Annotated in this window: 53 protein-coding genes and 1 riboswitch (1 of these 54 only partly in view); of the genes, 36 read left to right on the top strand and 17 right to left on the bottom strand. The window is 69.4% G+C overall.

Going from position 1 to position 56,103, the window contains the following annotated elements; genetic code table 11:
* Nucleotides 1-507 precede the first annotated feature (507 nt).
* The gene (locus ACWDZ6_RS20460; protein ID WP_406733900.1) at nt 508-1,302 is read right to left on the bottom strand and encodes a class I SAM-dependent methyltransferase; all 795 of its coding nucleotides are present in this window, start codon (nt 1,300-1,302) and stop codon (nt 508-510) included.
* Nucleotides 1,302-1,901: a DUF3043 domain-containing protein gene (locus ACWDZ6_RS20465; RefSeq protein WP_366735190.1), complete on the bottom strand. Its 600-nt coding sequence runs from the start codon at nt 1,899-1,901 to the stop codon at nt 1,302-1,304. Before ACWDZ6_RS20465 ends, ACWDZ6_RS20460 begins: the two co-directional genes overlap by 1 nt.
* 304 nt (nt 1,902-2,205) lie before the next feature.
* Here ACWDZ6_RS20465 and ACWDZ6_RS20470 point away from each other — a divergent pair, with 304 nt between their 5' ends.
* The 5 genes from ACWDZ6_RS20470 (at nt 2,206) to ACWDZ6_RS20490 (ending at nt 8,602) form a co-directional block, all read left to right on the top strand.
* Nucleotides 2,206-2,991 carry a PspA/IM30 family protein gene (locus ACWDZ6_RS20470; RefSeq protein WP_366735191.1) on the top strand — a complete coding sequence of 262 codons (786 nt, stop codon included), beginning with the start codon at nt 2,206-2,208 and terminating at the stop codon, nt 2,989-2,991.
* Between the two features lie 9 nt (nt 2,992-3,000).
* Nucleotides 3,001-3,279, top strand: coding sequence for a PspA-associated protein PspAA (gene pspAA / locus ACWDZ6_RS20475; protein ID WP_326649431.1), 279 nt, complete (start codon nt 3,001-3,003; stop codon nt 3,277-3,279).
* Between the two features lie 122 nt (nt 3,280-3,401).
* Nucleotides 3,402-4,622, top strand: a complete 1,221-nt coding sequence (locus ACWDZ6_RS20480; RefSeq protein WP_451503989.1) for a sensor histidine kinase — start codon at nt 3,402-3,404, stop codon at nt 4,620-4,622.
* The gene (locus ACWDZ6_RS20485) at nt 4,619-5,305 is read left to right on the top strand and encodes a response regulator (protein ID WP_451503990.1); all 687 of its coding nucleotides are present in this window, start codon (nt 4,619-4,621) and stop codon (nt 5,303-5,305) included. The genes ACWDZ6_RS20480 and ACWDZ6_RS20485 overlap by 4 nt, the downstream gene beginning before the upstream one ends.
* A gap of 165 nt (nt 5,306-5,470) precedes the next feature.
* Entirely contained in the window at nt 5,471-8,602 is a 3,132-nt protein-coding gene (locus ACWDZ6_RS20490; protein WP_451503991.1) for an efflux RND transporter permease subunit, read from the top strand.
* Between the two features lie 84 nt (nt 8,603-8,686).
* Here ACWDZ6_RS20490 and nadA read toward each other — a convergent pair whose 3' ends face one another.
* Entirely contained in the window at nt 8,687-9,877 is a 1,191-nt protein-coding gene (gene nadA, locus ACWDZ6_RS20495; RefSeq protein ID WP_451503992.1) for a quinolinate synthase NadA, read from the bottom strand.
* 245 nt (nt 9,878-10,122) lie between these two features.
* On the opposite strand from nadA, the gene ACWDZ6_RS20500 reads away from it, so the two are divergent.
* A complete protein-coding gene (locus ACWDZ6_RS20500; RefSeq protein WP_326649424.1) occupies nt 10,123-10,479 on the top strand; it encodes a HesB/IscA family protein in 357 nt (118 codons plus the stop codon).
* 93 nt (nt 10,480-10,572) lie between these two features.
* Here ACWDZ6_RS20500 and ACWDZ6_RS20505 read toward each other — a convergent pair whose 3' ends face one another.
* Together ACWDZ6_RS20505 and ACWDZ6_RS20510 are read right to left on the bottom strand one after the other, a co-directional pair.
* Nucleotides 10,573-12,042, bottom strand: a complete 1,470-nt coding sequence (locus ACWDZ6_RS20505) for a hypothetical protein (protein ID WP_451503993.1) — start codon at nt 12,040-12,042, stop codon at nt 10,573-10,575.
* Nucleotides 12,043-12,137: 95 nt separating this feature from the next.
* On the bottom strand, nt 12,138-12,344 hold the full coding sequence (locus ACWDZ6_RS20510) for a hypothetical protein (protein WP_451503994.1): 207 nt from the start codon (nt 12,342-12,344) through the stop codon (nt 12,138-12,140).
* 131 nt (nt 12,345-12,475) lie between these two features.
* Here ACWDZ6_RS20510 and ACWDZ6_RS20515 point away from each other — a divergent pair, with 131 nt between their 5' ends.
* Nucleotides 12,476-13,450, top strand: coding sequence for a carbohydrate kinase family protein (locus ACWDZ6_RS20515; RefSeq protein ID WP_366736037.1), 975 nt, complete (start codon nt 12,476-12,478; stop codon nt 13,448-13,450).
* 7 nt (nt 13,451-13,457) lie between these two features.
* On the opposite strand, the gene ACWDZ6_RS20520 is transcribed toward ACWDZ6_RS20515, so the two are convergent.
* Nucleotides 13,458-14,840, bottom strand: a complete 1,383-nt coding sequence (locus ACWDZ6_RS20520) for an aminotransferase class V-fold PLP-dependent enzyme (RefSeq protein ID WP_451503995.1) — start codon at nt 14,838-14,840, stop codon at nt 13,458-13,460.
* Between the two features lie 249 nt (nt 14,841-15,089).
* Here ACWDZ6_RS20520 and ctaC point away from each other — a divergent pair, with 249 nt between their 5' ends.
* From ctaC to ACWDZ6_RS20540, 4 genes are all read left to right on the top strand, one after another.
* A complete protein-coding gene (gene ctaC, locus ACWDZ6_RS20525) occupies nt 15,090-16,052 on the top strand; it encodes an aa3-type cytochrome oxidase subunit II (protein WP_451503996.1) in 963 nt (320 codons plus the stop codon).
* Complete coding sequence (ctaD, locus tag ACWDZ6_RS20530; RefSeq protein WP_351447949.1) at nt 16,049-17,788, top strand: aa3-type cytochrome oxidase subunit I; 1,740 nt, start codon at nt 16,049-16,051, stop codon at nt 17,786-17,788. Before ctaC ends, ctaD begins: the two co-directional genes overlap by 4 nt.
* Nucleotides 17,785-18,183, top strand: coding sequence for a cytochrome c oxidase subunit 4 (locus ACWDZ6_RS20535; protein WP_326649416.1), 399 nt, complete (start codon nt 17,785-17,787; stop codon nt 18,181-18,183). The genes ctaD and ACWDZ6_RS20535 overlap by 4 nt, the downstream gene beginning before the upstream one ends.
* Before the next feature lie 118 nt (nt 18,184-18,301).
* Nucleotides 18,302-19,555: an Ig-like domain-containing protein gene (locus ACWDZ6_RS20540; RefSeq protein WP_451503997.1), complete on the top strand. Its 1,254-nt coding sequence runs from the start codon at nt 18,302-18,304 to the stop codon at nt 19,553-19,555.
* Nucleotides 19,556-19,620: 65 nt separating this feature from the next.
* Here the strand turns inward: ACWDZ6_RS20540 and ACWDZ6_RS20545 are convergent, their stop codons facing one another.
* Nucleotides 19,621-20,022 (bottom strand): hypothetical protein, encoded by a 402-nt coding sequence (locus ACWDZ6_RS20545; RefSeq protein ID WP_451503998.1) that lies wholly within the window; start codon nt 20,020-20,022, stop codon nt 19,621-19,623.
* Nucleotides 20,023-20,192: 170 nt separating this feature from the next.
* Here ACWDZ6_RS20545 and ctaE point away from each other — a divergent pair, with 170 nt between their 5' ends.
* The 6 genes from ctaE (at nt 20,193) to ACWDZ6_RS20575 (ending at nt 27,523) form a co-directional block, all read left to right on the top strand.
* Complete coding sequence (gene ctaE, locus ACWDZ6_RS20550; protein WP_326649413.1) at nt 20,193-20,813, top strand: aa3-type cytochrome oxidase subunit III; 621 nt, start codon at nt 20,193-20,195, stop codon at nt 20,811-20,813.
* 77 nt (nt 20,814-20,890) lie between these two features.
* Entirely contained in the window at nt 20,891-21,700 is an 810-nt protein-coding gene (gene qcrC / locus ACWDZ6_RS20555; protein ID WP_366736041.1) for a cytochrome bc1 complex diheme cytochrome c subunit, read from the top strand.
* Entirely contained in the window at nt 21,697-22,749 is a 1,053-nt protein-coding gene (qcrA, locus tag ACWDZ6_RS20560; protein ID WP_451503999.1) for a cytochrome bc1 complex Rieske iron-sulfur subunit, read from the top strand. Before qcrC ends, qcrA begins: the two co-directional genes overlap by 4 nt.
* Nucleotides 22,746-24,374 (top strand): cytochrome bc1 complex cytochrome b subunit, encoded by a 1,629-nt coding sequence (gene qcrB, locus ACWDZ6_RS20565; RefSeq protein WP_451504000.1) that lies wholly within the window; start codon nt 22,746-22,748, stop codon nt 24,372-24,374. Before qcrA ends, qcrB begins: the two co-directional genes overlap by 4 nt.
* A 130-nt stretch (nt 24,375-24,504) precedes the next feature.
* Nucleotides 24,505-25,569, top strand: a complete 1,065-nt coding sequence (trpD, locus tag ACWDZ6_RS20570) for an anthranilate phosphoribosyltransferase (RefSeq protein WP_451504001.1) — start codon at nt 24,505-24,507, stop codon at nt 25,567-25,569.
* A 98-nt stretch (nt 25,570-25,667) separates the two neighbouring features.
* Nucleotides 25,668-25,785, top strand: a riboswitch (SAM riboswitch).
* Between the two features lie 229 nt (nt 25,786-26,014).
* Nucleotides 26,015-27,523: an aminotransferase class V-fold PLP-dependent enzyme gene (locus ACWDZ6_RS20575; protein ID WP_451504002.1), complete on the top strand. Its 1,509-nt coding sequence runs from the start codon at nt 26,015-26,017 to the stop codon at nt 27,521-27,523.
* Between the two features lie 60 nt (nt 27,524-27,583).
* On the opposite strand, the gene ACWDZ6_RS20580 is transcribed toward ACWDZ6_RS20575, so the two are convergent.
* Complete coding sequence (locus ACWDZ6_RS20580) at nt 27,584-27,865, bottom strand: Lrp/AsnC family transcriptional regulator (protein WP_005318592.1); 282 nt, start codon at nt 27,863-27,865, stop codon at nt 27,584-27,586.
* Nucleotides 27,862-28,587 carry a rhomboid family intramembrane serine protease gene (locus ACWDZ6_RS20585; RefSeq protein WP_451504003.1) on the bottom strand — a complete coding sequence of 242 codons (726 nt, stop codon included), beginning with the start codon at nt 28,585-28,587 and terminating at the stop codon, nt 27,862-27,864. The genes ACWDZ6_RS20580 and ACWDZ6_RS20585 overlap by 4 nt, the downstream gene beginning before the upstream one ends.
* A gap of 150 nt (nt 28,588-28,737) precedes the next feature.
* On the opposite strand from ACWDZ6_RS20585, the gene ACWDZ6_RS20590 reads away from it, so the two are divergent.
* The 5 genes from ACWDZ6_RS20590 to ACWDZ6_RS20610 all read left to right on the top strand — a co-directional run bounded on the left by ACWDZ6_RS20590 (nt 28,738) and on the right by ACWDZ6_RS20610 (nt 34,225).
* The gene (locus ACWDZ6_RS20590; protein WP_366736020.1) at nt 28,738-28,980 is read left to right on the top strand and encodes a hypothetical protein; all 243 of its coding nucleotides are present in this window, start codon (nt 28,738-28,740) and stop codon (nt 28,978-28,980) included.
* A gap of 35 nt (nt 28,981-29,015) precedes the next feature.
* A complete protein-coding gene (locus ACWDZ6_RS20595) occupies nt 29,016-30,377 on the top strand; it encodes an NYN domain-containing protein (RefSeq protein ID WP_451504004.1) in 1,362 nt (453 codons plus the stop codon).
* A 321-nt stretch (nt 30,378-30,698) separates the two neighbouring features.
* The gene (locus ACWDZ6_RS20600; protein ID WP_326649403.1) at nt 30,699-31,724 is read left to right on the top strand and encodes a C40 family peptidase; all 1,026 of its coding nucleotides are present in this window, start codon (nt 30,699-30,701) and stop codon (nt 31,722-31,724) included.
* Nucleotides 31,725-31,929: 205 nt separating this feature from the next.
* Nucleotides 31,930-32,958 carry an NlpC/P60 family protein gene (locus tag ACWDZ6_RS20605; RefSeq protein WP_451504005.1) on the top strand — a complete coding sequence of 343 codons (1,029 nt, stop codon included), beginning with the start codon at nt 31,930-31,932 and terminating at the stop codon, nt 32,956-32,958.
* Nucleotides 32,959-33,025: 67 nt separating this feature from the next.
* Entirely contained in the window at nt 33,026-34,225 is a 1,200-nt protein-coding gene (locus ACWDZ6_RS20610; RefSeq protein WP_451504006.1) for a hypothetical protein, read from the top strand.
* On the opposite strand, the gene ACWDZ6_RS20615 is transcribed toward ACWDZ6_RS20610, so the two are convergent.
* Complete coding sequence (locus ACWDZ6_RS20615) at nt 34,179-34,406, bottom strand: hypothetical protein (protein WP_451504007.1); 228 nt, start codon at nt 34,404-34,406, stop codon at nt 34,179-34,181. The two genes, ACWDZ6_RS20610 and ACWDZ6_RS20615, sit on opposite strands and share 47 nt — an antisense overlap.
* 113 nt (nt 34,407-34,519) lie before the next feature.
* On the bottom strand, nt 34,520-35,767 hold the full coding sequence (locus tag ACWDZ6_RS20620; protein WP_451504008.1) for a glycosyltransferase 87 family protein: 1,248 nt from the start codon (nt 35,765-35,767) through the stop codon (nt 34,520-34,522).
* A gap of 100 nt (nt 35,768-35,867) precedes the next feature.
* On the opposite strand from ACWDZ6_RS20620, the gene ACWDZ6_RS20625 reads away from it, so the two are divergent.
* Together ACWDZ6_RS20625 and ACWDZ6_RS20630 are read left to right on the top strand one after the other, a co-directional pair.
* Nucleotides 35,868-37,010, top strand: coding sequence for a glycosyltransferase family 4 protein (locus tag ACWDZ6_RS20625; protein ID WP_451504009.1), 1,143 nt, complete (start codon nt 35,868-35,870; stop codon nt 37,008-37,010).
* A gap of 261 nt (nt 37,011-37,271) precedes the next feature.
* Nucleotides 37,272-38,891: a GMC oxidoreductase gene (locus tag ACWDZ6_RS20630; protein ID WP_451504010.1), complete on the top strand. Its 1,620-nt coding sequence runs from the start codon at nt 37,272-37,274 to the stop codon at nt 38,889-38,891.
* 24 nt (nt 38,892-38,915) lie between these two features.
* On the opposite strand, the gene ACWDZ6_RS20635 is transcribed toward ACWDZ6_RS20630, so the two are convergent.
* Nucleotides 38,916-40,712, bottom strand: a complete 1,797-nt coding sequence (locus ACWDZ6_RS20635) for an AMP-dependent synthetase/ligase (protein ID WP_366736030.1) — start codon at nt 40,710-40,712, stop codon at nt 38,916-38,918.
* Nucleotides 40,713-40,993: 281 nt separating this feature from the next.
* Between ACWDZ6_RS20635 and ACWDZ6_RS20640 the strand changes: the two genes are divergently transcribed.
* The 6 genes from ACWDZ6_RS20640 (at nt 40,994) to ACWDZ6_RS20665 (ending at nt 45,985) form a co-directional block, all read left to right on the top strand.
* Complete coding sequence (locus ACWDZ6_RS20640; RefSeq protein ID WP_366736031.1) at nt 40,994-41,761, top strand: metallophosphoesterase family protein; 768 nt, start codon at nt 40,994-40,996, stop codon at nt 41,759-41,761.
* A 91-nt stretch (nt 41,762-41,852) separates the two neighbouring features.
* Nucleotides 41,853-42,302 (top strand): SRPBCC family protein, encoded by a 450-nt coding sequence (locus tag ACWDZ6_RS20645; RefSeq protein WP_326649395.1) that lies wholly within the window; start codon nt 41,853-41,855, stop codon nt 42,300-42,302.
* Nucleotides 42,302-43,567, top strand: a complete 1,266-nt coding sequence (locus ACWDZ6_RS20650) for an ArsA family ATPase (RefSeq protein ID WP_451504011.1) — start codon at nt 42,302-42,304, stop codon at nt 43,565-43,567. Before ACWDZ6_RS20645 ends, ACWDZ6_RS20650 begins: the two co-directional genes overlap by 1 nt.
* Before the next feature lie 74 nt (nt 43,568-43,641).
* Nucleotides 43,642-44,082, top strand: coding sequence for a DUF5304 domain-containing protein (locus ACWDZ6_RS20655; protein WP_366736033.1), 441 nt, complete (start codon nt 43,642-43,644; stop codon nt 44,080-44,082).
* Between the two features lie 67 nt (nt 44,083-44,149).
* Complete coding sequence (locus ACWDZ6_RS20660; RefSeq protein ID WP_351447992.1) at nt 44,150-45,091, top strand: ROK family glucokinase; 942 nt, start codon at nt 44,150-44,152, stop codon at nt 45,089-45,091.
* 126 nt (nt 45,092-45,217) lie between these two features.
* Entirely contained in the window at nt 45,218-45,985 is a 768-nt protein-coding gene (locus ACWDZ6_RS20665) for an endonuclease/exonuclease/phosphatase family protein (protein WP_451504012.1), read from the top strand.
* A 114-nt stretch (nt 45,986-46,099) separates the two neighbouring features.
* Here ACWDZ6_RS20665 and ACWDZ6_RS20670 read toward each other — a convergent pair whose 3' ends face one another.
* Complete coding sequence (locus ACWDZ6_RS20670) at nt 46,100-46,687, bottom strand: hypothetical protein (RefSeq protein ID WP_451504013.1); 588 nt, start codon at nt 46,685-46,687, stop codon at nt 46,100-46,102.
* Nucleotides 46,680-47,459, bottom strand: coding sequence for an alpha/beta hydrolase (locus ACWDZ6_RS20675; protein WP_389177587.1), 780 nt, complete (start codon nt 47,457-47,459; stop codon nt 46,680-46,682). Before ACWDZ6_RS20675 ends, ACWDZ6_RS20670 begins: the two co-directional genes overlap by 8 nt.
* A 202-nt stretch (nt 47,460-47,661) precedes the next feature.
* Here ACWDZ6_RS20675 and ACWDZ6_RS20680 point away from each other — a divergent pair, with 202 nt between their 5' ends.
* The 4 genes from ACWDZ6_RS20680 (at nt 47,662) to ACWDZ6_RS20695 (ending at nt 51,545) form a co-directional block, all read left to right on the top strand.
* Nucleotides 47,662-48,423 (top strand): lysophospholipid acyltransferase family protein, encoded by a 762-nt coding sequence (locus ACWDZ6_RS20680; RefSeq protein WP_366735334.1) that lies wholly within the window; start codon nt 47,662-47,664, stop codon nt 48,421-48,423.
* A 30-nt stretch (nt 48,424-48,453) separates the two neighbouring features.
* Nucleotides 48,454-49,665, top strand: a complete 1,212-nt coding sequence (macS, locus tag ACWDZ6_RS20685; RefSeq protein WP_451504014.1) for a MacS family sensor histidine kinase — start codon at nt 48,454-48,456, stop codon at nt 49,663-49,665.
* Complete coding sequence (locus ACWDZ6_RS20690) at nt 49,662-50,372, top strand: response regulator (RefSeq protein WP_451504015.1); 711 nt, start codon at nt 49,662-49,664, stop codon at nt 50,370-50,372. Before macS ends, ACWDZ6_RS20690 begins: the two co-directional genes overlap by 4 nt.
* A gap of 144 nt (nt 50,373-50,516) precedes the next feature.
* Nucleotides 50,517-51,545, top strand: a complete 1,029-nt coding sequence (locus ACWDZ6_RS20695) for a 6-phosphofructokinase (protein ID WP_451504016.1) — start codon at nt 50,517-50,519, stop codon at nt 51,543-51,545.
* A 73-nt stretch (nt 51,546-51,618) separates the two neighbouring features.
* On the opposite strand, the gene ACWDZ6_RS20700 is transcribed toward ACWDZ6_RS20695, so the two are convergent.
* Nucleotides 51,619-53,553, bottom strand: a complete 1,935-nt coding sequence (locus tag ACWDZ6_RS20700) for an anthranilate synthase family protein (protein WP_451504017.1) — start codon at nt 53,551-53,553, stop codon at nt 51,619-51,621.
* A gap of 103 nt (nt 53,554-53,656) precedes the next feature.
* Nucleotides 53,657-53,725 carry a trp operon leader peptide gene (locus ACWDZ6_RS20705; RefSeq protein ID WP_366735361.1) on the bottom strand — a complete coding sequence of 23 codons (69 nt, stop codon included), beginning with the start codon at nt 53,723-53,725 and terminating at the stop codon, nt 53,657-53,659.
* 306 nt (nt 53,726-54,031) lie between these two features.
* Between ACWDZ6_RS20705 and ACWDZ6_RS20710 the strand changes: the two genes are divergently transcribed.
* Both ACWDZ6_RS20710 and ACWDZ6_RS20715 read left to right on the top strand, forming a co-directional pair.
* Nucleotides 54,032-55,384: a class II 3-deoxy-7-phosphoheptulonate synthase gene (locus tag ACWDZ6_RS20710; protein ID WP_351454532.1), complete on the top strand. Its 1,353-nt coding sequence runs from the start codon at nt 54,032-54,034 to the stop codon at nt 55,382-55,384.
* 143 nt (nt 55,385-55,527) lie between these two features.
* Nucleotides 55,528-55,776: a (2Fe-2S)-binding protein gene (locus ACWDZ6_RS20715; RefSeq protein WP_326649381.1), complete on the top strand. Its 249-nt coding sequence runs from the start codon at nt 55,528-55,530 to the stop codon at nt 55,774-55,776.
* A gap of 14 nt (nt 55,777-55,790) precedes the next feature.
* On the opposite strand, the gene bfr is transcribed toward ACWDZ6_RS20715, so the two are convergent.
* A protein-coding gene (gene bfr, locus ACWDZ6_RS20720) for a bacterioferritin (RefSeq protein WP_351454530.1) crosses the window boundary here: on the bottom strand, nt 55,791-56,103 show its 3' portion. It continues 167 nt past the right edge of the window; the window shows 313 of its 480 coding nt (coding positions 168-480); its start codon lies off the right edge, out of view; its stop codon occupies nt 55,791-55,793.

Consider the following 56,103-nt stretch of genomic DNA (forward strand, 5'->3'; position numbering starts at 1 on the left):
ACTGCTTTCCTCACCGCGCTTCGCGCGAGTTGCGACGCTTTACGTCCCGGACACGACCCCTGCGCGTCCCCCTGCCAGGGGCGGGCCCTGGGCCCTCGGGTGCCCCGCACCCGAGGGGTGCGAGGCCACGCTGCCGTCGGAAGTTCCCGCCGCGCGCGGTCGGCATGTGCGGTCTTGGGCCGGTGGCTGTCCCGGGGACTGGCTTTCCTCACCGCGCTTCGCGCGAGTTGTGACGCCGACCCCTGCGCGTCCCCCTGCCAGGGGGCAAAGGAGGAGCCCCTCGGGTGCCCGCACCCGAGGGGTGTGCGGGGCCGCGGCGCGGAGCCGGTGACCGTAGGTGGGGAGGCGGCGCTGTCGTCGGAAGGTCCCGCGGCGGGCGGTCGGCGTGTTGGCTGTCCGGGGGACTGCTTTCCTCACCGCGCTTCGCGCGCGTTGTGACGCCGACCGGCCGCGCCCGTGGTCTGCGGTGCGGAGAGCTGCCGCTCGGGTGTGGCCGGGGGGCACGGCTCAGCCGCGAACGCCGCACAGGTGCAGCAGCGCGGCCACTCCGCGGTACGGCTCCGTGCGCCCCGCGCGGTCCTCCGTCGCCAGCAGCCGCTCCAGCTCCTCGGCGGGCGGCAGGTCGGCCTCGTCGGGGACGTTGTCGGTGAAGACCCGCACCCCGTACCAGGCGTGCAGCGGCGCCGCGATCCCCGCCAGCGTCGCCGTCAGCGCCTCGAGCCGGTCCGCGCGTACCGGAAGCCCGAGACGGTTGGTGTACGCATCGGTGTCGAACGCGGTCAGCGCGGCCGACCAGTCCCCGGCCAGCCCCGGCCGCATGGCCAGCGCGTCCGCGTTCCGTACGAGCAGGGAGAGAAGACCGCCGGGCGCCAGCATCCTGGCCATGCCGGCCAGCATCGCGTCCGGTTCTGTGACGTACATCAGCACTCCGTGGCAGAGCACCACGTCGAAGCTGCCGGGCAGGAAATGCACCCCGGTGTCCCGGCCGTCGCCCTCGATCAGCCGGACCCGCTCACGGATTCCGGCCGGCTCGGCGGCCAGCGAGGTGCGGGCCGCCTTCAGCGTCGCGGGATCGGACTCCAGACCGGTCACCTTGTGACCCGCCCGGGCGAGCCGCAGGGCCTGGGTGCCCTGCCCCAACCCCACATCGAGAATGCGCAGCCGCTGCCCGACCGGGTAGCGGGCGGCTATCTGCTCGTCGAGCTGGCGGGCGACAAGCTCCTGGCGGACGGTGTTGCGCAGTCCGCCGAGCCCGGCCAGCCAGTCGGCCGAAGCGCCCCCGAAGCCGGAGACCGCCGTGATCAGGGCCGCTCTCCGCGCTTGACCTGCGGCTTCGGCAGGCGCAGTCGGCGCATCTGGAGCGTACGCATCAGGCCGTAGGCGATCGCGCCGCGCTTGGACTCGTTCGGGAAGCGCTCGTTCAGCTGCTTCTTCAGACGGAACGCCAGACCGATCGAGTCGATGACGATCAGCACGATGACGCCGAGCCAGAGCAGCAGCGCGATGTTCTGCAGCGAGCCGATCCTGACCATGCTCAGCACCAGGATCACCACCGCGAGCGGCAGGAAGAACTCGGCGACGCAGAAGCGGGAGTCGACGAAGTTGCGCACGAAGCGGCGGACCGGTCCCTTGTCACGGGCCGGCAGATAGCGCTCGTCGCCACTGGCGAGGGCCTCGCGCTGCTTGGCCATGTCCACGCGGCGGGCCTCCCGCTGGCGCTTCGCGGCCTCCTTGCGGTCGGTCGGCGCCGAGCTGGAAGCACGGCGGCGCTGGGTCTGGGCCTCACTCCGCTTGGGCGTGGGGCGGCCCTTCGGGGCCTCGGGGTCGCGGGGAAACTTGGAGAGGTCTGCCTGCACCTTGTCGGTGGGGGACTTCTCTTCCTTGGAACGGCTACCAAACACAAAGCCCAAGGGTACGGGGTGAAATGCGGGGACCCAACGCCGGTGGGGAACGATCCCGCAACACCGTGCGTCTGTAGGGGACAGAAGCCGGCCGTAAGCCGGACAGAGCGGACGTTGCCCGTGGTTTCCCTGACGGCCACCTACTCCTTGCGCCGGATCGGAGCCGTACGCAGTCGTCCTTGGGGAGGAGCGCATCCGCGCTGGAACAGTGCGGTAATGGATGCAGGGCCCGTACTGTGGGTTCTGTTGGAGTGCTGAAGCTGAGTCCGTCAGAAGGGGGCGCGCGAAGCCCATGAGCGGTGTCATGAAGCGTATGGGGATGATCTTCCGCGCGAAGGCAAACAAGGCCCTCGACAGGGCCGAGGATCCGCGCGAGACCCTCGATTACTCGTACCAGAAGCAGCTCGAACTGCTGCAGAAGGTGCGCCGCGGAGTCGCCGATGTGGCGACCTCCCGCAAGCGGCTCGAGCTGCAGCTGAACCAGTTGCAGGGACAGTCGACCAAGCTGGAGGACCAGGGCCGCAAGGCGCTGGCGCTCGGCCGTGAGGACCTGGCGCGCGAGGCGTTGTCCCGCCGCGCATCGCTGCAGCAGCAGGTCAGCGACCTGGAGACACAGCACACCACACTGCAGGGCGAGGAGGAGAAGCTCACTCTCGCCGCCCAGCGGCTGCAGGCCAAGGTCGACGCCTTCCGTACGAAGAAGGAGACCATCAAGGCCACCTACACCGCGGCCCAGGCGCAGACCCGGATCGGCGAGGCCTTCTCCGGCATCTCCGAGGAGATGGGCGACGTCGGCCTGGCGATCCAGCGGGCCGAGGACAAGACCGCGCAGTTGCAGGCACGGGCCGGCGCGATCGACGAGCTCCTCGCCTCCGGCGCCCTGGACGACCAGTCCGGGATGGCGAAGGACGACATCGCCGCCGAGCTGGACCGCATTTCCGGTGGTACAGATGTAGAGCTGGAGCTGCAGCGGATGAAGGCCGAGCTCGCGGGCGGCTCGGGTTCGCAGCAGGCGATCGAAGGCGGTGCCGCAGGCCGGCAGGACGCCGCCCCGCAGCAGAACACCCCGAACAAGTTCGACAAGCAGTAGGGACTCGTCATGATCGTACGGATCATGGGGGAGGGCCAGGTGAAGCTGGCGGACAGCCACTTCACCGAGCTCAACAAGCTGGACGACGAGCTGCTGGCCGAGATGGAGCGCGGTGACGACGAGGGCTTCCGCCGGACTCTCAACGCGCTTCTGGACAGGGTCCGCGAGCTCGGCGAACCCCTTCCGGACGACGCCCTGGAGCCGTCCGAGCTGATCCTGCCGGCCCCGGACGCCACCCTTGAGGACGTCAGGGAGATGCTCAGCGACGACGGTCTCATCCCCGGCTGACCTCGCGCACTCCAACAGCCGAACGCCCCGCCCCGGATCGGTCCGGAGCGGGGCCTTCCGCTGTCTTCTGCCGTGTACGCGGGTGTACGCGGCTGTCCCGGCACGCCGTACCGTTGCTGGATGTGACCTCACTCGCCACCGGGTTCGCCCGCACCCAGCGCTGGCTGCGCGCGCATCCGATGGCGTTCGACGGCGCGCTCGCCCTGGCCGTACTGATCTGCATGGTCGTCGGCTCCTTCGCCGATCCGAACGGACCGCACGGTCCGGCATTCTTCAGCCGTACGCCCGAGCCGCGCAGCCTGGTGCTGATGGTCCTGGTCGCCGGGGCCCTCGTCTTCCGTCGCCGCAACCCGATGGCCGTGCTCGTGTTCACCACCGCGATCTCGGTCGTCGAGCTCGTCGTGGGCGATCCGGCGGCCCCGGTCGCGATGAGCGCCGTGATCGCCCTCTACACCGTCGCCTCCTGCACCGACCGCCCCACCACCTGGCGCGTGGGCCTGCTGACCATGGCCGTGCTGACCGGCGCCGCGATGTTCTTCGGTTCGACCCCCTGGTACACCCAGGAGAACCTCGGCCTCTTCGCCTGGACCGGGATGGCGGGGGCCGCGGGGGACGCCGTACGCAGCCGTCGGGCCTTCGTCGACGCGATACGCGAGCGGGCCGAGCGCGCCGAGCGGACCCGCGAGGAGGAGGCCCGCCGACGGGTCGCGGAGGAGCGGCTGCGGATCGCCCGCGACCTCCACGATGTGGTCGCGCACCACATCGCCCTGGTCAACGTCCAGGCGGGCGTCGCCGCGCATGTCATGGACAAGCGGCCGGACCAGGCCAAGGAGGCCCTCGCCCATGTCCGCGAGGCCAGCCGCTCCGCGCTCAACGAACTGCGCGCCACGGTCGGCCTCCTCCGCCAGTCCGGCGACCCGGAGGCCCCCACCGAACCGGCTCCCGGCCTCGATGTCCTTGATGAGCTGGTCATCACCTTCCGGCAGGCCGGTCTGCCGGTCGAGGTGGCCCGTGCCGACGACGGGATCCGGCTGCCCGCGGCCGTCGACCTCGCGGCGTACCGGATCATCCAGGAGTCGCTGACCAATGTGCAGAAGCATGCGGGCACGGAGGCGAAGGCCGAGGTGAGCGTGGTGCGGGTCGGCCGCACCGTGGAGGTCACGGTGCTCGACAACGGCGCCGAGGCCGCAGGGCAGGCGGACGGCGGCGGCCACGGTCTGCTCGGTATGCGCGAGCGGGTCATCGCACTCGGCGGCACCCTCACCGCGGGCCCCCGCTACGGCGGCGGCTTCCGGGTGCAGGCGATACTGCCGGTCAAGACCCGCGCGGGGGAGGACACATGACGATCAGGGTGCTGCTCGCCGACGATCAGACGCTGCTGCGCAGCGCGTTCCGGGTCCTGGTGGACTCCGAACCCGACATGAATGTCGTCGCGGAGGCGGCGGACGGCGCCGAGGCGGTGGCGCTCGCCCGTTCCGCCAGGCCTGATGTCGTCCTGATGGACATCCGGATGCCCGGGACGGACGGGCTCGCCGCCACCCGCATGATCAGCGCCGACCCCGAGCTGGCGAACGTACGCGTCGTCATGCTCACCACCTTCGAGGTTGACGAGTACGTCGTGCAGTCGCTGCGGGCAGGCGCATCGGGCTTCCTCGGCAAGGGCGCGGAACCGGACGAACTGCTCAATGCCATCCGTATCGCCGCTGCGGGTGAGGCACTGCTCTCGCCGGTCGCCACCAAGGGGCTGATCGCCAAGTTCCTCGCGCAGGGCGGCACTTCGGAGGACGGGCAGAAGGCCCGGGAGCACTCGGAGCGGCTCTCCGCGCTCACCGTGCGCGAGCGTGAAGTCCTCGTCCTGGTCGCCGGCGGCCATTCCAACGACGAGATCGCCGAACGGCTCGAGGTCAGCCCGCTGACCGTCAAGACGCATGTGAACCGCGCGATGGCGAAACTCGGTGCCCGCGACCGCGCCCAATTGGTGGTTATCGCGTACGAATCGGGCCTGGTACGTCCGAGGGTGGAGTGAGCCGCAGCTCCGAGTACTCCAGCTGCGGTATGCGCGAGATAAGGAACTGGACCTGGGATCGAGGGTTGGACCTCCTCGAATGCCTGATCGTATTAATGGGCAGCCGACTGCGCCCTCAGATCCTTCCTGTCCTTCCTGCCGCGTAAGCCACAGAAGAGAGACCTCATGTCCTGGCTGTCCAGATTCAGCCTGTCGCAACGAGCCCTGATCGGTCTGATGTCGATCGTCGCGATCGTGTTCGGAGCGATCGCCATCCCGCAGCTCAAGCAGCAGCTGCTGCCCTCCATCGAACTGCCGATGGTGTCGGTGCTGGCCCCGTACCAGGGCGCGTCTCCCGATGTGGTCGAGAAGCAGGTCGTCGAACCGCTCGAGAGCACCATCAAGGCCGTCGACGGAATCAAGGGCATCACCTCCACGGCGAGCGAGGGCAACGCCGTGATCATGGCCAGCTTCGAGTACGGGGACGGCTCCAAGCAGCTCGTCGCCGATGTGCAGCAGGCTGTGAACCGGGCCCGTACCCAGCTGCCCGACGACGTCGACCCGCAGGTCATCGCCGGTTCGACGGACGACATCCCGACCGTCGTCCTTGCCGTCACCTCCGACAAGGACCAGCAGGCGCTCAGCGACCAGCTGGAGCGCACCGTCGTCCCGGCGATCGAGGATATCGACGGTGTCGGCCAGGTCTCCGTCGACGGCGTCCAGGACCTCCAGGTCTCCGTCACTCCCGACAACAAGAAGCTCGCCTCGGCCGGGCTGGACACCATGGCGCTCGCCGAGGCGCTCAAGGCGGGCGGCGCGACGCTGCCGGCCGGCTCCTTCTCCGAGGACGGCAAGAGCCGTACGGTCCAGGTCGGCGGCGGTTTCACCACGCTGAAGCAGATCGAGGACCTGCGCGTGTCCCCGGCGAAGGGCAAGCCGGTACGCCTCGGCGAAATCGCCACGGTGAAGCAGGAGGAGTCCCAGCGGGTCTCCATCACCCGTACGGACGGCAGGCCGAGCCTCGCCGTCCTCGCCACCATGGACAACGACGGCAGCGCGGTCGCCATCTCCGACGCGGTCAAGGACAAGCTGCCCGAGCTCCGCAAGGACCTCGGCTCCGGCGCTCAGCTGACCGTCGTGTCCGACCAGGGCCCTGCCGTCTCCAAATCGATCTCCGGTCTGACCACCGAGGGCGCGCTCGGGCTGCTCTTCGCGGTCATCGTGATCCTTCTCTTCCTGGCCTCGCTCCGTTCCACGCTGGTCACGGCGGTCTCCATCCCGCTCTCGGTCGTCCTCGCGCTGATCGTGCTCTGGACGCGTGACCTGTCGCTCAACATGCTCACGCTGGGCGCGCTGACCATCGCGATCGGCCGGGTCGTCGACGACTCGATCGTGGTTCTGGAGAACATCAAGCGGCACCTCGGCTACGGCGAGGAGCGGCAGTCGGCGATCATCACCGCGGTGAAGGAAGTGGCGGGCGCCGTCACCTCGTCGACGCTGACGACCGTCGCCGTCTTCCTGCCCATCGGTCTGGTGGGCGGCATGGTCGGTGAGCTCTTCGGCTCGTTCTCGCTGACCATCACCGCGGCCCTGCTGGCCTCGCTGCTGGTCTCGCTGACCGTTGTCCCCGTCCTGTCGTTCTGGTTCCTGCGCGCCCCGAAGGCCGTACGGGGCATCGACCCGGACGAGGCCCGGCGCAAGGCGGAGGAGAAGGAGGCGCGCAGCCCGCTGCAGCGGATGTACGTTCCGGTGCTGCGTTTCGCGACCCGTCGCCGCGTCACCAGTGTCGTCCTCGCGCTCGTCGTCCTCTTCGGCACCTTCGGTATGGCCGGGCTGCTGAAGACGAACTTCTTCGACCAGGGCGCGCAGGAGGTCATGTCCGTCAAGCAGGAGCTGGCCCCCGGCACCAGCCTGGAGGCGGCGGACGCCTCCGCGAAGAAGGTGGAGAAGGCCCTCGACGGAATCGACGAGATCAAGGACTACCAGGTCACCGTCGGCTCCTCCGGCTTCATGGCGGCCTTCGGCGGCGGTACGGGTGCCAACCAGGCCTCCTACCAGCTGACCCTGAAGGACGCGTCGTCGTACGAGAAGACCCGCGACCGTATCGACGAGGAGCTCGGCAAGCTCGACGGCATCGGCGACACGACGATCGCGGCGGGCGACGGCTTCGGCAACCAGGACCTGAGCGTCGTGGTGAAGGCGTCCGACGCGGACACGCTGAAGAAGGCGTCCGAGGCGGTACGGGCCGAGGTGGCGAAGCTCGACGACGTCACCGACGTGCAGAGCGACCTGGCGCAGAGCGTCCCGCGGATCTCGGTCAAGGCGAACGCGAAGGCGGCGGACGCGGGCTTCAACGAGACCACGCTGGGTCTGGCCGTCGGCCAGGCGGTGCGCGGCACTCCGTCGGCCAAGGCGATCCTGGACGACACCGAGCGCGATGTCGTGATCACCTCGGCGAAGCCGGCGAAGACGCTGTCGGACCTTCGTAACCTCCCCCTGGGCCCGGTGAAGCTCGGTGACATCGCCGATGTGAAGCTCGTCCCCGGACCGGTCTCGATGACGCGGATCGACGGCTCGCGGGCCGCGACGATCACCGCGAAGCCGACCGGTGACAACACCGGCGCGGTCAGCGCGTCGCTCCAGAGCAAGCTCAAGTCGCTGGACCTCCCGGGCGGTGCCACGGCAAGCATCGGTGGTGTCTCGTCCGACCAGGACGATGCCTTCGCCTCGCTGGGCCTGGCGATGCTGGCGGCGATCGCGATCGTCTTCATGCTGCTGGTCGCGACGTTCCGCTCGCTGGTCCAGCCGCTGATCCTGCTGGTGTCGATCCCCTTCGCGGCGACGGGCGCGATCGGCCTGCTGATCGTCACGGGTACGCCGCTGGGTGTCCCGGCGATGATCGGCATGCTGATGCTCATCGGCATCGTGGTCACCAACGCGATCGTGCTGATCGACCTGATCAACCAGTACCGGGCCCAGGGTCTGGGCGTGGTGGAAGCCGTCATCGAGGGCGGTCGCCACCGGTTGCGCCCGATCCTGATGACGGCCCTGGCGACGATCTTCGCCCTGCTCCCGATGGCCCTGGGTGTCACGGGAGAGGGCGGCTTCATCGCCAAGCCGCTGGCGGTGGTGGTGATCGGCGGCCTGATCACCTCGACGCTGCTGACGCTGCTGCTGGTCCCGACGCTGTACGCGATGGTGGAACTCCGCAAGGAGCGCCGCGCCAGGAAGAAGGCTGCGAAGCGCGCGTCCAGGGCCCCCGCCCCGAAGGACGAGGCGGACGCGGAGTCCGCGGCCCAGGAACCGGCCCAGGTCTGAGCCGGTCGCGGACGCGACACAGGGGTGCCCCCGGCCCGAACGGCCGGGGGCACCCCTGTCTGCGGTGAGAGCCCGGGGCGGGCGCTACGGCAGCGCCAGCATCCGCTCCAGCGCCAGCTTCGCGAAGCTCTCCGTCTCCTTGTCGACCTGGATCCGGTTCACCAGATTTCCCTCCGCCAGCGACTCCAGCGCCCACACCAGGTGCGGCAGGTCGATGCGGTTCATCGTCGAGCAGAAGCACACCGTCTTGTCGAGGAAGACGATCTCCTTGTCGGGATGGGCGTTCGCGACCCGGCGGACCAGGTTGAGCTCCGTCCCGATGGCCCACTTCGAGCCGGCCGGAGCCGCCTCCAGTGTCTTGATGATGAACTCGGTCGAGCCGACATGGTCCGCGGCCGACACGACCTCGTGCTTGCACTCGGGATGGACCAGGACATTCACGCCCGGGATCCGCTCCCGCACGTCGTTGACCGAGTCCAGCGAGAAGCGGCCGTGCACCGAGCAGTGCCCACGCCACAGGATCATCTTCGCGTCGCGCAGCTGCTGGGCCGTCAGTCCGCCGTTCGGCTTGTGCGGGTTGTAGAGGACGCAGTCGTCGAGCGACATCCCCATCTCCCGCACCGCGGTGTTCCGCCCCAGGTGCTGGTCGGGCAGGAACAGCACCTTCTCGCCCTGCTCGAAGGCCCAGTCCAGCGCACGCTTCGCGTTCGACGACGTACAGATCGTCCCGCCGTGCTTACCGGTGAAGGCCTTGATGTCGGCCGAGGAGTTCATGTACGACACGGGCACGACCTGCTCCGCGATGCCGGCCTCGGCCAGCACGTCCCAGCACTCGGCGACCTGCTCCGCGGTGGCCATGTCGGCCATCGAGCAGCCGGCGGCCAGGTCGGGCAGTACGACCTTCTGGTCGTCCGAGGTCAGGATGTCCGCGGACTCGGCCATGAAGTGCACGCCGCAGAAGACGATGTACTCGGCCTCCGGCCGCGCCGCGGCGTCCTTGGCCAGCTTGAAGGAGTCCCCGGTCACGTCCGCGAACTGGATGACCTCGTCGCGCTGGTAGTGGTGCCCCAGGACGAAGACCTTGTCCCCGAGCTTCTCCTTGGCTGCACGAGCGCGCTCCACCAGGTCCGGGTCGGACGGGGAGGGCAGGTCGCCGGGGCACTCCACACCGCGCTCGCTCCTGGGGTCGGCCTCGCGGCCGAGCAGCAGCAGGGCGAGCGGCGTCGGCTGGACGTCGAGCTCCGGGCGGGCTTGGGCGGTGGTCACGACACGCACCCTTTCTTTTCTGCAGACAGACCTTTTCGTCTATTTGACGTTATCTATCATAACTGCTTCACGTCACTTTGACGATGGCCATAGCGTCTATGTGACGCACCCCTTGTCGACAGGTCGGCGCCTCCCGGCAATCCGGTGTGCGAGCATGAAAGGGAACGACATGCCCTCGGCCCCGGAATGAATCCGCGGCCATGCCGGTTGCAATCGTCGGCAAGTAGTCTCCGTACAACCCGGGAGAGAAGCAGATGTCCGTATCGGACGAGACCACCACCGTGAGCGACGGCATCCTCCTGTCCGACGCCGCCGCCGCCAAGGTCAAGGGCCTGCTGGAGCAGGAAGGCCGGGACGACCTCGCGCTGCGCGTCGCCGTTCAGCCCGGCGGCTGCTCCGGCCTGCGCTACCAGCTGTTCTTCGACGAGCGTTCGCTCGACGGCGATGTCGTCAAGGACTTCGACGGCGTCAAGGTCGTCACCGACCGGATGAGCGCCCCATACCTGGGCGGCGCCTCCATCGACTTCGTCGACACGATCGAGAAGCAGGGCTTCACGATCGACAACCCGAACGCCTCCGGGTCCTGCGCCTGCGGTGACTCCTTCAGCTAAAGCTGAGCCCAGTCGGACGAAAGGCGGCGTCCCCGATCTCCGGGGCCGCCGCCTTCGTCTGTCCGGCGTCCCCGCGGACGCTCGGAGCAGGTGCTACTTCGGCGGGACGGCCTCACCCGTCCGCGCGTCCACGACCTTCCGGTCACCCAGCGGCTTGTGCAGGGTCACCTTCTCCGTCAGCTGCTTCGCCATCATGATGCAGATCCGCTTCGGGTCGGGATTCGATTCGACGACCCGGACCTTCACCTGGCTGTCGCTCTCGCTCGCCGTCGCCGCGTAGTCGCTGCACACGCCACCCCAGAAGGTCACGGACAGGACCCGCCCGTTCACGCTGTACGACATGACGCTCCGCTCGGACCCCGCGACAGGATTCTTCGGCGGCTCGGTCGGCTTGACGTTCCGCTCCGGCGGTGCGGACTTCGACAGGAACTTCGGGTCCACCGCCGTCTGGGTGACCGTGAACGGCTGGGCGCCGCCCTTCGGCTTCACCTCGAACAGCCACGACGGTACGAGCGCCTGCCGCCCGTCCACGTACTGGGCCGCCAGTCCGAAAACCGCCTTGCCTACCGTCAGCCGCTCAGGGCCGGCCGCCTTGCTCTTCGGCTCGCACGGCGCCGCGGGCTTCTGCTCGCCCTCCACCGGCACCGGGGTGGCGCACCCGCCGATCCCGACCCGGCCCGCGCCCTCACCGGCCTTGTTCAGCTGCTTCAGCGCCTCCTGTGCCGAGACCACCGGATACTCGTCGCTCTTTTCGGGCTTCTTCAACTGCCCGCTGCCGCCGACCACTTGACCGTCCGCGCCGACCTGGATCCCGGTCGTCCAGCCGTACGTCGGCAGCCCGCCGACCACCGGAGCGGCATTCACCACCCGTACCGCGCCCATCAGTTGGCGCGCGTCCAGCTCGGCATCGCCCTGGCCGACCGCCTTCAGTACGGGAGCGGCGGCCTTCCTCGCGGCGGTCTCGCTCACCGCGGGGTTTCCGGCTGCCCGCCCCGGCTCGCCGCGCGACGGACACGCCTTGCCCTTCAGGCAGTTGTCACCGCCCGGTGAAGCCCCGAACCGGGCGAACGTCCAGGTGCCCGGCGCCTGCTTGTTGATCTGGAGCAACGGGCCCGCGCCATCCTTGTCGGCCCCGATCTTCCAGGCCGGTCCGGCAAGCCGCGGAGTGCCCGGCAGCCCGAGCGCCTTCGCCAGCCGGGTCGCCTCGGCCTGGGTGACCGTCCCGTTCGGACGGTAGACAGGAGCCGAATCCGGACCTTCTGGCAGCTTGCCCTCGGCCCGGTAGACGATCCCGCCGTTGGGGTCGGGCTCACCGGGCGCGATGCCGGGGCCGCCACTGCCCGTAGAACTGCCGCTGCTCGTAGAGGCGTCCAGCGAGAGCAGCGGCGGTGTCATATCGCGCGGCGCATCGCTCCCGGCGTCCGCGCTACCGCCGCCACCGAAGCCGGCCGTCGCGAAGTACGTACCGCCTCCCGCGACCAGCACCGCCGCCGCTACCGAGGCGACGGCGAGCGGGGAACGCCGGCGGCGGGGGCTGTCGTGCGTGTTCTCCGTGCTGCTCACCGCATCGCTCCTTGTCTCATGCCCCCTTCTGCCGGGGGCACGGATGGGACGGAGCGAGGGGGCGCACGGTTCCCTCGGTGTGCGCCTCTTGCGCGTCAGTCGCCGTATTCGGACATTGCGTCGATCAGCCGGGCGGAAGCCGCTGTGACTACGACACCATGGATACGGGACGGCGGCACGGGCGCGGGCACAGCGGCCGCCGGCACAACCCAGTGCGGAGCCATCCGCGCGCAGTCACCACGCAGCTGGGCCAGGCTGATGTCGGACTCTCGCTGATCGCGCGGGGCGATGTGCTTCGTCATATTCGCACCGTACGCAGGGGGGAGTCCAGGAAAAAAGACCTACTATCGGGTAGTTTTCGCACTTCAGGACAGGTGCTTCGACCCGGTAGCGTTAACTGTCAACGCCACCCCGCCACAGGAGCGTCCTCGCCGTGCGAATCGCAGTCACCGGCTCCATCGCCACTGACCACCTCATGACCTTCCCCGGCCGCTTCGCCGACCAGCTGGTCGGGGACCAGTTGCACACGGTCTCCCTCTCGTTCCTCGTCGACAACCTTGACGTACGCCGGGGCGGTGTCGGCGCCAACATCTGCTTCGGCATGGGCCAGCTCGGCACCAGGCCCATCCTGGTCGGCGCGGCCGGAGCCGACTTCGACGAATACCGTGCCTGGCTCGACCGGCACGGCGTCGACACCGGCTCGGTCCGAATCTCCGAGGTCCTGCACACCGCCCGTTTCGTCTGTACTACGGACGCCGACCACAACCAGATCGGCTCCTTCTACACAGGCGCGATGAGCGAGGCCCGCCAGATCGAGCTCAAGAAGGTCGCCGACCGGGTCGGCGGCCTCGACCTGGTCCTGATCGGCGCGGACGACCCCGAGGCGATGCTCCGGCACACCGAGGAGTGCAGGACCCGCTCGATCCCGTTCGCCGCGGACTTCTCCCAGCAGATCGCGCGGATGAGCGGCGACGACATCCGCACTCTCCTCGACGGGGCCACCTACCTCTTCTCCAATGAGTACGAGAAGGGGCTCATCGAGTCCAAGACCGGCTGGAGCGACGAGGAGATCCTGGGCAAGGTCGGCCACCGCGTCACCACCCTCGGCTCACGCGGCGTCCGTATCGAGCAGGCCGGTGAGGACATGATCGAGGTCGGCTGTGCGGAGGAGGAGGCCAAGGTCGACCCGACCGGCGTCGGCGACGCGTTCCGCGCGGGCTTCCTCTCGGGCCTGTCCTGGGGTGTGAACCTGGAGCGCGCGGCCCAGATCGGCTGCATGCTGGCGACCCTGGTCATCGAGACCGTGGGCACCCAGGAGTACACGCTGCGCCGCGCCCACTTCATGGACCGCTTCACCAAGGCGTACGGCCACGAGGCCGCGGCCGAGGTCCAGGTGCACGTCGGCTGATCAGGAGTTACGAGCGCCGGCGGACCACATAGGCCACGCCCCGGTCCGCCGGCCGCTCGCCCACGTACTCCTGGTCCCGCATCTCGCACCACGCCGGGATGTCCAGGCGTGCCGCCTCGTCGTCCGCGAGGACCGTCACCGTGCCACCGACCGGGACGTCGCCGATCACCTTCGCCAGCTCGATCACCGGGATCGGGCACAGCTTGCCGAGCGCGTCCACGACCAGCGACGCCTCCTGACCGGTCCCGCCGGCCGCGACGGGCGCGCCGAGCCGCTCGCGCACCCCTGACACCACCCCCGGCAGCACCTCGAGAAAGCGGTCCACCTCCGCCTCGGTCGTACCGAGAGGGAGCGAGACGCGGACATTTCCCTCCGACAGCACACCCATCGCCCGCAGCACATGGCTCGGCGTCAGTGTGCTGCTCGTGCAGGACGACCCCGACGAGACCGAGAAGCCCGCCCGGTCCAGCTCGTGCAGCAGAGTCTCTCCGTCGACATAGAGACAGGAGAAGGTGACGAGATGGGGGAGCCGGCGCACCGGATCACCGACCACCTCCACATCCGGGACCAGCTCCGGGACGCGGGTCCGGATCCGGTCCACCAGCGCACGCAGCCGTACCGCCTCGTCCGCCGCTTCCGCCCGCACCGCCCGCAGCGAGGCGGCGGCCGCCACGATCGCCGGGATGTTCTCGAAGCCGGCCGTCCGCCCCGACTCCCGCTCGTCGGCGGGCTCTTGAGGGGCGAACCGGACACCCTTGCGCACGGCGAGCAGCCCGACTCCCGCAGGACCGCCCCATTTATGGGCACTTGCCGCGAGCAGCGACCAGTCACCCTCCACCGGCCCCCAGCCGAGCGACTGCGCCGCGTCCACCAGCAGCGGCACCCCGGCCGCCCGGCACGCCTCGGCGACCGGGTCCACCGGCTGCTCGGTGCCCACCTCATGGTTGGCCGACTGCAGACAGGCCAACGCGGTGTCCTCACTCAGCGCGGCCGCGTACGCGGTCGCGGAAACCGCCCCGGCCCGGTCCACCGGTACCTCGGTCACCGCGGCGCCGCCCGCCGCCTCGTGCGCCGCCGCCGAATGGAGCACCGAGGAGTGCTCGACCGCGGAAACGACCAGGTGGCGCCCGACACGCCGACGGCCCGCGAGTGCGCCGGAAATTCCCAGGTGAACCGCGCGCGTCCCCGAAGGGGTGAAGACCAGCTCGTCCGGACGGCAGCCGGCCGCCTCCGCCGCCGCCTCCCGCGCCGCGTCCAACAGCAGCCGGGCGCGCCGCCCCTCACGGTAGAGCCGGGCCGGGTCGGCCCAGCCCTCGTCCAGGGAGGCCTGCAGGGCCTGCCGGGCAACCGGGTGCAGGGGAGCGGAGGATGCGGCGTCGAAGTAGGGCACGCAGCCACGCTAACCCCCGTACGCGAAGGGGCCGTCAGAAGTCCGCCGGAGGCCGGTATTCCGGGGTGTTTCCACCCCTTCGGGGAGTCGGGCGGCGCGTTGGGCACCCTCCCCGCGCGACCCCAAATAGCGTCCAGTAGGGTTTGGTCCGCATAAACATCCAAACCCCTGCCCGCGTCAGGGCCGGCGACCGACCAGCGTGACGGCCGCGGCATGCCGCGCGGGCCGAGACTCTCGGGAAGGCGCTACGTGAGTCCCAACGGCTCCGACCGCTCGTCGCGGCGCCCGATGCGGCGGAAGCTGCTCCAGGTGCTGACCGCGGGTGTAGTCCTGTCGACCGCCTCCGGTTGCACATACAAGGACTTCCCCCGCCTGGGAATGCCCACCCCGGTAACGGAAGAGGCCCCTCGGATCCTCTCCCTCTGGCAGGGCTCGTGGGCGGCAGCGCTCATCACGGGCGCGCTGGTGTGGGGTCTGATCATCTGGAGTGTCATCTTCCACCGGCGCAGCCGCACCAAGGTGGAAGTACCCCCGCAGACCCGGTACAACATGCCTATCGAGGCTTTGTACACGGTGGTCCCGCTCATCATTGTTTCGGTGCTCTTCTACTTCACCGCGCGTGATGAGTCGAAGCTCCTCTCCCTCGCCCCGAAGCCCGCCCACACGATCAATGTGGTCGGCTACCAGTGGAGCTGGGGCTTCAACTACATCGAGAACCTGGACGGCGACGCCAAGACCGGCGCCGGGGTCCCCAAGGAGCTCGACGCCATTCCGGACAGGTTCCAGAAGCAGTTCCCCGAGGGTGCCGAAGGCGTCTACGACGCCGGCATCCCCGGCACCAGGAACCCGCAGACCGGAAACCCGGGCCCGACCCTCTGGCTGCCCAAGGGAGAGAAGGTCCGGTTCATCCTGACCTCTCGTGACGTCATCCACTCCTTCTGGGTGATCCCGTTCCTGATGAAGCAGGACGTCATCCCGGGTCACACCAATGCCTTCGAGGTGACTCCGAGCCACGAGGGCACCTTCATGGGCAAGTGCGCCGAGCTCTGCGGCGTCGACCACTCCCGGATGCTGTTCAACGTCAAGGTCGTCTCCCCGGAGCGCTACCAGCAGCACCTGAAGGAGCTGGCGGAGAAGGGGCAGACCGGCTTCATCCCGTCGGGCATTGAGCTGACGGACCCGGCCAGGAATGCGGAGAAGAACAAACTGTGAGCATCCTCAACGAACCTCAGGGTGCCGCCGCAGCAGCTGACGACTCGTACGAGAACGAGCTGCCGGTACGGCGCAAGCAGCCGGGCACTGTGATCGTGAGCTGGCTGACGACCACCGACCACAAGACCATCGGCACGATGTACCTGGTCACGTCGTTCGCGTTCTTCTGCATCGGCGGAATCATGGCGCTCTTCATGCGCGCCGAGCTGGCCCGTCCCGGCACGCAGATCATGTCGAACGAGCAGTTCAACCAGGCGTTCACGATGCACGGCACGATCATGCTGCTGATGTTCGCGACGCCGCTGTTCGCCGGATTCGCGAACTGGATCATGCCGCTGCAGATCGGCGCGCCCGATGTGGCGTTCCCGCGGCTGAACATGTTCGCGTACTGGCTGTACCTCTTCGGCTCGCTGATCGCGGTGGCCGGCTTCCTCACCCCGCAGGGTGCGGCCGACTTCGGCTGGTTCGCCTACTCCCCGCTGTCGGACGCGGTCCGCTCGCCGGGCGTCGGCGCCGATATGTGGATCATGGGTCTGGCCTTCTCCGGCTTCGGCACGATCCTCGGTTCGGTCAACTTCATCACCACGATCATCTGCATGCGAGCCCCCGGCATGACGATGTTCCGGATGCCGATCTTCGTCTGGAACGTGCTGCTGACCGGTGTGCTGGTCCTGCTCGCCTTCCCGGTGCTGGCCGCCGCGCTCTTCGCGCTGGAGGCGGACCGTAAATTCGGTGCGCATGTCTTCGACTCCGCCAACGGCGGGGCCTTGCTCTGGCAACACCTCTTCTGGTTCTTCGGCCATCCAGAGGTGTACATCATCGCCCTGCCCTTCTTCGGGATCGTCTCCGAGATCATCCCGGTCTTCAGCCGTAAGCCGATGTTCGGCTACATCGGTCTGGTGGCCGCGACGATCGGTATCGCGGGACTGTCCGTGACGGTGTGGGCGCACCACATGTACGTCACAGGCGGCGTGCTCCTGCCGTTCTTCTCCTTCATGACCTTCCTGATCGCGGTACCGACCGGTGTGAAGTTCTTCAACTGGATCGGCACCATGTGGAAGGGCTCACTGTCCTTCGAGACACCGATGCTCTGGACGATCGGCTTCCTGGTCACCTTCACCTTCGGTGGACTGACCGGCGTCATCCTGGCCTCGCCCCCGATGGACTTCCACGTCTCCGACTCGTACTTCGTCGTCGCGCACTTCCACTACGTCGTCTTCGGCACCGTGGTCTTCGCGATGTTCGCCGGATTCCACTTCTGGTGGCCGAAGTTCACCGGCAAGATGCTGGACGAGCGGCTCGGCAAGATCACCTTCTGGACGCTGTTCATCGGCTTCCACGGCACGTTCCTGGTGCAGCACTGGCTGGGCGCCGAGGGCATGCCGCGTCGTTACGCGGACTACCTCGCCGCCGACGGCTTCACCACGCTGAACACCATCTCCACGATCAGCTCGTTCCTGCTCGGTCTGTCGGTCCTGCCGTTCATGTACAACGTCTGGAAGACGGCCAAGTACGGCAAGAAGATCGAGGTCGACGACCCGTGGGGCTACGGCCGTTCGCTGGAGTGGGCGACCACCTGCCCGCCGCCGCGGCACAACTTCCTCACCCTGCCGCGGATCCGCAGCGAATCCCCGGCGTTCGACCTGCACCACCCGGAGATCGCAGCTCTCGACCAGCTCGAGCACGGCGGCCACGGAGCCAGCGTCCTCACCGGTGACAAGGAGGACGGCAAGTGAAGATCCAAGGCAAGATGTTCCTCTGGCTGAGCGTCTTCATCCTCGCCGTCGCCGTCCTGTACGGCGTCTGGTCCAAGGAGCCGGCCGGTACCACCGCGCTGTTCCTGGCCTTCGGTCTGAGCGTCATGATCGGCTACTACCTGGCCTTCACGGCCCGGCGAGTGGACGCCATGGCGCAGGACGACAAGGAGGCCGACGTAGCGGACGAGGCCGGCGAGGTGGGGTTCTTCTCCCCGCACAGCTGGCAGCCGCTCGCGCTCGGCATCGGTGGCGCGCTCGCCTTCATGGGCGTCGTCTTCGGCTGGTGGCTGATGTACTTCTCCGCCCCGGTCATCATGATCGGCCTGTTCGGCTGGGTGTTCGAGTACTACCGCGGTGAGAACCAGAACCAGTAACACCGCGTCAGCGGCGCACGGGCCGGCCCGGATCCCCTTCACTCGTGAGTGGGATCCGGGCCACTCGTTTGCAGTCACCCGGCGCGCCGTTGCTGACAGATCTTCATAGCGTGTGGTTATGAACAACACGCCGCGTATCCGCACCGTCGTCAGCTGCACCCTGCTGGTCGTGTCCCTCGGGGCGGGCGCGACCTCGTGCCTTGGTTCCGACGGCCACCCGCTCGCCGCGAAGCCGTACGACGCGACGGAACAGATCTCCTTCAACGCGCCGTCCGGCGATGCCAAGGCGGACCCGGACAAGCCGCTCGAGGTCACCGTCGAGGACGGCGAGGGCCGGATCACCGATGTCAGGGTGACCGACGAGTGGGGCCACCACCTCGCCGGCGAACTCTCCGCGGACGGCGGCCGCTGGCGCTCCACGGCGCCCCTGGCGGCCGGCGTCAAGTACACCGTCAAGGTCTCCATGGAGGACGAGGACGGCGCCCCGGGCACCCGGACGATCACCTTTGAGACCGCGCCGTCCAAGAAGCTCCTGACCGTTAAGTTCGGCCCGAAGGCGGGCACGTACGGGGTCGGCCAGCCGATCACCGCGGAGCTCACCGCCCCGGTCACGGGCAAGGAGGCCAGGGCGGTCGTCGAAAGCGCTCTGAAGGTCGAGTCCACGCCCGCCGTGGGGGGCACCTGGCACTGGGTGGACGACAAGACTCTGCACTTCCGCCCGAAGGAGTACTGGCCCGCCGGCGCTACCGTCACCGCGGTCAGCAACCTCCAGGGCGTCAAGGTCGCCAACAAGCTCTACGGCGGCGCCTCGAAGCCGCTGAAGCTCACCATCGGCGACCGAATAGAGGCGATAACCGACGCCGGCTCGCACCAGATGACGGTCAAGCGCAACGGAGAAGTGATCAACACCATTCCGGTGACCACGGGCAAGCCCGGCTTCTCCACCCGAAACGGAATCAAGGTCGTGCTCGGCAAGGAGTACTTCGTACGGATGCGCGGTACCAGCATCGGTATCTCCGAGGGCAGCGCGGACTCGTACGACCTGCCCGTCTACTACGCGACGCGTGTCACCTGGAGCGGTGAGTACGTCCACGCCGCGCCGTGGTCCGTCGGCTCACAGGGGTACGCGAACGTCAGCCATGGCTGCACCGGGATGTCCACCAGCAACGCCGCCTGGTTCTTCCGGACCGTGCGCGAGGGCGACATAGTCAAGGTCATCAACAGCTCCGGCGCCGAAATGGCCCCCTTCGGGAACGGCTTCGGCGACTGGAACCTCTCCTGGGACACATGGCGCAAGGGCAGTGCCCTGGTGGCCGAGACCAGGGACGGCAGCAGCCCCGTCGACGTGGCGCGACTGCGGCCCCAGGTGTGACCCGGACCGACCGGATGCGACCCGGACCGAAGGGTGTGACCCGGACCGCCCCGGGCCGGGCGGCCTCAGGCCTGAACAGCGAGCCTGCGGCGCAGCAGAGCGGCCAGCGCGTCCGCGAACTCCACCGGCTCGACCGGAAGCGTCACAGCGGCCTCCGCGCGGCTCCAGGTGGCCAGCCAGGCGTCCTGCGGGCGCCCCATCAGCAGCAGCACGGGCGGGCAGTTGAAGATCTCGTCCTTGATCTGCCGGCAGACGCCCATGCCGCCCGCGGGGACCGTCTCGCCGTCCAGCACGCAGACATCGATACCGCCCTCGTCCAGCGCTTTGAGGACGGCGGGCAGGGTCGCGCACTCCAGGAACTCCACCGGCGGCAGATCGGCGGCCGGCCTGCGTCCCGCTGCCAACCGCACCTGCTCGCGGGTGCCCGAGTCATCGCTGTAGACCAGCACCGTGGCAGTCGCCTGCATTGTTCCTCCGCCTCGTTGGATCAGGAACCGATGCGGCGGATGCTACTCCGTCCGACCCCCTGTCAACAGCGGTTCGGACACCGCTTCGATGGGCCGTTCGGGCAGGACACACCCCACTGACACACCGAACGGCACCCCCCGGGGTGAGGGCGGGATAAGCGACCGACATAATGTCGGTCGTGGCGACAGCAACGACAGTAGAAACCGGGCACGCGCACCCGTCGGTCAATCGGCCGAACCTCACCAGCGTCGGAACCATCATCTGGCTGAGTTCCGAGCTGATGTTCTTCGCGGCCCTCTTCGCGATGTACTTCACCCTGAGATCGGTGACGGGTGCCGAGCACTGGAAGGAAATGGCTTCGGCCCTCAACTTCCCGTTCTCGGCGACGAACACCACGATCCTGGTGCTCTCCTCCCTCACCTGCCAGCTCGGCGTCTTCGCCGCGGAGCGGGGCGATGTGAAGAAGCTCCGCACCTGGTTCACGATCACGTTCGTGATGGGTGCGATCTTCATCGGCGGTCAGGTCTTCGAGTACACCGAGCTGGTCAAGAAGGACGGCCTCTCGCTGTCCTCGGATCCGTACGGTTCGGTGTTCTACCTGACCACCGGCTTCCACGGCCTGCACGTGACGGGTGGCCTCATCGCCTTCCTGCTGGTACTCGGCAGGACGTACGCGGCGAGGAGATTCACGCACGAGCAGGCAACCGCCGCCATCGTCGTGTCCTACTACTGGCACTTCGTCGATGTCGTCTGGATCGGCCTCTTCGCCACGATCTACATGATCAAGTAACGGCGCAGGCACTCGTTGCCTGAAGCAGACACAGTCCAGAAGCATCGACGCAGAAGATCCTGACACCGGGGTAATCCGTGAAAAAGCTCTCCGCACGACGACGCCATCCGCTGGCGGCGGTCGTCGTCCTACTCCTCGCGCTGGCGGCCACTGGGGGGCTGTACGCCGCGTTCGCACCCGCGGACAAGGCGCAGGCCGATGAAACTGCCCAGTCACTCGCCATCGAGGAGGGCAAGAAGCTCTACACCGTCGGCTGCGCAAGCTGCCACGGGATCGGCGGTCAGGGGACCACTGACGGCCCGAGCCTCGTCGGCGTGGGCTCCGCCGCTGTCGACTTCCAGGTCGGCACCGGCCGGATGCCCGCCCAGCAGCCCGGCGCCCAGGTGCCGGCGAAGAAGGTCATCTACTCGCAGAGCGAGATCGACCAGCTCGCGGCGTACGTGGCCTCCCTCGGCGCGGGCCCGATCACGCCGACCGAGAAGCAGTACAGCCCGGAAGGTGCGGACATCGCCAGGGGTGGCGACCTGTTCCGTACCAACTGCGCCCAGTGCCACAACTTCACTGGTGAGGGCGGTGCGCTGACGAACGGCAAGTACGCCCCGAACCTTGAGGGCGTGGACCCCAAGCACATCTACGAGGCCATGCAGACCGGCCCGCAGAACATGCCTTCCTTCCCCGACACCACGCTGCCGGAGAAGGGAAAGCAGGACATCATCGCGTACATCAAGACGGTGAACGGCGACGACTCCGAGAGCCCCGGCGGCCTGAAGCTCGGTGGCCTCGGCCCCGTCAGCGAGGGTCTGTTCGGCTGGATCTTCGGTCTGGGTGCGCTGATCGCAGTCGCCATCTGGGTCGCGGCCCACACCGCTAAGGCCAAGAAGTCATGAGCAGCCAAGAGAATCCAGAAGAGAACCTGCCGTCAGAGCAGGACGCCGCGCACGGCGCGGTAAAGGTCGCGGACGATCCGTTCGCGGACCCGGGGCTGCCGGCGCACAAGCCGCGCATCCAGGACATCGACGAGCGGGCCGCCAGGCGCTCCGAGCGTGCTGTCGCCTTCATGTTCACGCTGTCGATGCTGGCCACGATCGGCTTCATCGCCTCGTACGTGATCTTCCCGGTCGACAAGATCGTCTTCATCTTCCCGTTCGGGCATGTGAGCGCGCTCAACTTCTCCCTGGGGATGACCCTCGGTGTGGCGCTCTTCAGCATCGGCGCGGGAGCGGTCCACTGGGCCCGCACCCTGATGTCCGATGTGGAGGTCGCCGACGACCGTCACGCCATCGCGGCCGATTCCGAGGTCAAGGCCAAGGTCATGGCCGACTTCGCCGCGGGTGCGGAGGAGTCCGGCTTCGGCCGGCGCAAGCTGATCCGCAACACCATGTTCGGTGCGCTGGCCCTGGTGCCGCTCTCCGGTCTCATGCTGCTGCGCGACCTCGGGCCGCTGCCCGAGGAGAAGCTCCGCAAGACGATGTGGGCCAAGGGCAAGCTGCTCGTCAACATGAACACCCATGAGCCGCTGCGTCCCGAGGACGTCGCCGTGGGTTCGCTCACCTTCGCCATGCCCGAGGGCCTGGAGGAGGACGCGGAGGACTTCCAGAAGCAGATCGCCAAGGCGGCCCTGATGATCGTCCGGATCCAGCCGGAGGAGATCAAGGACAAGCGCGAGCTCGAGTGGTCACACGACGGCATCGTGGCGTTCTCCAAGATCTGCACGCACGTCGGCTGCCCGATCAGCCTGTACGAGCAGCAGACGCACCACGTGCTCTGCCCGTGCCACCAGTCCACTTTCGACCTCTCCGACGGCGCCCGCGTCATCTTCGGCCCGGCCGGTCACGCCCTTCCGCAGCTGCGGATCGGTGTGAATGACGATGGAAACCTCGAGGCGCTCGGCGACTTCGACGAGCCCGTCGGTCCTTCCTTCTGGGAGCGCGGATGAGTACTGCGACCGACGACAAGAACCGCAAGGCGCCCGCAGGTGAGCGGGTCGCCGACTGGGCGGACGGCCGGCTCGGGATCTACTCCCTGGCCAAGTCCAACATGCGGAAGATCTTCCCGGACCACTGGTCCTTCATGCTGGGTGAGATCTGCCTCTACAGCTTCATCATCATCATCCTCACGGGTGTGTATCTGACGCTGTTCTTCCACCCGAGCATGAACGAGGTGGAGTACCACGGGACCTACGTCCCGATGCAGGGCATCCGGATGTCCGAGGCGTATGCCTCGACCCTGGACATCAGCTTCGAGGTCCGCGGTGGTCTGCTGATCCGGCAGATCCACCACTGGGCGGCGCTGATCTTCGTCGCGGGCATGCTCGTGCACATGATGCGCGTCTTCTTCACGGGCGCCTTCCGCAAGCCGCGCGAGATCAACTGGCTCTTCGGCTTCCTGCTGCTGGTACTCGGCATGTTCACCGGCTTCACCGGCTACTCGCTCCCGGACGACCTGCTCTCCGGTACGGGTGTGCGCTTCATGGAGGGCGCCATCCTGTCGGTGCCGATCGTCGGCACGTACATGTCGATGTTCCTCTTCGGCGGAGAGTTCCCGGGCGGCGACTTCGTCGCGCGGTTCTACTCGATCCACATCCTGCTGCTGCCCGGCATCATGATGGGCCTGCTGGTGGCGCACCTGATCCTGGTCTTCTACCACAAGCACACGCAGTTCGCGGGCCCCGGCCGGAACAACAAGAACGTCGTCGGCATGCCGCTGCTGCCGGTCTACATGGCCAAGGCCGGAGGCTTCTTCTTCCTGGTCTTCGGTGTCATCGCGATCATCGCGGCCATCGCCTCGATCAACCCGATCTGGGCGCTCGGACCGTACCGCCCGGACCAGGTCTCCACCGGCGCCCAGCCCGACTGGTACATGGGCTTCTCCGAGGGCCTGATCCGCGCGATGCCCGGCTGGGAGATCAACTTCGCCGGCCACACGCTCGCTCTGGGTGTGTTCGTGCCGCTGATGATCTTCCCGCTGGTGCTGGTCGCGATCGCGGTCTACCCGTTCATCGAGTCCTGGATCACCGGGGACAAGCGCGAGCACCACATCCTGGACCGCCCGCGCAACGCCCCGACCCGTACGGCTTTCGGTGTGGCCTGGCTGACCTGGTACGTCATCCTGTTGATCGCCGGTGGCAACGACATGTTCGCCGTCTTCTTCCACCTGTCGATCAACAGCATCACCTGGTTCGCCCGGATCGCCTTCTTCGTCGGCCCGGTGATCGCGTTCGTCATCACCAAGCGGATCTGCATGGGTCTGCAGCGGCGTGACCACGACAAGGTGCTGCACGGGCGCGAGTCCGGCATCATCAAGCGGCTGCCGCACGGTGAGTTCGTCGAGATCCACGAGCCGCTCTCGCAGGAGCAGCTCCACACGCTCACCGCGCACCATCAGTACAGCCCCGCCGAGATCGGCCCGACGGTCGACGAGAACGGTGTCGAGCGCAAGGTGAGCCGCCTGCAGAAGCTCAGGGCCAAGCTCAGCAGGGGCTACTACGGCGAGGGGAACCAGATCCCCAAGCCGACCAGCGAGGAGTACAAGGAGATCACCAGCGGCCACGGCCACCACTGATCGCCTGTACTGATCCCGGCTGATCGCCACAGCGGGAGCCCCGTCCATTCGTTGGACGGGGCTCTTCGCCGTCTGCGGGGCTGGATAGGGTGGAGCCATCCCTATTCGGCTGTGGACCCTGGAGTGGACCATGAACGTTGTGACCCCGGTTGGCGGCGACAGCGTGGCGGACCTCTCCTGGCCCCGCGTTCTCGACGCGCTCCTCAGCAACCGTGACCAGGGCGCCGACGCCACCGCCTGGGCCATGGACCGCATCCTCAGCGGCGAGGCGACGAATGCCCAGATCGCCGGTTTCGTGGTCGCGCTGCGTGCCAAGGGCGAGACGGTCGAGGAGATCTCCGGTCTCGTACGGACCATGTACGCGCACGCCAACCTGATCGAGGTGCCGGGCCCCAGCGTCGACATCGTCGGCACGGGCGGTGACGGCGCCAAGACCGTGAACATCTCCACGATGTCCGCGATCGTCGTCGCCGGTACGGGCGCGAAGGTCGTCAAGCACGGAAACCGCGCCGCTTCGTCGGCCAGCGGCGCCTCCGACGTACTGGAGAAGCTCGGCGTCAATCTCGAACTCACCCCGCAACGGGTCGCCGAGGTCGCGGAGGAGGCGGGGATCACCTTCTGCTTCGCGGTCAAGTTCCACCCGGCACTGCGGCATGTGGCGGCCGCCCGCAGGGAGCTGGGCATCCGCACCACGTTCAACTTCCTCGGCCCGCTCACCAACCCGGCGAAGGTGAAGGCCCAGGCCACCGGTGTCGCGGACGCGCGGATGGCGCCGATCCTGGCCGGAGTGCTGGCCGAGCGCGGCTCCTCGGCGCTCGTCTTCCGCGGCGACGACGGTCTGGACGAGCTGACGACGACGGCCACCTCGCGGGTGTGGGTGGTACGGGACGGGGTGGTGCGCGAGGAGGCCTTCGACCCGCGGGACGTCGGCATCGACCTGGTGCCCGTGGAGGCCCTGCGGGGCGCGGACGCCTCGTACAACGCCGATGTCGCGCGCCGGCTGCTGAGTGGCGAGACCGGGCCCGTACGGGATGCCGTACTGCTCAACGCGGCCGCGGCTCTGGTGGCGCTGGAGCCGACGGACCGGAGCCTGAACGAACAGCTCGCGGCGGGCATCTCGAAGGCCGCCGCTGCGATCGACTCGGGCGCGGCCAAGGCGGCACTCGAGCGGTGGATCGCCGTCAGCAACGCCTGAGAGGGCAGTGGCGTGACGCAAGGCGCGGTTCCTCTTCCTGTCTCAGGAACTGGACCGCGCCTTGCGCGTCGTGGGACGTATGGCAGGATGCTTTCCAAGGTCATGAGTGACAGCGATTAAGGCCCCGGCTCGCTGTCCGGCAACCCTCCGTCCGTGGCGGGGTGCCCCGGGTGAAGACCAGGCCGTAGGCAGTGAGGTCTACGGCAAGCGCGGACCCCTGCACACCCTGGGGTCCTGGTCCTCAAGGGAGCAGTCTCGTGAGCAAGCGAATGCGATAGGGCTGGCAAGCCCCTTCTTCAGCAGACCCTCCGTACGGCGATCGCCGTGACGTGCGAGGGCATCCCCGTACACAGAGCCCTCACCCGGCTGCCGTGCGGGTCCGTCGAAGCCTCCCCCTAACTCCGTCGGGGGGACCCCCAGCCTTGTCCTGCCGGGAGATACCGCCATGTCCGCATGCCCGAACACCGTTGAGACCGCCACCGCGACTGCCACCGCGACCGTCTCCGCCACCGCTGCTTCCTCCGGGTCCGCCGACCCCGCCTGCGCAGCGCCGCTGCCGGTACTCGGCCGCGATGTGACCGTTCCGCTGGTCACCGGCGGCGAGGTCACCTACGCGGCCCTCGACTACGCGGCGAGTGCCCCGGCCCTGCAGCGGGTGTGGGACGACGTGGCCGCCTACGCCCCGTACTACGGCAGCGTGCACCGCGGTGCCGGGTACCTCTCGCAGCTCTCCACCGACCTTTTCGAGAGCAGCCGCACGACGGTCGCGGAGTTCCTCGACTGCCGCGCCGACGACCAGGTCGTCTTCACCCGTTCCACCACCGACTCGCTGAACCTGCTGGCCGCCGCGCTCCCCGCCGACTGCCAGGTTTTCGTCTTCGAGACCGAGCACCACGCCGCGCTGCTGCCGTGGGCGTCCCCCCGCGCCGCGGGGCGCAGGGGGAGCGAGGCCCGGGTGACCTTTCTGGACGCACCGCGTACGCCGGCCGAGGCCGTCCGGGCGCTGGAGCGCGCGCTCGCCGACCGCACCGCGCCTGGTCACGAGGGGCGCGGGCCCGCCCTGGTCTGTGTGACCGGAGCGTCGAATGTCACCGGTGAACTGTGGCCGGTGAAGGAGCTGGCCGCCGTGGCACACGCCCACGGCGCGCGGATCGTGCTCGACGCGGCCCAGCTCGCGCCCCACCACCCGGTCTCCGTACAGGAGTTGGACGTGGACTGGGTCGCCTTCTCGGGGCACAAGCTGTACGCGCCGTTCGGCTCGGGCGTGCTCGCGGGGCGCGCGGACTGGCTGCGGGACGCGGAGCCGTACCTCGCGGGCGGCGGTGCGTCCCGCAAGGTCGCCCGGCGCGCGGACGGCGGCGTGGACGTCGACTGGCACACCACGGCCGCCCGACACGAGGCCGGTTCGCCGAACGTCATCGGCGTGTACTCCATCGCCTCCGCCTGCAAGGCGCTCACCGAGGCCGGCTTCGACAGCCTCGTCGCCCGTGAACGGCAGCTGGTCGCCAAGGTCCGTACCGGTCTGGCGGAGGTGGAGCAGGTCAAGGTGCTCTCGCTCTTCGGGGACGACGCGCCGCGCGTCGGCGTCATCTCCTTCGTCGTCGAGGGCTGGAACAGCTCGCACTTCGCGGCCGCGCTCTCGGCGGAGTACGGCATCGGCGTACGGGACGGACTCTTCTGCGCCCATCCGCTGGTGCGGACCCTGCTGGGCAGCGACCCGCAGGGCCCGGGCGAGTGCGGTGCGCCGGAGGCCGATCCGGTCGAGCTCTCCCGGCCCTCGGCCGACGGAACCCCCCTCCCGCTCCGCTCGCTCAACGCGATCCGGGTCAGCTTCGGCGCCGGTACGCCGGACGAGCACGTGGAGCGTTTCCTGCGGGCGGTGAAGGAACTCGTCAGCGACGGTGCGCGGTGGAACTACCGCACGCAGGACGGCCGCTGCGTCCCGGCCGTCTGAGCCCTGATGGACGACGAGCCCCCGGACCGGCCGGTCCGGGGGCTCGTCGTGCAGCGGGCGTTACGCGTCGAGGCCGATCGCGAAGGCCGCCTCGAGATCGTGCTGGGAGTAGGTGCGGAAGGCGACATGCGTATCGGTTCCCTCGACGCCCGGGATCTTGCTGATCCGGCCGGGGATGACATCCGCGAGGTCGTCGTGCTTGGCCACTCGCACCATGGCGATCAGGTCGTACGTACCGGTGACGGAGAAGACTTCGCTGACGCTGTCCAGCGCGGCGATCGACTCGGCGATCTCGGGGATCCGGTCCACGCTGGTCTTGATGAGCACGATCGCGGTGATCACGGTTGGCTTTCTCCCTCGGTGGCCGCTGCTTGGGCCTTCACTCTAGTCCCCTGCCGGAAACGTCCCCAGGCATAGAGAAAGCCCAGCCCGAACCCCACCAGATGTGCGAGATACGCGACTCCCGGGCCGTTGCCCGCGCCCCGCGCCGCCAGCCACTGCAGGACGAACCAGAAGATCAGCACGATCCAGGCGGGGAGGCGCAGCGGCAGGAAGAAGAGGAACGGGAAGAGACTGGTGACCCGGGCCTTCGGGAAGAGGTAGAGGAAGGCGCCGAGCACGCCCGAGATCGCCCCGGACGCTCCCACCAGGGTCTGCTCGGAGCCGGCGTTGGCCGCCGCGTAGGCGAGCAGCGCCAGATATCCGCAGCCCAGATAGAAGAGGGCGAACTCCAGCTGTCCCATCCGCTCCTCGGCCATCGCCCCGAAGACGTACAGGAAGAGCATGTTGCCCAGCAGATGCAGCCAACTGCCGTGGACGAAGAGGGCCGTGAGGGGTGTGATCAGCGCGCGGGGGGAGGAGCTGCCCATCAGTTCGACGGGGATGACGCCCCAGCGCGCGAAGTATGTGCTCTGCCCGGTGAGCAGCGCGTCACCGGTGCCGTACACGGGATTGAGGCCGGAGGCGGGACTGAGGACGAACACCGCACAGCAGACGGCGATCGCGCCGTACGTCATCGCAGGTCCTGAGGCCGCGCCCCGGACAGCACCCCACCAACCGATCATGGACAGAGCATGGCGTAGTGGGACTGAACGGTACAGAGTGCCTCGCCGCGTCAATGGGGACCCGCGAGGCCGTAGGGTTACAGGCAGTACATCCGCAGTTCGACGGCGCACAGCGGCACCCGCAACCGCACCACGAAAGAGGACGGCACGATGACGACGGTTCCCCGGCCGACGGCCGAGACCCGCTGGCGCTGCACGCTCTGCGGCAACCTCACCCGCTTCGATGTCACCCGTTCCTCCAAGGTCGTCGAATACGTCCATCTGGACCTGGCCGGAGAGCCGACGATCGAGGAGCGCGAGGTGGTCAGTGAGACCATCGAGTCGGTGCGCTGCCGGTGGTGCAACGCGGTGGACCAGATCGAGCTGGTGGACAGGCCGGGCGCTGCTTCCTGACGGAGCGGCCCGAACGGGTAGTGGGGTGACGGATTGTGGAGCAGCCTGCAAGCGGCGATGAGCCGGCCGGTGCGGCCGGTGACGCCGCCGAGGCGCTCGACCGCCCGCTGCCGGAAGGCGTACGGCGCAGGGTCATGGCCCTGGTCTCGGACGCCTTCGGCGGCCTGACCGTCGCCGAACTTCCGTCCCAGTTGCGACAGTACGCCCGTTTCACCCCGTCCCGGCGCGCCAAGTACGCGGGCAATGCGATGGCCGCGGCCCTGGAGAGCGACCCGGTCTTCCGGCAGCGTATCGGTGAGCGGCTCAGCCAGGCCCAGCCGGAACTGTCCGGGGCGCTGGAGACGGGATCGCCGCCCGCGGCCGCCGATCCTGTCGATGTGGCGGCCGCCGCCTATGTCCTGCGGCCCACCGGATGGGTGAAACTCGTCGCCGCCGCGGGTGAGGAGGCCCAGCGGGCCGACGCCGAGCGCGCCGACGAGGCGGGCAGGCGTGAGCTGGAGCGGCTGCGCGAGGAGCTCGCCGAGGCGCGCAGCCAGATCAAGAGCGAGACCGAGCGGCTGCGTACGGAGCTGGAGACGGCCCGCAAGGAAGCCGAATCGCTTCGCCGCAAGCTGCGCAGTGCCCAGAGCGATGTGAAGCGCGGTGAGGCCGCCCTGCGCCGCAGGGACGCCGAGACCGAGACGATCAGGTCGGAGGCCGCGGTCCGGGTGTCGGCGGCCGAGAGCGAGAGCCGGCGGCTGAAGGCGCGCCTCGGCGAGGCCGAGGCGGCCGTGGAGGCCGGCCGCCGGGCCGCCCGCGAGGGCCGCTCGGTCGAGGACATGCGGCTGCGGCTGCTGTTGGACACGGTGCTCGACGCGGCTCAGGGCCTGCGCCGTGAGCTGGCCCTGCCGCCGGCCGGTATCCACCCCGCGGACACGGTCGACGCGGTCGAGCCGGGCCGGATGTCACCCAAGGACATCGCGGCGCGCGCGCTTTCCGAGACCGATCCCGCCCTGCTCGAGCAGCTGCTCGCGCTGCCGCAGGCGCATCTGGTGGTGGACGGCTACAACGTCACCAAGACCGGCTATCCGACGATGCCGTTGGAGAAGCAGCGGCTGCGGCTGCTCGGCGGGCTCTCGATGCTCGCGGCGCAGACCGGCGCCGAGATCACCTGTGTCTTCGACGGTGCGGAGCTGGCGGCGCCGGTGCTGCTGGCGCCGCCGCGCGGGGTGCGGGTGCTGTTCTCGAAGGCGGGCGTGACCGCGGACGAGCTGATCCGTCAGCTGGTACGGGCGGAGCCGCCCGGCCGGCCCGTGGTGGTGGTCTCCACCGACCGTGAAGTCGCCGACGGAGTGGCGAAAGCGGGTGCCAGGCCGGTCGCGTCCGCCTTGTTGCTGAAGCGGCTTTCGCGCGTCTAGTAACTACCGCGCCAAATGCCCGAATTAGCGGTGTCTTTGGCGGACGTAGTGTCAAGTGGCCACTACTACGCGTGTGATGAATGTAAAGAATGCGCTCGCGGACCCAGATTTTTCTCATCAGGATTTGAACTGATCACAAGAAGGTCACTAGGGTCGGGCCTCGAACCTTCGCGCGGTTGATTGCCCATCCGGGGCGACAGCGAAGGAACCGCCGAGTTCGTACAGTTCATCCCTTTTCTCCCGGGGAATTGACGTGCGGACGCCGGGGATTCAACCCCCCACAGCCCGGTAGGCGGCTCGAGGAAGAAGGAGCTCGCCTTCGTGGCGTCCCACCGTCGTCCCAAGCAGCCGAGCCGCACCCGTGTGACCGTGCTCACCGCGACCGCCGCTGCGGCCGTAGCTCTGACCTCCCAGGCCGCCCAGGCCGACCCGAAGCCGAGCAAGAGCGAGGTCAAGGAGAAGGTCGACAAGCTCTACGAAGAGGCGGAGAAGGCCACCGAGAAGTACAACGGGGCCAAGGAGCAGCAGTCGAAGCTCGACAAGCAGATCGACGCGCTGCAGGACAAGGTCGCCCGCGGCCAGGACGAGCTCAACACCCTGCGCGACGGACTCGGTTCGGTGGCCAGCGCCCAGTACCGCTCCGGCGGCATCGACCCCGCCGTGCAGCTCTTCCTCTCCGCCGACCCGGACAGCTACCTGGACAAGGCCTCCGCGCTGGACCAGCTGGGCGCCAAGCAGACCGAGGCGCTCGCCGAGATCCAGGCCAAGCAGCGGACCCTCGCGCAGCAGCGCAAGGAGGCCCAGGACAAGCTCGGCGACCTGGCCGACACCCGCAAGCAGCTCGGTGAGAAGAAGAAGGAAGTCCAGACCAAGCTCGCCGCCGCGCAGAAGCTCCTGAACTCGCTCACAGCGAAGGAGCGCGCCGCGCTCTCGGCCGACGAGTCCCGCGCCAACCGCGACAACTCGCGTGCGGATCTCGGCAATGCGGTCCCGGCCTCGCAGCGGGCGTCCGCCGCGTTCTCCGCCGCCCAGAGCAAGATCGGTTCGCCGTACGTCTACGGCGCCTCCGGCCCCAGCTCCTTCGACTGCTCCGGGCTGACCTCCTGGGCGTACGCGCAGGCCGGTGTCTCCATACCGCGCACCTCCCAGTCGCAGGCCAATGCCGGTACCCGCATCTACTCGCAGGGTGCGCTCCAGCAGGGCGACCTGGTCATCTTCTACGGCGACATGCACCACGTCGGCTTCTACGCGGGCAACGGCCAGGTGCTGCACGCCCCCAAGCCCGGCGCGAGCGTGCGCTACGAGTCGATCGGCAACATGCCGTTCCAGTTCGGTGTACGCATCTGACGCGGCCCTGACCGCCGCCGGCCGGCTTTCACTTCCGCCCAAACGGGGGAATTCGGTCAACTCTCGCTGACGCCGCGCCCCGCCGATGACCTGTGGTCTCCGGCGGGGCGTCACTTTGTGTGCCCGGCACGGCCTTTGGCCGCTCCGTGGTCGTCCGGTTACTCTCTGCCGCGCAACATCCTTACAGCGGAAGGGAGCGCGGCCTGTGGCGTCCCATCGCCGACCCTCACAGTCCGGCCTCACTCAGAGCGCTCGGGTCACCGTCCTGTCCGCTGCGGCGGCAACGGCCGCGGCAGCCCTCGGCGCCGCACCGGCGAGCGCCGACCCGCACGACGCCACCGAGGGCGGCCGGGCCAAGGTCGACCGGCTGTACGAGGAGGCCGAGCAGGCCACCGAGCACTTCAACAAGGCCGGTGAGCGGGTGGACCGGCTGCGCGAGCGGGTGGCACAGGCGCAGGACCGCGTGGCCCGCGGCCAGGAGCACATCAACCGCATGCGCGGAGCGCTCGGTTCGGTGGCGGGGGCGCAGTACCGCTCGGGCGGTATCGACCCCGCGCTCGCCCTGCTGCTCTCCGCGGACCCGGAGACCTACCTCGACAGGGCCGAGACCCTGGACCGCATCAGTGAGCGCCAGACGACCGCCCTGCACGATCTTCAGCGGGCGCAGCGCAGGCTCGGCCAGGAGCGCGTGGAGGTCACCCGCGACCTCTCCGAGCTGGAGCGCAGCCGGACCGCCGTCGCCCGCCACAAACGCACCGTCGAGCGCAAGCTCACCGAGGCGCGGCGGCTGCTGAACTCCCTGCCGTCCGCGGAACGCGCGGCCTTCGACCGGATCTCCCGCTCCGGCCGCGGCTCCATGCCCGAACTCTCCGGCCTCGCGCCCGCCTCGTCACGGGCGGCCGTGGCCGTGCGGGCGGCCCGCAGCGCCGTCGGCCGGCCCTATGTGTGGGGTGCCAACGGGCCGTCCGGTTTCGACTGCTCCGGCCTGATGCAGTGGTCATACGCCCAGGCGGGAGTAGGACTGCCGCGCACCTCGCAGGCGCAGCGGTACGCCGGCCGGCAGGTCTCCCTGGCCGAGGCGCGGCCCGGTGACCTGGTGGCATACCGCAGCGATGCCAGCCATATCGCGATGTACATGGGAAACGGGCAGGTGGTGCACGCCCCGTACCCGGGCGCACCGGTGCGCTACGACCCGGTGCGCATGATGCCTGTCTCCTCGGTGACGCGCGTCTGACCCTCCCGCGTTCCGTACGATCGGCGGGGTGGCAGGTCAGGGGCGCACGAGGCGTCGGGTTCGGGCTGTGCGGCGTGTGGCGGGGCTGGGCCTCGCCGCGGCGCTGCTGGCGTCCGGCTGCGCGGCTCCCGAGGCGCCCGGCACCACCGTGCGGGACATCCGGCGGACGCTGGACGAACGCGCGGCCGCCGTCCTCGGCCACGACCGGGGCGCCTATCTGGACGCTCTCGCGCCCGAGGCCACGCGGCTGCGGGCGACAGCGGGCAAGGAGTTCGAGAATCTCGCGGACGTGCCGCTGCGCTCTTGGGAGTACCGGCTGGGGCAGGTGCGGCGCCAGGGATCGCGAGCCGTCGCGGAGGCCGAACTGCGCTACCGGATAGACGGCTACGACACCGCGCCCGTGATCGCTTCCCGCAGGCTGGAGCTGGCCGAGCGCGACGGCCGCTGGTACGTGACGGCCGACAGCGCGGCCAAGGGCGCCGGCCAGCAGCTCTGGCAGCAGGGCGACGTCCAGGTCGTACGGGGCAGGCACAGCATCGTCCTCGCCGTCGGCCAGAAGGCCGAACGGCTGCGCTCGCTCGTGGCGACTGCCGACCGCGCCGTGCCCGCCGTATCAAAGGCCTGGCACTCGAAGTGGACGGGCCGCGTGGTCGTCCTCGTCCCCGCCTCGCTGGACGCCATGGGCGCGCTGCTGGGCGCGCCGGCCGCCGGATACCGGGGGATAGCCGCGGTCACCACCGGAGAGACCGGAGCGGCCGGGAAGGCGCCCGCGGACCGGGTGATCGTCAACCCGGAGGCGTACGGAGTGCTCGGCGACTTCGGCCAGGGCGTCGTGCTCACCCACGAGACCACCCATGTGGCCACCCGCGCCCATACATCGGCGGCCACGCCGATGTGGCTCTCGGAGGGCTTCGCGGACTGGGTGGCGTACCGGGACACGGGCCGTACGGCGGGCCAGGCCGCCCCGGAACTCCAGCGCGCGGTCCGGCGCGGCGACGTGCCCGCCGCGCTGCCGGACGACGCGGACTTCGCCTTCGGCGGGGACGCGGACGGGCTGGCGCAGGCGTACGAGGGCGGCTGGCTGGCCTGTGAGCTGATCGCCGCGCGATGGGGCGAGGAGCGGCTCACCTCGTTCTACCGGGCCGTCGGGGAGGGGAAGGACCGGGCGGGTGCGGTGGAGAAGGCGATGAACGACGTACTCGGCACGACGCCCGCGGACTTCACGGTGCGGTGGCGCGAGTATCTGCGGGAGCGGCTGGAAGGCTGATCAGGGCCGGAGCTGCAGCGATGGCCTCGCTGAGCCACCGCTTCTCCTCGTCGCCCGTAGCGCGGGCGATCCGCAGCATCCCCTGCCGGAAGAGATCGCCGGCCTCCTCGGCCCGTACAGGCCTGCGGTAGAGGAAGGTCGCCGGTGTCCCGGCGTCGTCGTCCAACTGCCGCTCGCCCATGCCCTGGCGGGGCTCGGGCTGCCGGGGGTGTGCCTGGCGATGGGAGTGGCCATGGGGCTGCAGGGCGGGGTGCTCGGGCGGCTCTTCGGGCGGATGCGAAGTCGAACGCGGGGTCAGGAAGCGAGCGTCGCGGTGTCGCGGGTCGGCTGATCCGGCAGAGGCCGGCGGCCCGGCCCGCTCACCGTCCCGCGCCACAGCCGTCGGCAGGCGGTCAGTGCCGCTGCGACCAGTAGTCCGTTGCGTACGGCGAGCAGCAGCACGCCCAGCGGGTCGCTCGCCACCACATGTGAGAACAAGAGCGGGAACTCCAGCAGCGTCGTCCCCGTGGCGGCCAGCACCAGCCAGGCAGGCAGCGCCATCCGGCTCGCCCGGAAGGCAAGGCAGGCAGCGGCGGCACCGATCAGCCAGATCAGGTACTGGGGGCTGATCACCCGGCTCGTGGTGGTGAAGAGCAGCACCGCGGCGAAGGCCGCGTCGCACGGTGTGCCCGGCCCGAACACCTTCGCCCGCAGCCGCCACCACACGAGCCAGCCGAGGGCGAGGAGGCTGAGGGCGAGCGCGACGCCGGAGACGAGAGGGACGTACGGGCCGAGGAACTCCACCGAGCCGTAATTGAGCAGCGCCTCGCCCCGCCAGCCGAAGTGCCTCGCCACATGGAAGACCAGCCCGCCCAGAGACTCGATCTCCGTGCCCCGGTCGCGCTGGGAGGTGATGAACGCCGACGCGCCCGGCAGTACCCCGCAGAGCAGCAGTGTCAGCCCTGCCGCGGTGACCGCGGCGGTGGTCCATGAGCGGCGGGTGGACCGGCCGCGCGGGGTGCCGACGAGCAGCAGTAGCGGCCACATCTTCAGCAGCGCCCCGAAGCCCGCCAGCGCGCCCAGCGTCCGCGGACGGCGCGCGCCGGCCAGCAGCGCGGTGACGGCGACGGCCGTGACCATCAGGTCGTAGCGGGCGTACGCGGTGGGGCCGAGCAGTGGCACGCCCCAGGTCCACATCCACAGGCCGCGCCGCGATGTACCGGGCCGCCCGGCCGCGTACAGGAGCAGGCCGAAGACGAGCGCGTCACAGTGCAGAGTGAGGACGAAGAAGGCGGAGGCGTAGCCGAGCCAGGGCAGCACGGCCGGGGAGAGGATGGCGAGCGCGGCCGCGGGCGGGTACTGCCAGGTGACGTCGTCCAGCGGAAATGTGCCGGCCTTCAGCACCTCGTACCAGCCCTGGTAGATCACCGAGACGTCGCTGGTGACATCCGGGCCCGGCAATTCGACGATCTTGAAGACGCAGAGCAGCAGCGCGGTCCTGCTGAGGATCCACACCGCGATGGGGAGCCGGGTGCCGCCGTTGCCGCCGCGTACGCCTGCCATGCGCGCCTCGTCCCTTTCGTCCCGGTCCGGGGGTGCCCATGATGCCGGGCAGGGCTGTGCGGGAGCGATCAGGCAGGGCCGTTCGGTACTGTCGGCGACGATGCACAAGACCTTGATCGTGACCAACGACTTTCCGCCCAGGCCCGGCGGCATCCAGGCGTTCCTGCACAACATGGCGCTGCGTCTGGACCCCGAGCAGCTCGTCGTCTACGCATCCACCTGGAAGCGCGGCCGCGAGGGCATCGAGGCGACCGCCGCGTTCGACGCCGAGCAGCCCTTCACCGTCGTACGGGACCGTACGACGATGCTGCTGCCGACCCCGCGTGTCACCCGGCGGGCCACCCGGCTGCTGCGCGAGCACGGCTGCGAGTCCGTGTGGTTCGGGGCGGCGGCCCCGCTCGGGCTGATGGCCCCCGCCCTGCGCAGGGCGGGAGCGCGCCGACTGGTGGCCACCACCCACGGCCATGAGGCCGGCTGGGCGCAACTGCCCGCGTCCCGGCAGCTGTTGCGCCGGATCGGCGAGGGCACGGACACGATCACCTATCTCGGTGAGTACACCCGCTCCCGGATAGCCGCCGCGCTGACACCCGAGGCCGCCGGCCGGATGACCCGACTGCCACCCGGCGTCGACGAGAAGACCTTCCACCCGGGTTCGGGCGGGGACGTGGTCCGCGAGCGGCTCGGTCTCGCCGGCCGGCCGGTGGTCGTCTGTGTGTCCCGGCTGGTGCCGCGCAAGGGCCAGGACACCCTGATCCTCGCGATGCCCGCGATCCTGGCGAAGGTGCCCGACGCGGTGCTGCTGATCGTCGGCGGCGGTCCGTACGAGAAGGATCTGCGGAAGCTGGCGAGCGAGAGCGGGGTCGCGAAGTCCGTGCGCTTCACCGGCTCCGTCCCCTGGGGAGAGCTGCCCGCCCACTACGGCGCGGGTGACGTCTTCGCCATGCCCTGCCGTACGCGCAGGGGCGGTCTCGATGTCGAGGGCCTCGGCATCGTGTATCTGGAGGCGTCGGCGACCGGGCTGCCGGTCGTCGCCGGCGACTCGGGCGGCGCTCCCGACGCCGTACTCGACGGAGAGACGGGCTGGGTGGTCCGCGGCGGCTCGGCCGAGGAGTCGGCCGAGCGGATCGTCACGCTGCTCGAGGACCCGGGGCTGCGCCGGCGGATGGGGGAGCGCGGCCGGGAGTGGGTCGAGGAGCAGTGGCGCTGGGATCTGCTCGCGGAGAAGCTCAAGACGCTGCTCTGACGCGTCCTGAACGCGCCCTGAGTCCTGCGGGCGCTCCGGAGGGCTCCCGGACGCTCTCCGGCCGGTTCCCGGCCGCCGTGGGGCTCGCTCGAACGGCGGCCGGGCGAGTCGCCCGCGGAGCGCGTCACGGTTTCAGGCCCGTCGGCCCGGCCGTGGCTGAAGCCTGCGGACCGCACGGCCGAAGACGCACTCTTGACGGCGTTTCGGATTGGGTCCGCGCGACATATGGGCGGAGTCGGATATTCCGCTCATGATGCGCCCATGACATCACATCTGACGCGCCGTCAACTGCTGGGTCTCGCAGCCCTGCAGGCCGCGGCCGCGTTCGGCTTCACCCGCATTGGTCTCTCCTCGGCAGCCGCCGTGGAGCCTTCCGCCGTCGACTACGCCCCCGCCGTCGTGATCGGCTCCGGCTACGGCGCGGCCGTCGCCGCACTCCGCCTCGGCGAGGCGGGCGTCCGCACGGTCGTCCTGGAGATGGGCCGGCTCTGGGACACCCCGGGCCCGGACGGAAAGATCTTCTGTACCACCGGAGCTCCCGACCAGCGCTCCATGTGGTTCCGCACCCGAACCGAGGCGCCGCTGGCCACGTTTCTCTGGCTGGACGTCGTCAACAAGAACATCAGCCGCTACCCCGGCGTACTCGACCGCGTCCGCCACGCCGAGATGTCGGTCTTCGTCGGCCGCGGAGTCGGTGGCGGATCGCTGGTCAACGGCGGAATGGCGGTGACCCCGCTGCGTTCGTACTTCTCCGAGGTTCTGCCACAGGTCGACGCCGCGGAGATGTACGACACCTACTTCCCGCGGGCCCGCGCGATGCTCGGCGTCAACACGGTGGACCCGGCCTGGTTCGAGTCCACCGAGTGGTACCGCTTCTCGCGGATCTCCCGCAAGCACGCCCACAACGCCGGGCTGAAGACCGTCTTCGTCCCGAACGTCTACGACTTCGGCTACATGCAGCGCGAAGCCGCCGGCCAGGCCACCAGGTCGGCGCTCGCGGGCGAGGTCATCTACGGCAACAACCACGGCAAGCGCAGCGTCGACAAGACCTACCTCGCGGCCGCCCTCGGCACCGGCAACGTCACCATCCAGACCATGAACCGGGCCAGAGCCATCCGGACGGAGCCCGACGGCAGCTACGTACTGACCGTCGACGTGACGGACAACGCGGGCCGGGTCGTGGAGACCAGAGAACTCGGCTGCCGACAGCTCTTCCTCGGCGCCGGCAGCCTCGGCACCACCGAACTCCTGCTGCGCGCCCGGGAGACCGGCACGCTGCCCGCCCTCAGTACCGAGGTCGGCAGGGGCTGGGGTCACAACGGCAATGTGATGACCGGCCGCGCCAACCACATCTGGGACACCGTCGGGGCGAATCAGGCGACCATGCCCACCATGGGCATCGACGACTGGGCCAACCCCACCAACCCCGTCTTCGCGGAGATAGCGCCGCTGCCGATGGGGTTCGAGCACTGGATCAGCCTCTATCTGGCGATCACCAAGAACCCTGAGCGCGGCACTTTCTCGTACGACGCCGCCACCGACTCCGCGAAACTCAACTGGACCCGGTCCCAGAACCAGCCCTCCGTCAACGCGGCCAAATCGCTCTTCGACCGCATCAACAGGGCCAACGTGACCATCTACCGGTACGACCTGTTCGGCGGCAACAAGACCTTCGCCGACGACTTCACGTACCACCCGCTCGGCGGCTGCGTACTGGGCCGGGCCACCGACAACTACGGCCGGGCCAAAGGATATTCGGGGCTCTACATCACCGACGGCGCCCTGGTCCCCGGCTCGATCGGGGTCAATCCGTTCGTCACGATCACCGCACTCGCCGAACGGAACATGACCCGGATCCTGGCCGAGGATCCCAGGGGCTGAACCGGGGCTGACCGACCGAGGCGCTCAGCCCCGGTAGATCGCCTCGATCTCGTCGGCGAAGTCCTTCGCCACCACATTGCGCTTCAGCTTCAGCGACGGCGTTATGTGCCCCGCCTCTTCAGTGAACTGGGAGGAGAGAATGCGGAATTTCCGCACCGATTCCGCCTTGGACACGGCCGCATTGCCGTCGTCCACCGCCTGCTGGACCTCCGCCAGCAGATCCGGGTCGTCGCGCAGCTCCGCCGCCGTCGAACCGGTCGGCTTGCCGTTGTCCGAGGCCCACCGCCCGAGGAACTCCTCGTCGATGGTGACCAGCGCGCCCACGAACGGGCGTCCGTCGCCCACCACCATGCACTCCGCGACCAGCGCATGCGCGCGGATGCGGTCCTCGATCACCGCGGGAGCGACGTTCTTGCCGCCCGCGGTGACGATGATCTCCTTCTTGCGGCCCGTGATCGCGAGGTAGCCGTCCTCGTCCAGGGTGCCGATGTCGCCCGTGTGGAACCAGCCGTCGGCCAGCGCGTCCGCGGTGGCGGCCTCGTTGTTCCAGTACCCCTGGAAGAGATGCTCGCCGTGCAGCAGCACCTCGCCGTCGTCCGCGATCCGCACCACCGAGCCCGGCAGCGGCTGACCGACCGTGCCGATCTTCTGCCGGTCCCACGGGTTGAACGCGGTCGCCGCGCACGACTCGGTGAGGCCGTAGCCCTCGAGCACCGTGAAGCCGATACCGCGGAAGAAGTGGCCGAGCCGCTCGCCCAGCGGAGCGCCGCCGGAGACCGCGTACTCACCGCGCCCGCCGAGGACCGCCCGCAGCTTGCTGAAGACGAGCCTGTCGAAGACCTTGTGCTTGATCTTGAGGCCGACCGACGGGCCTTCGGGAGTCCCCAGCGCGCGGCTGTAGGTGATGGCCGTTTGCGCGGCCTTGTCGAAGATCTTGCCCTTGCCGTCCGCCTGGGCCTTCGCCCGTGCCGAGTTGTAGACCTTCTCGAAGACGCGCGGCACACCGAGGATCAGCGTCGGCCGGAAGGAGGCCAGCTCATCGGTGAGGTTCTTGATGTCGGGCACACAGCCGAGCTTGATCGGCGCCATCACGGCCGCGAGCTCGACCATGCGGCCGAAGACATGCGCGGCCGGGAGGAAGAGCAGGACGGAGCTCTCGCCCGTACGGAACAGCGGCTTGAGGCGCTCGACCAGGTTGCCGCACTCCGCGAAGAAGCTGCGGTGGGTCAGCACACAGCCCTTGGGGCGGCCGGTGGTGCCCGAGGTGTAGACGATCGTCGCCGGATCGTCCGCCTTGGCGGAGGCGCTGCGCTCGTCGACGGTCTCCTCGCTGACATCGGCGCCGGCCGCGATCAGTTCGTCGACCGCGTCCTTCTCGATCTGCCAGACATTCCGGAGACCGGGCAGCCGGTCCCGTACGGACTCCACGGCGGCGGCGTGCGCGTCACCCTCCACGATCACCGCGACCGCGCCCGAGTCGCCGAGGATCCACTGGACCTGTTCGGCGGAGCTGGTCTCGTACACCGGGACGGTGACCGCGCCGGCGCTCCAGATCGCGAAGTCGAGCTGCACCCACTCGTATCTGGTGCGGGACATCAGGCCCACCCGGTCACCGGGCTGGACACCCGCGGCGATCAGGCCCTTGGCTGCGGCCCGCACCTCCGCGAGGAATTGCTTGGCATTGACGTCCGTCCAGACGCCAGCCACTTTGCGGCCCATGACGGCGACATCGGGATGCTGAGTGGCATTGCGGCGGATGAGATCCGTCAGGTTGCCGTCCGAAGGGACCTCGTACAGGGCCGGAAGGCTGAACTCGCGCAAGACTGCTGCTCCTCATCGGGCGCCGGCGCCACGGCTCTGTGTGATGCACCGGCAGCGGTCCAAGATCGGGCAGGTGCTCATGTGGGGTGAGCACGACCGGACTGCCCGGACGTTACCCATCAGTACTCGGTTCCGGATAGGGGGTTCCGGCCAGATGTTCGGTGCGTCACACGCGTATGGCAGTGCTTCGCGCAGAGTAGTCCACGCTCGAGACGGCTCGGTAGAACGGCTGATCTGCCCCGTACTACCCAGGCGCCACAGGGCGTCCTAGGGTGATCGTCATGCGAGTCAATGTGGTCAGTGACGTGCACGGCAACGCCAAAGATCTCGCCATGGCGGGCGACGGCGCCGATGCCCTCATCTGTCTCGGCGACCTGGTGCTCTTCCTCGACTACGCCGACCACTCGCGCGGCATCTTCCCCGACCTCTTCGGCGTCGACAACGCCCACTTGATCGTGGAACTGCGTACGGCCCGCCGCTTCAACGAGGCCCGTGAGCTGGGGCGCAGACTCTGGAGCGAGCTCGAGACGGACCGGGAGAGCGCCATCGAGTCGGCCGTACGACGCCAGTACGCCGAGATGTTCGCGGCCTTCCCCACGCCGACGTACGCCACCTACGGCAATGTCGACATACCGTCTCTCTGGCCGGAGTACGCACACCCGGGCACCACCGTCCTGGACGGCGAGCGCATCGAGATCGGCGGCCGCGTCTTCGGCTTCGTCGGCGGCGGACTGCGCACCGAGATGCGCACCCCGTACGAGATCTCCGACGAGGAGTACGCGGCCAAGATCGAGGCACTCGGAGAGGTCGATGTGCTCTGCTCGCACATCCCGCCCGAGGTTCCCGAGCTGACCTACGACACCGTCGCGCGCCGCTTCGAGCGCGGCAGCCACGCCCTGCTGGACGCGATCCGCCGCACCCGGCCCGCGTACGCGCTCTTCGGCCATGTCCACCAGCCCCTCGCCCGCCGGATGCGCATCGGCAGGACGGAGTGCGTCAACGTCGGGCATTTCGCGTCGACCGGACGACCTTGGGCCCTGGAATGGTGAGACCGGGCCGTGGAGTGACGGCCGGTCCGGTCGCGGTAGCCTGCACACCACACCACCCCCGGTCCGAACCGCACTGTGAGGAGCCGCAGCGATGGCGGAACACACCAGCTCGAGCATCACGATCGAGGCGGCGCCGGCCGACGTGATGGGCGTGATCTCCGACTTCGCCCGCTACCCGGAGTGGACCGGCGAGGTGAAGGAGGCCGAGGTGCTCGCCACCGACGCCAAGGGCCGCGCCGAGCAGGTCCGGCTGGTCCTCGACGCCGGCGCGATCAAGGACGACCACACCCTCGCGTACACCTGGAACGGCGAGAACGAGGTCAGCTGGACGCTGGTGAAGTCCCAGATGCTGCGCACCATCGACGGCTCGTACACCCTCGCCGCGGTCGGCGGCGGTGACCGCACCGAAGTCACCTACCAGCTGACCGTCGACGTCAAGATCCCCATGCTCGGCATGATCAAGCGCAAGGCCGAGAAGGTCATCATCGACCGCGCCCTGGCCGGTCTGAAGAAGCGCGTCGAGAGCGGGCCCGCCGCCTGATGCGCATGGTCCTCGTCACCGGCCTCGGCGGCGCGGGCCGTACCACCGTCGCCGCCGCCACCGCGCTTGCCGCGGCCCGGCGCGGCAAGCGAGCCCTGTTCCTCTCCGCCGAGCCCGGTGAGGTTCTCGGCCTGCCCGTCACCGGCTGTCCCGGCGAACCCGCCGAGGTCACCGACGGCCTGTGGGCCGCGCGCGTCGACTCCGGCGCCGACTTCCGCGCCGAGCTGCTCACCCTCCAGGAGCGCAGCACCGCCGTGCTCGATCTGCTGGGCGCGGCGCGGCTGGAGGACGAGGAGCTGACCGAGCTTCCGGGCAGCGACCAGTTCGCGCTGCTGCGCGCGCTGAGGACCGCCGCCGGCGGCGACTGGGACGTGGTCGTCGTCGACATGCCGCCGCTGCGCGAGACCATCGCCCTGCTCGCCCTGCCGGAACAGCTGCGCCGCTATCTGCGCCGGCTGCTGCCGGCCGAACGGCAGGTCGCCCGCGCGCTGCGTCCGATGCTCGCCCAGCTCGCCGGCGTACCGATGCCCGCGCAGTGGCTCTACGAGAGCGCCGGGCGCTGGGACACCGAACTGGCCGGTGTCCAGACAGTGATCGAATCCGGCAGCACGACCCTGCGGGTCGTCGCCGAGCCCGGACCCGCGGCTGCCGATGCCCTGTGCGCGGCCCGCGCCGGACTCGCGCTGCACGGACTGCGGATCGACACCGTCGTACCGAACCGGATCCTGCCGCTGGACTCGGCCGACACCTGGCTCGCCACCCTCTCCGCACAGCAGGGCAAGTATCTGCGCCAGTGGTACGAGGAGTGGGCGCCCGAGGCCTCGCTCAGCGAGGTGCGGCACCTCGGCCGCGACCCGCGCGGTCTCGACGACCTCGCGCTCCTCGACACGCGGTCCGCACGCACCACCTTCGAGGCGGCGGGCACGGGCGGCGGGCTCGTCGACGGCGAGGGACTCGCCGTCGCACTCGAGGGGGACTCCGAAGAGCGCCGCGAGGACCCCTGGCGGGTCGAGTACGCGGGAACGGCCGATGACGAGGACGACCTGCGCTACGTCTGGTGCCTCCGCGTGCCGGGCGCCGTGAAGGAGGACGTCTCGCTGGTGCGTCGCGGCGACGAACTGCTGGTTACCGTCGGTCCGTTCCGCAGGATCGTTCCGCTGCACTCCGTGCTCCGGCGCTGCACCGTCTCGGGCGCGGGACTCGCCGACGAGGTACTGACGGTCCGCTTCACTGCTGACCCCGAGCTGTGGCCGCGGGCCCGCTGAACGCGGCGCCTCCATTCGGGTAACGTCGAGGGTACGAACCCTCCGTTCCGCCCGCCCTTCCGCAGGAGTACCCCATGAGCGATGCCACTGAGCGTCCCGCCGTCGACGACGACGCCTGGGCCAGGGCGTGCGCCGAGGACCTGGAGGCGGAGAAGGCCCGCCGCCGCGCGCAGTCCGGGTCGACACCCGGCTCCGCGGGCGAGGAGCTGCGCAAACTGCTCGACGCGGTCGCCGACAAGGTCTCCTCGTTCCAGACGTCGCTGCCCGGCATGGCCGCGCAGAACGCCGTGCAGCAGCTGGTCAACCAGGCGAGGTCCGCCGTCGAGCCGGTCATCGAGCGCAACCCGGAGATCTTCGACCACCTCGCGGCGGCCGGCGGTGAGCTGCTCGCCGCCTATCGATCCGCTGTCGAGGGGCATGAGCGACGCTGGACACAGGGGCCGAACTCCTCCGCGGACGCCAAGGACCCGCGGGACGAGGGCCCGGGGCCGAGCGAGCACGTCGACCTGGACTGACACGGGACGGTGCCCGCCCTCGGGTACGGTTGGCCTTAGCGGGGCTCGACCGAAAACTGAGGGACACATGGGACTCACCATCGGCGTCGATATCGGCGGCACGAAGATCGCGGCGGGGGTCGTCGACGAAGAGGGCACCATTCTCGAGACGCACAAGGTGCCCACCCCGTCGACACCCCCGGCGATCGTCGACGCGATCTGCGCTGCTGTCGCCGGGGCCGGCAAGGGGCACGTCATCGAGGCCGTCGGCATCGGTGCCGCCGGATACGTGGACGACAAGCGCGCCACCGTCCTGTTCGCGCCGAACATCGACTGGCGCCACGAACCGCTCAAGGACAAGGTCGAGCAGCGCGTCGGGATGCCGGTGGTCGTGGAGAACGACGCCAACGCGGCCGCCTGGGGCGAGTATCGCTTCGGAGCCGGGCAGGGCCACGAAGACGTCATCTGCATCACGCTCGGCACCGGTCTCGGCGGCGGCATCATCATCGGCAACAAGCTGCGCCGCGGGCATTTCGGTGTGGCCGCGGAGTTCGGCCACATCCGGGTGGTCCCGGACGGGCTGCTGTGCGGCTGCGGCAGCCAGGGCTGCTGGGAGCAGTACGCCTCGGGGCGGGCCCTCGTCCGCTACGCCAAGCAGCGCGCCAACGCCACTCCGGAGAACGCCGCGCTGCTGCTCGGGCTCGGCGACGGCACGGTGGAAGGCATCGAGGGCAAGCACATCAGCACGGCCGCCCGGCAGGGCTGCCCGGTCGCGATCGACTCCTTCCGTGAACTGGCGCGCTGGGCGGGCGCGGGCCTGGCCGATCTGGCCTCGCTCTTCGACCCGTCGGCGTTCATCGTGGGCGGCGGTGTCTCGGACGAGGGCGAGCTGGTCCTCGACCCGATCCGCAAGTCCTTCCGCCGCTGGCTGATCGGCGGCCAGTGGCGCCCGCACGCCCAGGTGCTGGCGGCCCAACTGGGCAGCAAGGCGGGCCTGGTGGGCGCGGCTGACCTGGCGCGCCAGGGCTAGTTCTCGACCTGAACCGTTTTCTGTCCGCAATCGCCGGGCGGGCCGAATACCGGCCCGCCCGGCGATTGTGGTCCGGGGTCCGGGGCGAAGCCCCGGAAAAGGCCCGCACCGACGTATCTTGCTCACATGGCGATCACCGGGATTCCCGACTCCCGCACCGAGCCGGACGGTTCGGCCGTGATCCGGGTACTCAGCTACAACATCCGCTCGATGCGCGACGACGAGGACGCACTGGTCCGGGTCATCCGTGCCTGCCGGCCCGACCTCGTGTTCGTCCAGGAGGCCCCGCGCTTCTTCCGCTGGCGCAAGCACGCGGCGCGGCTCGCGGCCAGGAGTGAGCTTGTGATGCTGTCCGGCGGAGCGACCGCGACCGGGCCGATGCTGCTCTGCTCACTGCGCGCGACCGTGGAGCGTACGGAGGACGTGCTCCTGCCGCACACCCCGGGTCTGCACCGGCGGGGCTTCGCCACCGCGGTGGTACGGATCGGGTGTGCCCGGATCGGGCTGCTGAGCTGCCATCTGAGCCTGCAGACGGACGAGCGCTATGCACAGTCCGGGATGCTGCTGGACCGGCTGACGGCGATGGACGTGCCGTACGCGATCGCGGCCGGGGACCTCAACGACCGGCCCACCGGGCGGAGCTTTCGCCGGCTGGCGGCGGAACTGCAGGACTGCTGGGCGGTCGCGCCATGGGGTGGTGAGCACACCTCGACACCCGAGAACCCGCATCAGCGGATCGACGCGATCTTCGCGACCGAAGGTGTCGAAGTGCTGGGCTGCGGAGTGCCGTTGGACCTCCCGGGCATCACCGGGGCCGACTTGCGCGCGGCGACGGACCATCTGCCGGTGCTGGCGGCGCTGCGCGTCCCCGCGGTCGGAGCGCGTGCCGCCTGAACCGCGACCGGCGGACGGAGTCCCGGCGGAGGGAAATCAGGGCAGAGCCCCGGAGGGAAATCGGCAGACAGGAGAGGCATCAGCAGAAGGCAAGAGAGATCAGCGGAAAGTCATTCAGACGACCGCGCCGCGGCCCGGGTCGTCGTCCTCATCGTCATCGTGGGACATCCGCGCCACCAGGGTCGCGAAACCGCCCAGGAAGCCGCCGACGCACAGCGTGGTCAGCCACCATGTCATGTCCCACTGCAGCAGCACGGCGACCAGCATCAGTACCGGACCGCCGACGACCGCGAGCCAGGCGAACTTGGCCGTGACATCGGCATCAGGCAGCGGCGGCGGCTCCGGCGGTACGAAGTGGCCCTCGTCGCTCTCGTCGAGGTCGTCGTCCTTCGCCTCGGCCACGCCGTAGTCGCGCGGGCCGCCGACCCCGGGCGCGAAGGTGATCGAGCTGCCCAGGGCGGGCCTGTCCGCACCGGAGCCGGTGCCGGAGCCGGGCTCGGACTCCGGGGACGGGTCGTCCTCCGGAGCCTTGGGAGCCTCGTTCACCTCGCCCGCGAGCATGGCGAGGTCCTCCACCGACTTGAACGGCTTCGCCCCCGGCGGGTCTGTCGGCTCGTCGCCGTACCCGGCGACGATGGCCGCCCAGGCGGCCTCCTCGTCTATCGGCTGCGGCTCACGGTCCGCGTCGTGCTGCTCAGCCACCGGTGGTGCTCCCCTTCTTCCCGACACTCGGAGCGAGCCGACCGATGAACGCGTAACTCTCGTCGAAAATCCGCTCCGCATCGTGGTCCAACGTCGCCACGTGGTAACTCTGTTCCAGCAGGATCTCCGAAACGTCCGTGGACGAGACCCGGCTGAGGATCCGGGCCGAGTCGACGGGCGGCACCACATGGTCCTGCGGGCTGTGCAGCAGCACCATCGGCTGAGTGACCTGCGGCAGCTCGCCGTCCACCAGCCGGAAGAACTGCCGCAGCGAGTGCGCGGCGTGCATCGGCACCCGGTCGTACCCGACCTCCTCCGAGCCCGCGAGGGCGATATCGCTCGTCACCCCCTTGGTCGTGCGTACGAAGTGGCGGGCGACCGGCAGGGCGTACGCCGCCAGGCCGTGCACCTTGTTCGCCGGGTTCACCACGACGATTCCACTGACCGCGTCCCCGTGCTTCGCGGCGAGCCGCAGCGCGAGCGCCCCGCCCATCGAGAGCCCGAAGACAAAGACCTGACTGCACCGCTCCAGCAGCACCCGCAGTTCGCGGTCCACCTCCGCGTACCAGTCCTGCCAGCCGGTGACCTGCATGTCCTGCCAGCGCGTGCCGTGTCCGGGCAGCAGCGGCAGGGACACCGTGAGACCGCGCTCCGCCAGATAGTCGGCCCAGGGCCGCAGCGACTGCGGGGAACCGGTGAAGCCGTGACAGAGAAGTACGCCGACCTCTCCGCCTTCGTGGCGGAACGGCTCGGCTCCAGGGAGGACCGGCACCGGGGTCTCCTTTCAGGGTTCGGGGCCCACGGCGAAGCCGCTGATGTGACAGCCCCGGTAGGTCACAGCGTGAGTGTCTGAGGGTGTAGTTCACCGTACGCGACCGGACTGACACCGACCAGGTCCGTAGGCCCCCCGGAGCGGGGAGCCCGGACCGGCCACGGGATAAGGTCTGTTCGACAGCACACAGGAGGCATTCGAGTTGATCTACGGCGCAATGAAGTTCTCCATAGGGGGCTCGCTGAAGCTTGCCTTCAGGCCTTGGGTGGAGGGCCTCGAGAACATTCCCGCGGAGGGACCGGCGATCCTCGCGAGCAACCACCTGTCTTTTTCGGACTCGTTCTTCCTGCCCGCGGTCCTGGACCGCAAGGTGACCTTCATCGCCAAGGCGGAGTACTTCACTTCGCCCGGGGTGAAGGGCAAGCTCACCGCTGCCTTCTTCAAGGGCGTCGGACAACTCCCGGTGGACCGTTCGGGTGCCCGCGGCGCGGGTGAGGCGGCGATCAAGGCCGGTATAGAGGTCATCCAGGGCGGCGGTCTGTTCGGTATCTACCCGGAGGGCACCCGCTCTCCGGACGGCCGCCTCTACCGCGGCAAGCCGGGCGGCCTCGCGCGCGTGGCACTCGCCACCGGCGCTCCGGTCATCCCGGTCGCGATGATCGACACCGAGAAGATCCAGCCGCCCGGCAAGGTGATACCCAAGCTGATGCGCCCGGGGATCAGGATCGGCAAACCGCTCGACTTCAGCCGCTACCACGGCATGGAGAACGACCGCTTCATCCTCCGCTCGGTCACCGACGAGGTCATGTACGAGATCATGAAGCTTTCCGGCCAGGAGTACGTCGACATCTACGCGACCGCCGCGAAGCGACAGCTCGCGGAGGAGAAGGCGGCGGCGGAGAAGGCCGAGAAGGCGGCGGCGAAGGCGGACAAGGCAGAGAAGACGGAACGCCCGGCCGCGTAGCCGCGTTGTCCGTCCCGGGGGGTGGGGGAAATGGCCAAGCGCGAGCATGTCGTGCGGATGTCGGTCGAGCTGCCGCTGTGGCGTGCGCTCGCCGCCTACCGCGTACTGACGATGATCTACGCGGTGCTCCTCTTCGTCTTCACCCGCGGCAAGTTCGAGCATCCCTGGGTGGCGGTCGCCTTCCTCGCGGTGATGACCGTCTGGACGCTGGTCACGCTCCCCAAGGTCACCAACGCCACCCGCTGCACCAAACGCTTCCTCGGCGCCGACCTCGCCATCGCGCTGACCGGCATCATGCTCACGCCGCTCGCCGACGCCCAGGCACAGACCGTCGACGGCCCCACCCTGCCGACGATATGGACCGCCGGATCCGTGCTCGCCTTCGCCATCAAGGGCGGCTGGCGCTGGGCGGGCTTCGCGTCCTCGTTCGTCGCCGTCGCCAATATCGTCGAGCGCGGCCACCCCAGCCGGGACACCTTCCACAACGTCCTGCTGGTCTGGGTCGCCTCCATCGCCATCGGTTACGTCGTCGAGGTCGCGCGGGCCTCCGAGCTCACCCTCGCCCGCGCTCTGGAGATCGAGGCTGCGACCCGCGAGCGGGAACGGCTGGCCCGCGACATCCACGACAGCGTGCTCCAGGTGCTGGCGATGGTGCAGCGGCGCGGTACGGCACTGGGCGGTGAGGCCGCCGAGCTGGGCAGAATGGCCGGGGAGCAGGAGGTCGCCCTGCGCACCCTGGTCTCCAGCGGTCTGGTGCCCACCACCCGCGCCTCCGAGGACATCTCGCTCGGCGCCGTGGTCCGTACCGTCGACGTCGACGACGATCCGTCGCACGGGTCCGAACTGTGCGATCTGCGCTCGCTGCTCGCCCGGCACGCCGGGTCGAGAGTGACCTTGTCGGAGCCGGGCGCCCCGGTGCTGCTGCCGGCCGGCGCGGCGGCGGAGCTCGCGGCCGCTGTCAGTGCCGCACTGGACAATGTCCGCAGGCATGCGGGTGACGAGGCCCAGGCCTGGATCCTCGTCGAGGACTGGCCCGAAGAAGTGATCGTGACGGTACGGGACGACGGGCCGGGCATCCCGGAGGGCAGGCTCGCGCAGGCCGAGGGGGAGGGGCGGCTCGGTGTCGCACTCTCGATCCGCGGGCGGCTGCGGGAGCTGGGCGGCAGGGCCGAACTGCTCTCGGTGCCGGGCCAGGGCACAGAAGTCGAATTGAAGGTTCCACGGGGGAAGGCAGGCACATGACGAACCAGCAGGCGGGCGGTCGGACGGACCCGCAGACGGACCGGCAGACGATCAAGGTGATGGTCGTCGACGACCACCCGATGTGGCGGGACGCGGTCGCCCGCGACCTGGCCGCGGCCGGGTTCGACGTGGTGGCGACGGCGGGCGACGGACCGCAGGCCGTGCGCAGGGCCACGGCTGTCGCGCCCGACGTTCTCGTCCTCGACCTCAATCTGCCCGGGATGCCCGGCGTCCAGGTCTGCAAGGAGCTCGTCGGGGCCTACCCGGCCCTGCGGGTCCTGGTCCTCTCCGCGAGCGGCGAGCACGCCGACGTACTGGAAGCGGTGAAGTCCGGCGCGACCGGATATCTGCTCAAGTCGGCCAGTACGGGGGAGCTGACGGATGCCGTGCGACGCACCGCCGTCGGCGATCCGGTCTTCACACCGGGCCTCGCCGGCCTCGTGCTCGGTGAGTACCGCCGGCTCGCCTCCGAGCCCGCACCCGCCTCCGGCGGCGACGAGCCGAAGGCCCCGCAGCTGACCGAGCGCGAGACCGAGGTGCTGCGGCTGGTCGCCAAGGGGCTCTCGTACAAGCAGATCGCCGAGCGTCTGGTCATCTCGCACCGCACCGTCCAGAACCACGTCCAGAACACCCTCGGCAAGCTCCAGTTGCACAACCGTGTGGAGCTCGTGCGGTACGCCATTGAGCGGGGGCTCGACGACGCGTAACCCCCGCCCCCTACTCGTACGAGTGAAAGCCGTACGTCAACCTCCGCATGACGTACAGGAATTGACCTTTCGTCCCATCCCTCAGTGACCTGGATCACCATTAGCGTGGCGGTCCTACGGCTCACCAGGCGAAGGGAATCTTCCATGCGCGTCGGAGTACTGACCGGGGGCGGCGACTGCCCCGGGCTCAATGCGGTCATCCGTGGCGTCGTCCGCAAGGGCGTGCAGGAGTACGCGTACGAATTCGTCGGCTATCGCGACGGCTGGCGCGGACCCCTCGAAGGCGACACGGTTCCACTCGACATCCCGGCCGTACGCGGCATTCTGCCCCGCGGCGGCACCATCCTCGGCTCTTCGCGCACCAACCCCCTCAAGGCGGAGAACGGCATCCGCCGGATCAAGGACAACCTCGCCAAGGGCGAGGTGGACGCGTTGATCGCGATCGGCGGCGAGGACACCCTCGGTGTCGCGGCGCGGATCTACGACGAGTACGGCATCAAATGCGTCGGGGTGCCCAAGACCATCGACAACGACCTGTCCGCCACCGACTACACCTTCGGCTTCGACACGGCGGTCGGCATCGCGACCGAGGCCATCGACCGGCTCCACACCACCGCCGAATCACATATGCGCGTCCTGGTCGTCGAGGTGATGGGGCGCCACGCGGGCTGGATCGCGCTCCACTCCGGTCTGGCCGGCGGCGCCAATGTGATCCTCATCCCGGAGCAGCGCTTCGACGTCGACCAGGTCTGTGCCTGGGTGACCTCGCGTTTCAAGGCCAGCTACGCGCCGATCGTCGTGGTCGCCGAGGGCGCCATGCCCAAGGACGGCGAGGCGGTCCTCAAGGACGGCACGCTCGACTCCTTCGGCCATGTCCGGCTCTCCGGCGTCGGCGAGTGGCTGGCCAAGGAGATCGAGCGGCGTACCGGCAAGGAGGCCCGCACCACCGTCCTCGGCCATGTCCAGCGTGGCGGCACCCCCAGCGCCTTCGACCGCTGGCTGGCCACCCGCTTCGGTCTGCACGCGATCGACGCGGTACGGGACGGGGACTTCGGCAAGATGGTCGCGCTGCAGGGCACGGACATCGTGCGCGTCCCGATCGCCGAGGCGACGGCCAGGCTCAAGACGGTCGACCCGAAGCTGTACGAGGAGGTCGGGGTCTTCTTCGGCTGACCGCTCGGCACGGCGAGCCCCGGGTATGGGCCGTTATGCGCGTCCGGCCCATACCCCCTGGTCCCACCGCTGATCAACCGACGAGCACGCCCGCGAGCAGTGCCGCGGTGAGCGCCGCCCCGTCCGTCGTGAGCACCGATTCCGGGTGGAACTGCAGACCGGCGAAGCCAGGACCGCGCATCGCGTGCACCTCCCCGCTCGCCTCGTCGCGGCTGAGCTCGATGCGGTGCGTTGCCAGCTCCGCGGCGGTCTTCTCGTCGCAGCGCGCGGTGAAGCTGTTGTAGAACCCCACCGTCTCCTCGCGCCCGAAGAAGTCGATCCGCTCCTGCGCCCCTTGGTGCGGTGCGTCCTTCCGTACGATCTCCAGGCCCAGTTCGGCCGCCATCAGCTCATGGCCGAGGCAGACGCCCAGCAGACCGTGGCGGTGCTCGCGCAGCAGATCGGCGGCGAGCGCACGCAGGAAGCGCATCTTCGGATCACCGGCATCGGCGGGATCGCCGGGGCCGGGACCGAGCACCACCGGTCCCTCATGGGCGCGCACCGTCTCCCGCAGGCCCGGCTCGTCGTACCGCCGGACCGTCACCTCCAGGCCCGAGGAGCGCAGCAGATGCGCCAGCATCGCGGTGAAGGTGTCCTCGGCGTCGACGATCAGGGCATGGCCGGTCAGCTGGGCGCAGCGCTCCTGCATTCGCAGCCAGAAGGGCGCGAGGTCGGCGCGACGGGCGTCCAGGGCGGCCCGCACCCGCGGATCGTCGGCGAGCTTCGGGCGTTCGGCCTGCTCCTCCGGCCGCCCGGGACGCACCCCCAGCGCGGCCAGTACCCCGGCCGCCTTGGCGTGCGTCTCGGCGACCTCGCCCGCCGGGTCGGAGTGCCGTACCAGGGTCGCCCCGACCGGTACCCGCAGGGAGCCATCGGCGGCGATGTCGGCGGTGCGGATGAGAATGGGCGAATCGAGGGTCTGCGCGCCGGCCTGTCCTTCCCGCCCGCCACCCGGGCTCCTGCCGATCAGCGCCAGCGCGCCCGCGTAGTAGCCGCGGCCGCCCACCTCATGGCGCTCGATGACACGGCAGGCGTTCTGTACCGGCGATCCGGTGACCGTCGCCGCGAACATGGTCTCCTTCAGCACCTCCCGTACATCGAGCGACGAGCGCCCTCGCAACTCGTACTCGGTGTGCGCGAGATGAGCCATCTCCTTGAGCCGCGGCCCGACGACGACACCGCCCATGTCGCCGACGGTGCACATCATCTTCAGCTCCTCGTCGACGACCATGGAGAGCTCCTCGCGCTCCTTGCGGTCGTCCAGGAAGCCGAGCAGCCCCTCGGGGGTCGGCCCCTCGGGCGGATAGCGGTACGTCCCGCTGATCGGATTCATCACGACGGTGCCGCCGCTCATCCGGACATGGACCTCGGGGGAGGCGCCGACCAGGGTGCGCCCGCCCGCCTCCCGCCGCCCTTCCGGGGAAGGCCCTTCGGGCCGCCTGTTTCCGGTGTGCACGACGAAGGTCCAGTACGCGCCGCGCTCGCCGGCCAGCAGCCTCCGGAACAGGGCCAGCGCGTCGGCCCGGCCGAAGCCCGGGATCCTGCCGGTGTATGTACGGCGGATGACGAAGTTCGCGCCCTCGCCCTGCCCGATCTCGTCCTCGATGACGCGCCGGACGATGCCCGCGTACTCCTCGTCGTCGACGTCGAAGGCTCCGTCCTCGACCCGTACGTCGTGCTCGGGGAGTCTCTCCAGGGCTTCGGCGAGAGGGAGTTCATGGCACTCGTCGGCGACGAGCACGGTCAGTGGCGTCCCGTCGTCGCGTACGTCGAAGCCGCGTTCCCTGATCTGGCGGAACGGGACCAGGGCGAGCGAGGGGCGGTCGCCGACGGGAATGTCGGCGAGCCGCTCGGCCTCGTGGACGGTGCCGATCAGGACCTCGACGGTGTCGTGGTCGTGGCCGGGTGTGCGCCTGCGCAGCAGGGCGAAGGGCGGGCCGTCGTCGTCCAGCAGCCGGTTGATGAGCATGGTCGTGTTCCTTCCGAGTGGGAGGAACGGCCGCTGTCCCGGGACCCCGGGAAACACTGAAGGCCGCCCCTCGGGCGGCCTTCGCGACTGGGTGTACGCGCAGTCAGTGGGCCGCCGGATGAGCGGTCCACCACCAGTTCTGAGTCGGTTGCGCGAACATGACGCCGACCATAACGCATCCGCCCGCGGCTCGGCAGCGCGTCCGAGGGGTGGCTGTGGGTAGTAGCTGTGACGCGGCCGGCGACGACCTGGCGGTCCTGGCGGCCCGTGCGTATCGCGCCCCCGGACCGCCCGTGACGGGCGGGCCGACCTTCGCGTCGGACTGTGGATGCGCCCGGATCCCAGCCGGATCCCAGCCGGATCCCAGCGGGATTACAGCCGGATTCGATACGGGCAGCAGTCGTGCTCCGAGTCCACTCCTGTCTCATTTGGTGGGCGGTCGGAGGTACGTCCGCAGAGACCCCGTAATGTTGACGGCGTGACCGTGAACGCTAAGACCACCGCTGCCGGTGGCAACACCTGGCGAGACCTTCCCGCGGCGCAGCAGCCCGAGTACCCCGATGCCGAGGCCCTGCGCGATGTGATCGCGGACCTCGAGTCGTATCCGCCGCTCGTCTTCGCGGGCGAGTGCGACCAGCTGCGCGCCCGACTGGGAGCCGTCGCCAAGGGCGAGGCGTTCCTGCTGCAGGGCGGCGACTGCGCCGAGGCCTTTGACGCGGTCTCCGCCGACCAGATCCGCAACAAGCTGAAGACCCTCCTCCAGATGGGCGCGGTGCTCACCTACGCCGCATCCGTCCCGGTGGTGAAGGTCGGCCGGATCGCGGGCCAGTACTCCAAGCCGCGCTCCAAGCCGACCGAGACCCGCGACGGCGTGACGCTCCCGACCTACCGGGGCGACTCCGTCAACGGCTTCGACTTCACCGAGGCGGCCCGCATCCCGGACCCCGAGCGCCTGAAGCGGATGTACAACGCGTCCTCCGCGACGCTCAACCTGGTGCGTGCCTTCACCACCGGCGGTTACGCCGACCTGCGGCAGGTGCACGCCTGGAACCAGGACTTCGTGAAGACGTCGCCCTCCGGCCAGCGCTACGAGCAGCTCGCCCGCGAGATCGACAACGCGCTGAACTTCATGAAGGCCTGCGGCACCGACCCGGCGGAGTTCCGCACGGTCGAGTTCTACGCCTCCCACGAGGCGCTGCTGCTGGACTACGAGTCGGCGCTGACCCGCGTGGACTCCCGTACCGGCGATCTGTACGACGTCTCGGGCCACATGGTCTGGATCGGTGAGCGCACCCGCCAGCTGGACGGCGCGCACATCGAGTTTGCCGCGCGGATCCGCAATCCGATCGGTGTGAAGCTCGGCCCGACGACCACGGTCGACGAGGCGCTGCAGTACATCGACAAGCTCGACCCGGAGCGCGAGCCGGGCCGGCTGACCTTCGTCGTCCGTATGGGCGCCGACAAGGTCCGCGACAAGCTCCCCGAGCTGGTCGACAAGGTCACGGCCTCCGGCGCCACGGTGGCCTGGGTGACCGACCCGATGCACGGCAACACCTTCGAGGCGGCCTCCGGCCACAAGACCCGCCGCTTCGACGATGTGCTCGACGAGGTCAAGGGCTTCTTCGAGGTCCACAAGGCGCTCGGCACGCACCCGGGCGGCATCCATGTCGAGCTCACCGGTGACGATGTCACCGAGTGCGTGGGCGGCGGCGACGAGATCTTCGTCGACGATCTGCACCAGCGCTACGAGACGGCCTGCGACCCGCGGCTGAACCGCAGCCAGTCTCTTGACCTGGCCTTCCTGGTCGCCGAGATGTACCGGGACCAGTAGTCCGGATGACGACTGTGGGGCGCGGATCGATGTGATCCGCGCCCCACGGTCATATCCGGGGCTTTTGCGTACCGGGCCCGGCGGGTAAGGTTAGGTAAGCCTCACCGATCATCGGGAAAGGCGCCACGATCCCGACCGGGGAGGTGAACCGCGTGTACGTCTGCTCATGCTTCGGCATCACCGAGAAGCAGGTGAAGGAGCACGCGGATGCCGGTGCCTGCACGCCGCGCCAGATAGCGTCGGTCTCCAAGGCGGGCACCGACTGCGGATCGTGCGTACGCCGGATCCAGGGGCTTCTCGGCCGGGGAGCGTGCCCGCGCCGCGAGCTGCTCGACCAGGGCGAATCGGCCGCCGTACTCGCCGTGGACCCGGAGCTCAGCGAGGCCGCCTAGCCCCACGAGGCGATTCAGCTCTCCGGCTGCTCGATCAGCTGGGCGATGTAGAGCGCTTCACCGAGTTTCTCGACCAGCTCCAGCTGGGTGTCGAGATAGTCGATGTGGTGCTCCTCGTCCGCCAGGATCGACTCGAAGATGTTCGCCGACGTGATGTCGCCCTTGCCGCGCATGACCTCGATGCCGCGCCTGAGGCGGTCGATCGCCTCCACCTCGACCTGCCGGTCGGCCTGGAACATCTCGGTGACCGTCTGGCCGACGCGCACATGGAAAAGGCGCTGATAGTTCGGCAGGCCCTCGAGGAAGAGGATCCGGTCGGTCAGTACT

This window comes from Streptomyces sp. NPDC002926, assembly GCF_053591755.1.

What these genes read in the sequence shown, in the direction of transcription:
- ACWDZ6_RS20470 (WP_366735191.1), top strand. Translation starts at nt 2,206, where the DNA reads ATGAAGCGTATGGGGATGATCTTCCGCGCGAAGGCAAACAAGGCCCTC.
- pspAA (WP_326649431.1), top strand. Translation starts at nt 3,001, where the DNA reads ATGATCGTACGGATCATGGGGGAGGGCCAGGTGAAGCTGGCGGACAGC.
- ACWDZ6_RS20485 (WP_451503990.1), top strand. Translation starts at nt 4,619, where the DNA reads ATGACGATCAGGGTGCTGCTCGCCGACGATCAGACGCTGCTGCGCAGC.
- ACWDZ6_RS20490 (WP_451503991.1), top strand. Translation starts at nt 5,471, where the DNA reads ATGTCCTGGCTGTCCAGATTCAGCCTGTCGCAACGAGCCCTGATCGGT.
- ACWDZ6_RS20500 (WP_326649424.1), top strand. Translation starts at nt 10,123, where the DNA reads ATGTCCGTATCGGACGAGACCACCACCGTGAGCGACGGCATCCTCCTG.
- ACWDZ6_RS20510 (WP_451503994.1), bottom strand. Translation starts at nt 12,344, where the DNA reads ATGACGAAGCACATCGCCCCGCGCGATCAGCGAGAGTCCGACATCAGC.
- ACWDZ6_RS20540 (WP_451503997.1), top strand. Translation starts at nt 18,302, where the DNA reads ATGAACAACACGCCGCGTATCCGCACCGTCGTCAGCTGCACCCTGCTG.
- ACWDZ6_RS20545 (WP_451503998.1), bottom strand. Translation starts at nt 20,022, where the DNA reads ATGCAGGCGACTGCCACGGTGCTGGTCTACAGCGATGACTCGGGCACC.
- ctaE (WP_326649413.1), top strand. Translation starts at nt 20,193, where the DNA reads ATGTCGGTCGTGGCGACAGCAACGACAGTAGAAACCGGGCACGCGCAC.
- qcrA (WP_451503999.1), top strand. Translation starts at nt 21,697, where the DNA reads ATGAGCAGCCAAGAGAATCCAGAAGAGAACCTGCCGTCAGAGCAGGAC.
- qcrB (WP_451504000.1), top strand. Translation starts at nt 22,746, where the DNA reads ATGAGTACTGCGACCGACGACAAGAACCGCAAGGCGCCCGCAGGTGAG.
- trpD (WP_451504001.1), top strand. Translation starts at nt 24,505, where the DNA reads ATGAACGTTGTGACCCCGGTTGGCGGCGACAGCGTGGCGGACCTCTCC.
- ACWDZ6_RS20575 (WP_451504002.1), top strand. Translation starts at nt 26,015, where the DNA reads ATGTCCGCATGCCCGAACACCGTTGAGACCGCCACCGCGACTGCCACC.
- ACWDZ6_RS20585 (WP_451504003.1), bottom strand. Translation starts at nt 28,587, where the DNA reads ATGATCGGTTGGTGGGGTGCTGTCCGGGGCGCGGCCTCAGGACCTGCG.
- ACWDZ6_RS20590 (WP_366736020.1), top strand. Translation starts at nt 28,738, where the DNA reads ATGACGACGGTTCCCCGGCCGACGGCCGAGACCCGCTGGCGCTGCACG.
- ACWDZ6_RS20615 (WP_451504007.1), bottom strand. Translation starts at nt 34,406, where the DNA reads ATGGGCGAGCGGCAGTTGGACGACGACGCCGGGACACCGGCGACCTTC.
- ACWDZ6_RS20620 (WP_451504008.1), bottom strand. Translation starts at nt 35,767, where the DNA reads ATGGCAGGCGTACGCGGCGGCAACGGCGGCACCCGGCTCCCCATCGCG.
- ACWDZ6_RS20625 (WP_451504009.1), top strand. Translation starts at nt 35,868, where the DNA reads ATGCACAAGACCTTGATCGTGACCAACGACTTTCCGCCCAGGCCCGGC.
- ACWDZ6_RS20630 (WP_451504010.1), top strand. Translation starts at nt 37,272, where the DNA reads ATGACATCACATCTGACGCGCCGTCAACTGCTGGGTCTCGCAGCCCTG.
- ACWDZ6_RS20640 (WP_366736031.1), top strand. Translation starts at nt 40,994, where the DNA reads ATGCGAGTCAATGTGGTCAGTGACGTGCACGGCAACGCCAAAGATCTC.
- ACWDZ6_RS20645 (WP_326649395.1), top strand. Translation starts at nt 41,853, where the DNA reads ATGGCGGAACACACCAGCTCGAGCATCACGATCGAGGCGGCGCCGGCC.
- ACWDZ6_RS20650 (WP_451504011.1), top strand. Translation starts at nt 42,302, where the DNA reads ATGCGCATGGTCCTCGTCACCGGCCTCGGCGGCGCGGGCCGTACCACC.
- ACWDZ6_RS20655 (WP_366736033.1), top strand. Translation starts at nt 43,642, where the DNA reads ATGAGCGATGCCACTGAGCGTCCCGCCGTCGACGACGACGCCTGGGCC.
- ACWDZ6_RS20660 (WP_351447992.1), top strand. Translation starts at nt 44,150, where the DNA reads ATGGGACTCACCATCGGCGTCGATATCGGCGGCACGAAGATCGCGGCG.
- ACWDZ6_RS20665 (WP_451504012.1), top strand. Translation starts at nt 45,218, where the DNA reads ATGGCGATCACCGGGATTCCCGACTCCCGCACCGAGCCGGACGGTTCG.
- macS (WP_451504014.1), top strand. Translation starts at nt 48,454, where the DNA reads ATGGCCAAGCGCGAGCATGTCGTGCGGATGTCGGTCGAGCTGCCGCTG.
- ACWDZ6_RS20690 (WP_451504015.1), top strand. Translation starts at nt 49,662, where the DNA reads ATGACGAACCAGCAGGCGGGCGGTCGGACGGACCCGCAGACGGACCGG.
- ACWDZ6_RS20695 (WP_451504016.1), top strand. Translation starts at nt 50,517, where the DNA reads ATGCGCGTCGGAGTACTGACCGGGGGCGGCGACTGCCCCGGGCTCAAT.
- ACWDZ6_RS20700 (WP_451504017.1), bottom strand. Translation starts at nt 53,553, where the DNA reads ATGCTCATCAACCGGCTGCTGGACGACGACGGCCCGCCCTTCGCCCTG.